Source organism: Streptomyces bungoensis, assembly GCF_001514215.1.
Classification (GTDB): domain Bacteria; phylum Actinomycetota; class Actinomycetes; order Streptomycetales; family Streptomycetaceae; genus Streptomyces; species Streptomyces bungoensis.
Window position 1 is genome coordinate 1 of the sequence record NZ_KQ948851.1, and the last position, 57,671, is coordinate 57,671.

The window sequence follows — 57,671 nt, forward strand, 5'->3', positions numbered from 1 at the left end:
TGCACCGAGGGCCCCCGGCTGGCGACGTCATGGCGCGGAGTCGCCGTGCACGCGGTCGGTGCGTCCGCCCTGCGGGTGCGGATCGGCCCGGACCGCGCCGGCTCGGTGTCGATGATGCTGGCCGACACCGTGGGCGATCCGGTGGCCGAGTTCACAGTCGGTACCACGCCCGTCGACCCCGGGGAGCTGGAGGCAGCCAGGGTCGTACAACTCGGCGCGCTCTACCGGGAGGCGTGGGTCGACCATTTCGCGAAGTCGTCGCCGCGCAGGGCGACGTGGGCCGTCGTGGGCGCGGATCCGCTCCGCGCCGCGGTGGGACTGACGGCCGCAGGCGTGTACGCCCAGGCGTACCCGGGACTGGACGCCCTGGCCGAAGTCAGGGACGTGCCGGACTATGTGCTGCTCACCGTGCCGACGGGCGAGGAGGCCGCCACCACCGCGCGGGACACATTGTGCTGGCTGAACGCCCTGTTGGCGATCGAAGCGCTCGCCACGGTGACCGTGGTGTTCCTGACCACCGCCGCGGTGCCGGCCTTCGGCCCTGCCGACGCCAACCTCGCCGGCGCCGCGGTGTGGGGGCTGATTCGGTCCGCGCAGGTGGAGAACCCCGGACGGTTCGTACTTGCCGACGTGGATACCGACGAGGCTTCCTGGCGTGCGCTGCCGAGGACCGTCATGTCCGGCGAGCCGCAGATGGCCCTGCGCGAGGGCCGGGCCAGGGTGCCACGGCTCGTGCCGGGCAGACCGGCGCGCGCCACGGAGCGGTTCGCCGGCCACGAGGGCAGCACGCTGATCACCGGCGGGACCACGCGCATGGGCGAACGACTGGCGCGGCACCTGGTCGCCGTGCACGGAGTGCGGCATCTCGTGTTCACCGGCGCCCTGCCCCCCGGGCCGACCGCGGAACTCACCGCGCTGGGCGCCACCGTCACCACCGCGGCGTGTGATCCGGCCGACCGCATGGCGCTGCGGGAGCTGATCGACCGTCTGCCCGCGGAGCATCCGCTGACCATGGTCGTGCACATCCCGCAGGCGCCGCCGGACGACGAGAAACCGTCTCCGGCACCGTCCCCGACTCCGGATGCGCTCGCCGAGGTGGTGCGCGCGATGGTCGGTGCCGCGGAAATCCTCGACCAGGAGATCGGGGCCGCCACCCTCGTACTGTGCTCGTCGTTCGACGGAATCGTCGGTGGCGCCGGAAACGCCGCCACGGCCGCGTCGGCAGCCGCACTGGACGCGCTGGTCCGACGACGCTGGGCGAGCGGCGCCCCCGCGGTGTCGCTGGCCTGGGGACCCTGGGCGCCGGACGACGCACCGTCCCGTGGCGGGATCGCGGGCGTGGGCGTGCTGGGGGCGCGGGAAGCCGTCGCGCTTTTCGACACCGCCTGTCGCGCGAGCGACCCTGTGTTGATCCCGGTCAAGCTGGATCTGGCCGAGCTGGCCAGGCAGGCCGAAGCCGGGAACGCCCTGCCGCCGGTGTTCAGGTCGCTGGTCAGGACCACCGGCAAACGCACGGCGGGCAAAGGCGCGGTCTCGTCTACATCGCTGCGGCAACGGCTCGCCTCGATGGCGGAAGCCGACCGGGACCGGACGCTGTCCGACGTGATCTCCACACAGATCTCGGCGGTGCTCGGGCTGGAGTCGGCCGCCGTGGTGCGGCCCAACCAGGTCCTCCTGGAATTCGGCTTCGACTCGCTGTCCATCCTGACCCTGCGGAACCGCCTGCACTCGGCGACCGGTGTGCGTCTGGACACCGCGTCGATGTTCCACCAGTCGACACCGGACGACCTGGTCCAGCACCTCAAGCAGGCACTGCTCGAGGACCGATCCGGCAGAGGAGACGATGATGCACCCAACGCTCACGCAGTCGAAACGCGTCGTTGACCCGACGGGACGTGGTTATCTGCTGCTCGAGTCGCATCCGGCCGGATGCTTCCGCAGCGTGCAGCTGATGCGGGCCGAGGTGCCGGCCCCGGAGAATCCAGCGGCGCGGCGGCCGACGGCGCTGGTCGTCGGGTCGAGCGCGGGCTACGGCCTGGCGAGCACGATCGCCGGGCTGGTGCGGTACGGCATCGACGGCGTGGGCATCGGCCTCGAGCGGCCGGCCGGGCACCGCAGCGCGAGCGCCGGGTGGTACCGCACCATCGCCACCCACGCGATCGCCCGGGAGCTCGGGGCGGACTTCTCGTTCCGCAACGCCGACGCCTTCGCCGACACCACCAAGACCGAGACGCTGGACCTGCTGGCCGAGCGGTTCGGCGGCGTGGACTATCTGATCTACAGCGTGGCCGCGCCCCGGCGCACCGACCCACGGAGCGGCATCACCTACCAGTCGGTGCTCAAACCGCTCGGCGCGCCGCACACCACCCGGAACCTGGAGTTCGCCGACGACGGAGCCGCGTATGTGCGGGAGGTCACCGTCGCCCCGGCGACCGAGGCCGAGACCGCCGCGACAGTCAGGGTCATGGGCGGCGAGGACTGGTCCCGCTGGGTCACCGCCCTGGCCGATCGCGGGCTGCTGCGCCGCGGATTCCGCACGGTCGCCCTCAGCTACATCGGCTCGCCGCTGACCTCGGCGATCTACCGCGGGGGCACGATCGGCGCCGCCAAGGCCGACCTGGAGTCCACCGCGTGCGCCCTGACCGAACGACTGGCCGCGGTGGACGGCCGCGCCTTCACCTCGGTGAACGGGGCCGTGGTCAGCCAGGCGTTGACCGCCATTCCGGGCGTCCCGCTCTACGTCAGCCTGCTCCGCGGCGTCCTCGGCGACCGCTTCCCGTCCCCCGTCGAGCAGTCGCTCGAGCTGTGGAACCAGCTGACCGCGCACCGGCCCGACGTGGACCAGTGGGGCCGCATCCGTCTCGATCGCTGGGAGCTGTCCGAGCCGGTCCAGGCCGCTGTGGCCGAACGGTGGCGGTCGATCACCCCCGAGACCGTCACCGAACTGGCCGACACCGCCTGGTTCCGAGCCCGATACCGCGCGCTGTACGGCTTCGACGTCCCCGGTGTCGACTACGCCGTCCCGGTCGAGACCGACCTGCCCTGGCCGGACTCGTCGACTCCGTGAACCCGCCGCCAAGAGATACGGCGGGATCCGGACCCGGCCGGTGACAGCAGTCACCGGTATGTGTAAAAACCTTGGTGTCGACGGCCGTTCTCATGGGCATCTGGCTTCTCCTCGGCTGACCACCGCACGGCGGTCAGCCGAGGAGGACGCTCAGCGGAAGTCGTCGGCGTGGTCGGCGGCCCACTGCGCGAACGTGTGCGCGGGTCTGCCGGTGATCCTGAAGACGATGACCGAGACCGGAGCCGGAACGCCGTCGGCGGCGGCCCACATGCCCAGAAGCGCTTCGGCCACGTTCTGAGGCGCTTTCTTGGCGAGTTCCTCTCGAGCCTGCTCGACAGAGACCGTCTCCACCCGGATCGGGCGCCCGACGGCCTCACCGATGTGCTCCACCTGGCGCCGCAGCGTCAGCGATTCGGCCCCGTGGACGGTGTACGCCTGGTGGGAGTGGCCCGGCTCGGTCAGTGCGGTCACGGCGAGCGCGGCCATGTCCTTCTCATGGACGGGTGCGTTCTGCGCCTCCGGGTACGGAAGGCGCACGACTCCCTCCGCGCGGATCGATTCCCCCCACCACCACCGGGCGTTGGTGGCGAACATGCCCGGCCTGATGAACGTCCAGTCCAGCCCCGACCGCTCGATGGCCAGCTCGACCGTCCGGTGCATCCGGGCGATCGGGTTCTGTTGGGCGGTGGCCATCACGACCGACACCGACGACAGCAGGACCACCTTCCGGACGCCGGCGGATTGCGCCGCCGCCACGAAGCCCTCGATCTCTTCCGGTTTGGCGTACAGGAACACCTTGTCGGCACCGGCCAGCACCGCCGGCAGGGACTCGGGGCGCTCCAGGTCGGCCCGGACGACCTCCAGCCCGGACGGGAAGCCGCCCGCCTCCGGGTTTCTGCTGGTCCCCCTGACCTTTTCGCCCACGGCCATCAGGCCGGCGGCGACATTACGGCCGACATTGCCACGTGCGCCGAAGACAACGTTAACCAAGGATCGAACCTCCTCGTGGTCCGTGGTGCGGGTGGTGCGTGGACCGACCATAACTCAAACTGCGTACGCCGTACCTTCTTTTGCTATCCTGAATCCGTGGGGCCCACCCAGACCGTCGAACACACCTTGTTCCGGGGGCAGTCGATGCTGCCGAGAGCAAGACGAGTGGGCCGCCCGCGAGGGCGCGCACAGAGGGGAATCCAGGTGAGCAAGACGTATCCGCCGCCCAGCGCGGCGATCGACCCCGATCGGGACCGTTCCTGGTTAAGGCGGGCGTGGCCGTTGGTCCGGGCGCACCGGTGGATGTTCGGCGCGGCTCTGGTGATGTCGGGGGCCAGCATGCTGGTGGCCGTACAGGTGCCGACCCTGATTCAGGACGCGGTGGACAACTCGATCGTGTCGCACAAGGTGCCCCTGTCGCACTACATGTGGTGGCTGGTCGGGATGACGGTGGTCATGCTGGTCGTCGGCTACCTGTCCAAGCAGCTGCTGTTCCGCGCCGCGGCCAAGATCGAGTACGACCTGCGCAACATCGTCTACGAGCACCTGACCAGCCTGTCGTTCCCGTTCTACGACCGGATGCAGAGCGGGCAGCTCATCTCCCGCGCCAACTCCGACATCCGCGCGGTGCAGATGTACCTGGCGTTCGCGCCGTACCTGCTGGTGCAGTGCGGCATCTCGCTGGTGTCGTTCGCTTACATGCTGGCGATCGACGTGCCGTTGGCCATCCTGGCCATGCTGCCGATGCCGCTGCTGTTCGTGGCCAGCCGGCGCATGCAGCGTTCCCTGTTCCCGGTGTCCTGGCTGATCCAGGCCCGGCTGGCCGATGTCGCGACGGTGGTGGACGAGAACGTCAACGGCGTGCGCGTGGTCAAGTCGTTCGCGGCCGAACGGAGTCAGCTCGCCTTGCTGCAGAAGGCCGCGACGCGCGTCCGGTGGGCAAATGTGAAGGACGCCGATCTGCGCGCACGGTGGACGCCGGTGGTGCAGAACCTGCCCCGCGTCGGCATGGCGATCGTGCTGCTGTACGGCGGATACCTGGTTATCCACGGCGAGTTGGGCGTCGGCGCGATCCTGGCCTTCAACGCCTATCTCCTGATGCTCCAGGTACCGTTCCAGGTGATCGGCAACCTGATCATGCTGGGGCAGCGGTCGTCGGCCGCGGCCAAGCGGCTGTACGAGGTGCTGGACGAGAAGCCGGAGATCGCGGACGCCCCCGAGGCGCTGGAGATCACCGAGGCGCGCGGTGACGTCCGGTTCGACGGCGTCACCTTCGGCTACGGCGACGGCCCCGACGTGCTGAAGGGGTTCACGCTGCGGCTCCGCCCCGGCGAGACGGTGGCGCTGGTCGGTCGGACCGGCAGCGGAAAGTCCACCGCGGCCAGGCTGCTGCCGCGTTTCTACGACGTGCGCGCCGGCTCCGTATCGGTGGACGGGCACGATGTACGGGAACTGACCTTGCACAGCCTGCGGGACACCGTCGGCGTCGTACTGGACGAGCCGTTCCTGTTCTCGGCGTCGGTCCGCGACAACATCGCCTACGGCCGGCCGGACGCGGACATCACCGACATCGAGCGGGTGGCCCGGCTGGCCGGGGCGCACGGGTTCATCACCGAACTGTCCGAGGGGTACGACACCGTCATCGGCGAACGCGGCTACACGCTGTCCGGCGGGCAGCGCCAGCGCATCGCGATCGCCCGGACGCTGCTGGTGAATCCGCCCGTGCTGGTACTCGACGACGCCACCAGCGCCATCGACGTCCAGGTGGAGCAGGAGATCCACGCCGGGCTGCGAACCCTGTTCGCCGGCCGGACGACGTTGATCATCGCGCACCGGCTGTCCACGATCAGCCTGGCCGACCGCGTGGTGCTGCTGGACGGCGGGCGGATCGTCGGGGACGGCACGCACGAGGAGCTGCTCGCCAGCACGCCGCTGTACGCGGAAGTGCTCGCGCAGGCGGACGAGAGCATCGAGGAACTGGGGAGTGTGGGCCGATGACGTCTCCAGCAGGTGGTGGCGCCGCGTTCAACGGTGGCGGCAGGGCCGCCGCACCGGGTCTGCCCTTCGCCGGCGTGCCGCCGGAGATGCAGGCCAGTGTCGACAGGTTGCTCAAGACCGAGCCGGAACATCCCGAGCCCGAGGTCGTCTTCGAGCACGGCCGGCCCGATCCCGACGGCGCTGGGCTGAGTCTGCGGCGGCTGATCCGCCCGTACTGGTCGATGGTGCTGCTGGCCGGCGTGTTCGTGGCCCTGGAGGCGCTGACGCTGCAGGCCGGTCCGAAGCTGACCCAGATCGGGATCGACGACGGCATCACGGCGCGGGACTCCGGCACACTGGTGCTGGTCGCGGTCGCGTACCTGGTCAGTCTGGTGGTCACCGGTGTCGCGCAGGCCGCGCGGGTCAAGGTGACCGGGCGGATCGCCGCGTGCGTGATGAACGACCTGCGGGTACGTGTCTTCACCCAGTTGCAGCGGCTGTCGCTGAGCTTCTACACCGGCGAGAAGGCCGGTGTGATCATGACCCGGATGACCAGCGACATCGAGAATCTGCAGCAGTTGCTGCAGGAGGGTCTGGCACAGTTCGCAGTCCAGGGCCTGACCATGGTCGTCGTCACGGTGGTGCTGTTCACCTTCGACGTGCGGCTGGCGCTCATCACCATCGTGATGATCGTGCCCGTCCTGACCGCCCTGTCCCTGTGGTTCCACCGGGCGTCCGGCAAGGGCTACGTGCGGGTGCGGGACACCATCGCCGACGTGATCGCCGACCTCTCCGAGAGCCTGCAGGGTGTTCGCAGCGTAACGGCGCACAACCGGCAGCGGCACAACACCGAGCACCACCGACAGGTCACCGGCAAGTACTACGACGCCAATGTCCGCACCGGCCGGATCAACTCGATCTACACGCCGAGCACCCAGGTGATCGGTGTCGCCGGCCAGCTCGCGCTGCTGGCCATCGGCGCCAACATGGTCGCCGACGGGGAGCTGACCATCGGCGAGTTGGTGGCGTTCCTGCTCTCCCTGGGCGCCTTCTTCCAGCCCATCCAGCAACTGGTGCAGCTTTACAACACGTACCAGCAGGGGCAGTCGTCGATCGTGAAGCTGAGGGACCTCCTGAGCGCCCGGCCGGAGGTCGAGGAGGCGCCCGGAGCCGTCGACCTGCCGAAGGTCGAGGGCGAGATCGTCCTCGAGGACGTCACGTTCGGCTACGAACCCGACCGGCCGGTGATCTCCGATGTGTCGCTGGACATCCGGGCCGGCGAGACCGTGGCCTTCGTCGGCCCGACCGGTGCCGGCAAGTCCACCCTCGCCAAACTGGTCACCCGGTTCTACGACCCGACCGCCGGCCGGATTCTCATCGACGGGCGCGACCTCCGGGACGTGCGGATCGAATCCCTTCGCCGGCAGATCGGCGTGGTGCCGCAAGAGCCCTTCCTGTTCGCCGGACCGCTTCGGGACAACATCTGTTTCGCCGCCTCGGACACATCCGACGACCGGATCCGGGAGGCGCTGCGGGTGGTCGGCCTGGTGGACGTGGTCGAGCGGCTGCCCGACGGCCTCGACACCGTCGTCCAGGAGCGGGGCCAGTCCCTCTCCTCCGGTGAACGGCAACTCGTCGCCCTGGCACGGGCCTTCCTGGCCCAGCCCCGGGTGCTGATCTTGGACGAGGCCACGTCCAACCTGGACCTCCGGTCCGAGAGCAAGATCGAGGAGGCCCTGGACGCGCTGCTGGAGGGCCGCACCGCGATCCTGATCGCACACCGGCTCTCTACGGCCATGAAGGCCGACCGCATCGTCGTCGTCGACGAGGGTCGGATCGTCGAGGTCGGTGCGCACGACCAACTCGTCGCCGCGGACGGCAAATACACGCAGATGTACGCCACCTGGACCAGCCAGGCCGCCGAGGCCCATTGAGGAACCCCGCGAGTTCCTCGTGGGTTTCTCCGTCCGGCTCGTGCCGGACGGGATCGGTGAACTCTCGGTGCCGGTGCCGGCACCGGCGTGGGAACTCCGGCGTTGTCACAACCGGAGCCGAGCGCCTCGGCCGGGCGGTGCCTGCTCGAACAGGGGCCGTCCGGCTGGACGATGTCCGTATCGGCCCGGAGGCCGAACCGTCCCTGAGGGACGGCATGGTCCTGCGCACCGGGCGCCGGCACCCGGGCCGGCTCCGGACCGGCTCGAGGAGGCGCGGGCATGACGCATCCTGCGTAGATCATCGACGGATGCCGCAGGGAGGAGCCTTGGCCGAGGCAGGGGCTGACCGTTCTGCCGCTCACCGAACGGAGCCGCATGGGCTCAGGCGCACCTGCACCCGGTGTCGCCCCGGTGCGTCGGACGCAGGTGGTCGCATCGCGCGACTGCCCGGCAATTCTTGACGCTCAGATGCCGCTCATCCTGAACCTCGGTTAGACCGAACTGCCTCTGGGCGCAGACCACGCTCTATCCACGGCGTCAGTCGCGCACTCGATGCGGTGGACAAAGCCGTCTGCGCGCGGGAGATGGCGGGCTCTGACGTGATCTCGGCACTGCCATGCCGAAGTCATGACAGGTGTATGGGCGGCATGCTCAGATTGCCCACAAGGTGGTGCTTGTCCTGCTTCAGGACGCCGACTCTGGCGTGTCGACCCACGAGTCATCGAGGAACGGGCTCGGCTTGCCGTGCCAAAACACGTCCACACTGTCACGCGCTCGTGTGGCTGCCACGAACAGCAGGGAGCGAGCCCGCTGGATCTCGTGCCGGTGGCGGACCGGATCCGTGTCGCGCAGCCTGCTGACGGCCTCGCGCGGCACGAGTCCGTCCGACACGCCCGCGATGATCATTCGCTGGTACTCCAGACCCTTGAACCGGAACATCGTGCCGATGTGCACGCCGGAGGACCCGTACGGGCCGTCGGAACGGATCTCCACCGAGTCGATGCCGTTCAGTTTGAGCGTGTAGGCCATCTCGGCCGCCATCTGGTTGGTCGGTACGCAGATCGCTATCTGCTCGTGAGGAATGCCCGTGTCGGAGCCGGCGTCCCAGCCCTTGATGAGCGCGGCGACGCCCTCCCGCTCGGCGGCCCAGTCCGGGAACGCATGCCCGGCGGGAAGCCCCCCGCTGAGCACCGACCGGTAGCCGGCCAGGTTCTCCTCGCTGCCGTCGAGGTCGTCGTACGTCGTCTCGCCCAGCACGCCGAGGGCGGAACGGAGGATCTGCCGCGTCGTGCGGTAGCTGAGGCTGAGCTTCGAGGACCGGCCGCGGATGTTGACGCCCAGGCTGCCCAGCGTCACCTGGTTCTTGTAGATGCGCTGGTGGGTGTCGCCGACCAGGAACAGATCGTCGGCGCCGCGAGCGGTCATCGCACGCAGCATCTTCCAGTGGGCGGGCCGAAGATCCTGGGCCTCGTCCACGACGATGTGCCGGTACCGGTAGCGCAGCCACCCTCCTGAGCCGTCCTGAAGATGGACGTTGTCACGGCCGCCCGCCTCATCACGCTGCCGGGCGATGTTGAGGATCCGCTGCTCGCGGCCCATCTCGAGCCGTGCGGCACGCTCGGCCACCTGGTCCCAGGTCTGCCGCCCGAGCCGGTCGAGCCGCTGCGAGAACCGCTCCGCGAGCTGCCAGATCTCGGCGCGCTCCGCACGCCCTATGTTCCGGCCGCGTCCGGCGCGCCGGGCGCGGAAGTAGTCGGTGCGGGTACCCACGGCCTGGCCGAGGATGACCTGCGTCCACTCGTCGTGCAGGAACTCCGGGTCCCACTTCTCCTCTCCCAGTTCGTCCAGCAGCCCGCGCCATTCGCGTACCGCCTGGCTGTCGTCGATGGCCTGTTTCCCGTTGCCCGGTTCGGCCTCGCGGACGATGCGCAGCGCCAGTTGGTCGACGTGGCTCACCTCGACCCGGCTCAGCAGTTCCTCGCCACCCAGTTCCAGCAGCCGGGAGCGCAGGTCGGCGGCGAGGTTCTTGTTGTACGTGGTCAGGAGGACCGGTTTGTCCCGCCCCGGGGGCAGCTGCCGCACGAGATGCCGCACGCGGTGCAGGGCGACGATGGTCTTGCCCGTCCCGGGCCCGCCGCCCACCCGGGCGGGACCGTTGTAGCGCCGTTCGACCAGCCGGGCCTGGGTGGGGTGGAGGAAGACTTTCCAGCGGCCGAAGTCGCCGCTCTCCAATGCCTCCCGCAGGGCGTTGTCCGTGGTGGTGACGACCGTAGCCGGTCGCTGTGCGGCGGTCTCGAAGTCGTCCGGGTCGACCGGCTCGGTGGCGGCCACCGGCTTGGTCACCTGGTCGAGCACGTCGTCGTACGACGTCCCGTCGAACAGCGCGAGCAGTACTTCACCGGTGAGCTGCGGCGCGTACTCGACGAGTCCGAGCAGTTGGTCCTCGGTGGTGAGGGTGCGGATGACGGGCAGCAGCGGTTCGGCGACACCGAGGTCGGTCAAGTGCTGGTCCGACCAGTCGGCGAACAGTGACCGGGCTGGTTCCGGCTGCGTGGGCGCGGCCGGTTCGGCGGTCGCCGGGGCCTGTGGGGCCGGAGCGGGGACCCGGCGCAGGACGCTGTCCTCGACCACCTCCAGGTCGACGTACTCGATGCCGCCGGTGACCTGGTTGACGCCGTACGACAGCCGGTTGTAGACGTCCTTGCGGTGCTTGACCGAGACGATCAGCCAGTCGTTGTCGGCGAGCCGCAGCAGCAGCACCCGGTACTCGTCGTTGACCCGCGCCGACCAGATCCTGCTGTCGCCCTTGAGCTGCTGGAGTTTGAGCCCGGTGGTGTGCGGGTTGCTGCGGAACTTGTGCTGGAAGTCGAAGAACGCGCCCTTGACCGTGCGGGGGAGTTTGAGGATCTCCTTGTCGGCCTTGTCGAGCAGGCGCAGTGTGACGCCCGAGGTGTTCATCGCTTCCGCTCCCCGTCGCTGGTGGTGTCGCTGTCGTACTGTCGTTCGGTGAGCCGGGCGATCATCGCCGCCGGGTCCCATTCGGCAGCGGTGCGGACTGTCCAGCCCGCCACGGCGAAGGCCTTGTCCCGGTCCTGTGCCTCGTAGTCGGGCTCGTCTGCGTCCGCACGAGGTGCGAGGACCACTCCGATCCGGGCGTCGGGCCAGGCCAGTTCGGCCTGCCAGCCGTGACCGTCCAGTTCGTAGCCGTCCCGAGGGGCCGGCACCGCCGCGTCGGCCAGCGCGCCGGCGAGGTCGGCGAGCCCTGGTTCCTCCGGGTCGAGGTACTCGATGACCCGGTCCCAGCCGGGATCCCGCCCCGGCCCGGCGTCGTCGGCGGTCCGGGCGGCCGTGGGCCTCGCAGGGGCTGCCTCGCCGCCTCCCACGGCAGGTACCGAGGGCGCGGCGACGACCCCGACGGAGGCGAGCTCTTCAGCCTGGGAAGGCACGGGAGCGCGAGTGGAGGTCAGCCAGCCTTCCCCGCCGGTCACGGTGAGCACCTCGGGGGCGAAGGCTTCGATCATGCTCGACGTCAGCTGGGCGCTGTCGCCACCGCCGTGCTCCAGGAACTGCAGCACGTTGCTCCAGTAGAGCCAGGCACGCCAGCGCCGTTTGTGGGTCGGCTCGTCGGCGAGCGCCGCTTCGCCGTCGTCCAGGACGGTGAGTCCCGTCCATACGGGCGGGGTGCGTCGGCCGTCCGCGGCCAGCACCAGACGGCAGCCCGACGCGTCGGGACCGGACAGCAGCCGCACGGGACCGGCGGCCCCGGCGGGCCTGCCGCCGCGCAGCGCTTCACGGATACCGGCGCCGACGCCCTCGCCGGTGAACGCGGCGGCACGCACCCCCTCCGCCCCGCTGAGCCCGGCGGCAGCCGCTTCCGCCCGTCGCCGCCAGCGCTCCGGGTCGGGGGAGCGCAGATAGGCCAGCAGCAGCCGGGCCGGGTTGACCCACACCGTCTCGGCGAGTTCACCGGGCAGGCCCCGGCCCACGCGGTCGTAGTAGTCGCGTGCGCGCTGCTGTCCGGCCGTGCCGTACGGCACCCACACCGGGTCGGTCGGACCGGTCCCCGCGTACCCGGTGTCCTGGATCCGCTGCCGCCACTCCTTGACGTCGTGGTACGTCAGCTGGAAGACACGAAGGCCGTCGGCCCGGAGCCGGGTGCGTTTCGTGGCGTCGTCCGCCAGCCGGTTGTGTTCACGGGTGGCGTGGTACGCGTAGCCGTCGAGGTACAGGGCCACGCGCGGGCCCGGGGTGTCCAGCCGTTCGAGGAGTATGTCCGGCCGGGTGCCGTCCAGAGCGCGCTGCTGGGAGACACGCCAGCTCACGGTGGCCCCGTCGTCGGCCGTGAGCCGCAGGTCGAGGGCGTACGTACCGGCGGAAGTGGTGTACGTGTCCGCCGCAGCCCTCGCCTCCGGTGTCTTCGCCCAGTCCTGGAGGGTGTCGATGAAGAGGATCTCCAGGTCGCTCTCGGCCTGCCGCTGGAGCGGGATGTGACGCGTCGTGGCCACCGGTGAGGTGCGCCATCCTTGACCGTCGGCGCCCAGCAACTCGTCCAGCATCTGCCGGACTTCGTTACGGCTGACCTTGTCGTAGTCGGCGGCCGGTACGCGCCGCAGCAGACACTGGTGACAGCCGTCGAGGCCTTTCTCGCGGCATGCGCAGCGCTCGATGACATCGCGTGCCCTGAGCAGAACCTCACGGAATCCATCGGCCGACGCCAGCCGGTGCAGGTAGCCCGTGCCGCCCGGCAGCCGGTCGTAGACGACGAGGAAGCGCCTCGGCCAGTCCGACTCCAGGTCACCCGAGTGATCGGGCATGGTCGCCTCGGCGATGTCGATGTGGTCGGGATCGCCGCCGTAGCGGGCCGCGATCCCCGCGAACAGGGCGGCGGTGAACGACGCGAGTCGCTCCTTGACGCGTGCCACCGAAGCGGGCAGCAGGATGCGCACGGCCTCGGTGGTCAGTTCGTGGGCGAGGAGCAGCGGCACGTCCTGGCCTCTGCCCTGTTGTCCGCCCGCGCCTGACCCCCGGACCCGGCGGCGCGGGCACCACAACTGATGGTGCGCGGCGGCCGGGGTGCTCGTCACCCCCGACTCGGTGAGCGCGTGCTGCGACACCTCCACCACCGGGCGGCCGTCGGCCGTCGCGCCACCGCACTCGGTGCAGACATGGAACAGGTTGAGCCGTACGTCGTACCCGGCGAGCGGTACCGTGCTGCTGCCGTCCTCTCGGTCCAGTCCCAGGTTCAGGGTCCGGATGGTGGCGTGGCGGGTGAAGTCCACGCCGAACACGGCGGTGTCGTGCCGCCATGAGCCGGGCGCCAGGCGGTCGGGGTCGATGTCCACGGTGGTGAGCACCGTGTAGCGCTTGCGGTCCCGTTCGTCGCGGTCGTCGCGCACCCTGGCGTCGTCGCGCTTGTCGCGGGACAGGACCCGCCTGGGCCGCAGCACACGCTGGACGCAGCCGGCATCGGCGATCTCCCGCCCGTGGCAGCGCGGGCACGGGTCGGTGTTGTGCTCCGCGTTCTGCGCCTCGGTGCGGACGTATCCGCAGGCGGGACAGAGCCGCCACACCGACCAGGCGCGCCGCTCGGGGCTGCCGACGTCGAGGGCCCGCACCACGTGCCGGTAGCCGTTGACGTAGAAGCTGTTGCCGGGGGCGAGTTCGGTGAGGGCCAGTTTCCGGGACCGCTCGTAGTCCCGGGTCTCACTGCGGTAGACCTTGCGGACGGCGCCCTGATCGGTTTCCGCCCCACGGGTGCCGTCCTCCTCGCCCGGGTCCTGTGTCCAGTACAGCGTCGCTTCCAGCCGCGTGGTGGTGTCCGTCAGGCTGTAGTTGGGCAGCAGCCCCAGGTCCACCAGGGTGGCGTGGGCGCTGGACTGGCTCAGGTCCCGCAGCAGGTCCCCGGCCGCTCGCCGCTCGGCCAGCAGTTCGCGCCGTTCCCGGTCCTGTGTGTCGTCGGACCGGGCCAGCTGCCCCGCGGCCTCGTCGATCGCGGCGATCCTGCGGCGCAGTTCCTCGCGCCGTCCCGTCCAGTCCTCTTCGGCCTCCTGCAGCGCCCGTACGATGCCGCCGGTCGCGTACGAGCGGAGTTCCCCGGCCGCGTACTCGGAGACGCCCGCGCCGTCGGCGTCCCGCCCGCCGCTGCCGTCGGGGAACAACGCCAGGAACTCCTCCACCAGGGCCGCGCCGTGCGTCTGGGCGGCGTCCGCGAGGTCCTGGCACCAGCCGCTGGTCCCGAACAGGGCGGAGGACAGCCGGGGCAGGGGAGCGAGCACCTCGCCATCGGAGGTCCGCAGCTCACCGCGGGCCGCCAGGTCCAGCAGCCGTGCCGTGTACTGGCGGCGCAGGATCTCCACCGCCGAGAGGTAGCAGCCCGGCGGCAGGATGGTCCCGGCGATCATCTCGCGAGGCTGGTCGAGGTAGTACAGGTCGCGTGCCTTGCGTCCGCCGAACGCGACCACCAGCGCGTTGCCCGTGCGGCGACCGGCGCGTCCGGCCCGCTGCACGTAGTTGGCGGGACCGGCCGGCAGGGAGCCGAGCAGGACGGCGGACAACTCGCCGATGTCGATGCCGAGTTCCAGGGTCGGGGTGCACGACAGCACATTGGGGTCGGTGTAGTGCGTACCCGCCTTGAAGGAGCGCTCGACGCGCTCCCGTTCGGGGCGGCTGAGCATGCCCGTGTGCTCGGCGGTCACCACGCGGAAGGTGCCGCCCGTCAGGTAGAGACGGCGGTAGTAGTCGCCGGTGTAGTCCCGTTGCTGCGTGAACGAGCCGAAGCGGGGCACCTCGGCCTCGGCGCCGGACGGGCCGGGCTGGGGCGCGGTCAGGCGGCCCTTGCACCGGTACCGGGGGCACGGGTGCCCGTACCAGCGGGTACGCCGCTCGGGCGGCACGACCTGCTGCCAGCGGCAGTCCTCGCAAGCGACGAAGGCCTTGTTGACGACGGTGTCGTCGAGCAGCCGCACCTCGATGTGGCCGGGCTGCAGTCCGTACACGCGGGTCTGGCGGTCGCGGCTGGTCCGCACCGCGAGGACCCCCGCGTCGGCGAGGGCGGGCAGCAGTCTGCGCAGGTACTCGGTGGCCCCCGTGGCGTCCAGGTCCAGGCATCTGCGCGTCCAGTCCTGGTACCAGCCCAGGCGTCCGGTGATCGAGTCGAACTCGGACCGGTCCTTCTGCCCGTCCAGCAGGAACCGCGGCGGTGCGACCCCTTCGGGGAACGCGGGCATGCCGTCGGGCCTGCGTCCGGAGATGAGGTAGCGGGTGCTGCCGGCTTCCTTCATCCAGGTGTCGAGCCAGTGGTGGCGCACCGCGCCGCGCAGCCGGAGCCGCTCCAGCAGGCCCCGGACGTACGCGAGATAGCGTTCGGGTGTCGGCAGCCCGCCGACCGCCAGCAGCTGACCGGGCAGCGACAGGTGCAGGTCCCGGGCCAGTTCGGTGACCCGGTCCGGTTCCGCCACGGCGACCTCGGCGGCGGCGGTCCGGGTCAGTTCCAGCGTGCGGCCCATACGGCTGCGCAGCCCGAACTCCATCACCGTCGCGAACGCCAGCCGTTCGCCGATCAGCCGCCAGGTCCGCGCGTCACCGGTGCCGCGGCCGGACAGCAGCCGGTCGACGCCCGGCTCGTCGTGCAGATCGGGGGGCACCACGGCGGCCAGTGCCTCCGGGTCGTCGACCGAGTCGAGGACATGGCCGATCAGGTCGTTCAGCGCGGTCGGTGCCCCCGACTCGTCCAGGTTGTGGGCGAGCAGCGAGCGCAGCGAGAACTTGTACGAGGCGTTGGCGACGTATCCCGCCCGGTGTGCCGCGTCCTGCGTGGAGTCGTTGAACAGAAGCGTCTTGCGCTCCTCCGGTACGAGCGCGATGTCGCCGCCGGTGAAGAGCTGGGTGACCGTCGCCGAGGCGAGGGCCGCCTGGGCCGTGCCCAGGAAGCGGATGCTGTTGTCGGTGTGGCAGGCCGGGCACCGGTCGTCCTTGGCGGCCTGGTCGGCGGTCTTCTTGTCGAGCACGGCCAGTGCGAACCAGGCGTCGACGAGCTCGCCGTCGTCCCCGGCGGCGGGCAGCCGGTACGTGCCCTGCCCGCCGTCCAGTACGACCACCGACAGCGGGTCGACGCCGCCGTCCGAGGGCCGTGCCCCGGTCAGCGCGTCGAGGGCCTGCCGTCGCTCGCGGCCGGTGGCGGAGATGAAGTAGCGGATACGTCGCTTGTCCCGGCCCACACCGGCCCGCCAGATCCGGTCCTGGGCCATCACCAGCCGCTGTGGGTCGGCCTCGGGGGACAGGGCGGCCCAACCGGAGCGCCCGCAGTTGCGGCAGTACACGGCGGGCAGGTGCACCTGGGCGGGGCGCGGCGCGCTGTCGGTGCCCGGCAGCGGCTGCGGCTGCCTGCTCGTGGAGGACGACGGCCAGCTGCCGGAGGAGGCGTCCGGGTCCTCGTCGCCGGGCGGCGCGGCGTTGAGCGCGGCCCGGCGCGCGGCGGTGCGGTCGTCCTCGTACCAGCGGAACTCGGGGGTGCGGCCGACCCCGCGCAGCACCCGCGTCACGGGCCGCACCCACAGGTGCGCCTCGATGTGCAGCAGTGGCCGGGGCCTGCGCTCGTCCGAGTCCGGGTCGCGGGCGGCCGACAGCAGGGCCACGAACCGGGAGAGCGCCTGGAGCACCAGCCGCGGGTTCTCCCGGGCGGTGCGACCCCAGGAGTAGCCGAACCGGGCGAGCCGGTCCCGCAGCGCCCACTCGTCCAGCGGCTCCCCGCTGAGCAGGGACAGCACACCGTGGGTGAAGTCGTGCCGTTTCAGCAGCCGCCCGACGCGGAAGGCGTCCAGCCCGGAACGCCCCAGCATCCGGGTGGCGAGCGCGTCCAGGTCCAGCAGGTCGGGCCGGGCCTCCACGTCCGGCCCGCCGGACACCGTCACGACCTCCTGCGGCGTCGGGGGTTCCGGCAGCTCGTAGTCGACGGCGCCGGTGAACTCGTCGGCGGTCATCCGCTCCTCGCCGATGACCGCGTCCGCCGGGAACGGCATCCCGAACACGCGCGCCGCGACGTCGAGGATGCCCCCGGCCTCCTTGTCCGGCGCTCCCTCGCCGAGCGTCGCCGAGGTCGCCACCGGGCAGATCGACCCCAGTGGCCTGCCGGGCCGGGACGCGCCGGTGGCGGCGGCCAGCCGGCGCAGCAGCATGGCCACGTCGGTGCCCTGCGCCCCGTCGTACGTGTGGAACTCGTCCAGCACGACGTAGGCGGGCTCGGCCCCCTCCCACAGGCCGCGGTCCTCGCCGCGCTGCAGCAGCAGGTCGAGCATCTTGTAGTTGGTGATCAGTACGTCGGGCGGCGAGAGACGCATCTCCTCGCGTCGCGTCATCACCCGCCGGAAGTCGGTGTCGGGCCGGTCGCCGATGTAGAGGCCTGCCGTGACCTGCGCCAGCTCCGGCCGCGCCAGGTACTCCCCGATGCGCCCGGCCTGGTCGGTGGCGAGCGCGTTCATCGGGTACAGCAGTACGGCCTTGATCCCGGCCCGCCCCTCGGCCTTCTGCCGCCGGCAGTGGTCCAGTACGGGGATCAGGAAGGACTCGGTCTTGCCGGACCCGGTGCCCGTGGTCACCAGCGTGGGCCTGGCCGGACCGTGCAGCGTGGACAGCCGCTCCCAGGCCTTCGCCTGGTGCCGCCACGGAGCGAACCCGGGAAACCCGGCGGACCACTCCAGATCCCGCTCCCACCCGTCGTCGGCGACATGGAACGGCGTCCTGATGCGCAGGTAGGGCCCGCGGAAGATGCCGGTCTCGGGGTGCCCGAGGAAGCGTTCGAGCGCGCTGCGGGTGTCCTCGTCGGCCAGGGCGTACGTCGTCGTGAGGTACTGCGTCAGACTGCCGCGGAGCTGCGCGGCGGCCATGGTGGGCTTCACGACGGTCCCCCTTGCAAGGTCGGTGCCCTGGTGATCGGTACCACCGTATAGGGGGTGGCTGACAGGCCCCCATACGGTGGTGAACCGGGTCTGACCTGGCTAGGCGGTCTTCTGCCAGAGAGACATGTCGTCGGCGAAGTCCCGGAACGACCGGTTGTTGCCGGCGGGGCGAGCGGTGACGTGCCTGCCCCGGACCGCGGCCTGCATGATCGCGGGAGCGTCGGACTCCCGGTACGGGGGCTTGCCCAGGTACTTCACGAGGTGCTCCTTGGCCTTCTCCAGCCGGGCGAGGTCACGGCGGCAGTCGGCTTCCCGCAGCCGCCAGCCCGGCCTGACCTTCGGGAAGGCCTCGGGAAACAGCATCAGCCAGGCCTCGATCTCGTAGGCCGCCAGAGCCAGGGCAGAGGGGCAGTCCTTGAACGTGGCGCGCATCTCCTCGGTGATACGCCTGCGGAGCTTGTCGTAGCTCTCGTCGGCGACCCCGTCGAGGTCGACGTGGATGACCACCCCGGCCAGCTTCGCCGTGTCCGCGACGCCCAGAGCGAACCTCTTGATCTCTTCGAGCCGAGGAGAGAGTTTCGCCTGGGCACGAGCCAGACGTATGGGCTTCTTCATGTTGATCACCTCGGGGCAGTCGCCCGGGTGCAGCTCCGGGACGAGGTGCCGGAGCACTTCGCGGTCGTAGTTCCCCTCGCCGGCCACCACGACGACCGAGCGCCGGCGCCCCCGGGCGGTTCTCGCGCTCACAGTCCACCTCCGAGGGCCCCCGCGAACCAGAGATCACCCATCGGCTCGTACTCGGACTTCTCGATGACCCGCTGTGTGTCCTCCGGCCGACGGGCCGGGATGCGGGAGGCACCGCTCGGCAGCCGCTCGCACACGACGAGTTCCTCGGCCTCCAACTCGTTGACCAGGACCGGCGAGTGGGTGGTGACCAGGAACTGGCCACGGACACTGGCCTCGCGGAGCCTGCCCGCCAGCAGACTCAGGGCGTGCGGGTGGATTCCGTGGTCGATCTCCTCGATGCACGTCAGCAGCGGAGGCTCAGGATCATGGAAGATCGCCAGCATGCACAGGATGCGGACGGTTCCCCAGGACGCCTCGTTCAGGCGGGTGCGACCGCGAAGTCCTTCTTCTTCCAGCTCCACCTGCACCAGCGGTGACCCCGGGATGAGTTCCAGGTGGATGTCCCGGATCTGCGGGATCACGGTCCTGACGTCCTCCAGGAGGTACGTCCAGGCGTCTCTGTCCTCCCTGAGGCTCAGGAGGAAGTCGGCCAGGTTGGACGCGTCGCTCTCCAGGTACCGGCCTCGCTCGGTGACCGGCGACGGCTTCCGGGCGGCCCGTACATCGGGGTCGAACACCCGGATCTCGGAAAGGTGCCGGCTGATCTCGCGCACGGCCTGGCGGTCCGGGTGGGTTTCCGCGAGCGGCAGTGCATGGTCCTCGTGGAGGGCGGACGCCATCCGTCCGACGGCCTCCCGCTTCGACGGCCGGCTCAGCGGGCTGCTGATCGTCAGCGAACCACTCGTCAGCTCGACGGAGGTCTCCATGTCGTCCACCGGGTGGTGGACGAACCGCTCCCGCCGGTACGTGGTGTGGCGGGCCTCGGCCCCTTCGGGCAGTCGGGGACGGGAAACACTCAGTTCGTAGCGGTCCGGGGCTTCCTCCGACGCGCACTCGGACCAGATGCCCTCGACCCCGACCGTGATCCGTGACACCGGCTTCCGGCCGCCACGGAAGGCCAGGACGTCGAACCCCCCGTGCTTTCCGAGCGCCTTTTCGATTCCGTCGTGGGAGACGTCGCCCAGGAATCCCAGCGCCTGCAGAACATTCGACTTGCCCGCCGCGTTCGGGCCGACCATCACGGTCAGAGGCCCGAGCGGCAGCTTCGTGTCGGTCAAGGTACGGAAGTTACGCACCGTCAGACCGAGTATGCGGTGGTTCAAGCCTCGTGCCCATCGTGGAACAGCCGGGCGGCAACCGCCCGGTCATCGAACTGGTCGGCGCACGGCGGACGGCCCTGAGGCAGGCTGATGAATGCCACTCAGTTCCCCACGTAAGTCGTCCACTTGGTGCGTCCGACCACCGAGCTTCACGAAGAGTACAACTTGCGTCACAGCTCCACCAGGTACTTGCACACTTCAGCCATCCGGACCGAAAGGGCTCTCTTTCCAACCGACCCGCAGCCCACGGACCCTGACGGGGAGGGATGCGCGCGGGCAGTGCCGAGGGGGAGCCGCGATGTCCGAACCGCTCTACGTTCCTGTTCTGCCCGTCCGGCAGCACGCCCGGATCGCCTACGAACGACTCAGGCCCGACGTGCAGGCGGCGGTCGCGCCCCTTTGGAACCTCCCGCCTTCTCCCGGGGTGACACCGGCGGAGTTGGAGGGGGCCCATTGGCAGAAGGAACTGCGCCGGGTGCGGGGCGCGCACCGGCACCATCCGGGCTGGATCGACGCCCCGTTCGCCGAGGCCGCGCAGATACCGGCGCTCGCCGGGATCCTGGCCGAGCACACCGCGCTCTCCCGCCTGCTCCGCCCGGTGACCGGACCCGAGCGGAGCGAGGCCCAGCAGACGGCCGCGGTGGAGACCGCCCGCCGCTGTGGGTGTGGAGTCGGTGTCCGCGTCCGTATGCCGGGGGAGTGGGACGGAGCCACCACCGAGGCCGGCGGCAGCCGCACGCTCAGTCGAACAGCGGCGCCAGCGCCTCCTCGCCCGCCAGGATCCGCCATGCCGGAACCCGTACCGTCCGGCCCACCGGGCACGCCTTCGCCCCGTAGCCCCCGGACGGCAGCCCGGTCAGGAGGTCGCCCCGTGCGTGGGTGAGCCGCAGGTGCCGTGCCGGGTCGCCGCCGGGCTGCGGGCCGGGGTCGATCAGCACCGCCGTGTTCTCCCCGGCCTCGGTGAACAGCAGATCCACCGGGTGCCCGCCGACCACCGCGGCACGCTCCAGATCGAAGATGCCACGTTCGGTGAGGTACTGCTGGAGCCGGTCGGCGAGCTCCTCGCGGAACCCGGTCGCCGAGGAGGCCGTGGACACCGGCCCGCCGTCCTCGCCGGCGTCCGCTCCCAGCGGCACCGAGCGTCCCGCGAGCAGGGTCGGCAGACCGCTCTGCCCCTGCCAGAACGCGTGACCGCCCACGGTGATCAGCTGCGACTTGGCCCGGGTGACCGCCACGTTCCACAGATTGACCTGACTCGCGACCCAGTGCGTCGTCCTCGGCGGCGTGTTGTGTGTGGCCACCGGGCTCAGCACCATGACGTCGCGCTGCCCGCCCTGGAAGGCGTGCACCGTGCCGACCCGCACGCGGTCGTCGTCGCGCCACACCCGCGCCAGTGCCTCCTTCTGCGCCCGGAACGGCGTGACCACCCCCACCGTCGCGTCCTGCGGCAGCCCCGCCAGCAGCTCGTCCACCACCCGCCGTACGGCCTCCGCCTCGGCGGCGTTGCGCCAGGACCGCCCGTCGCCGCCGCGCGCCGACTCACCGTGCGGTACGTCGACCCAGCCCAGCACCGGCGCCGGATCGGCCGCCCCCACCGGGTCGAGGGCCGGGACCTGCTGCCGCACGTCGGTGAGAACCCGCAACTGGCCCGCGTAGCAGTACCCGTTGACGATGTCGGCGATCCGTGGGTGGCACCGGTAGTGCTCGTCGAGGAGCAGCGCGGAGTCGCCGTGCTGCTCGGCCGCGTGGTACGAGGAGTACACGTGGTATGTGAGCCGGTGGTCCTCCAGCTGTGCCGCGCTCAGCCCGGCCCTGACCCGCGCCTGCTGTTCCTGCTGCGGTGACACGCCGGGGATGTGCGCGAGCTGCATCGGGTCGCCGATGATCAGTGCCCGGCGCGCCCGGAACAGCAGCGGCAGAACCGAGGGGATGGAGCACTGGCTGGCCTCGTCGATGACGACGAGGTCGAACAGCTGCGGGGCGAGTTCGAGCTGCCGCACCGAGTGGGTGCTCACGGCCCACCCCTTGATGTGCGTCATCAGGATCTTCTGGCTCCGCTGGTAGCCCGAGCGGCCCCGGAGCGCCTGGAGCCGCTGTCCCATGAGCCCGCGTGCCCTCGCCAGCGCCTCGGCGGAAACCGCCCGCGACAACTCCGCCGACAGTTCGGAGAGCGTGTCCGCCGCCTCCAGCCGTGACCGCCTCAGCCCGTCCTCGTCCCATCCCATGTGCCGGGGTACGAGCTCCCGCACCTCCCGTTCCACGGCCACCGCGTCCGCCAGCGACTCCAGCAGTCCGCCCCGCACCGGCCGCCCGGTAGCCCACCCCGGCCACGACGGCCGGTCCGGGCGCTCCCCCTCCGGGGCGCCGGCCACCGCCGAGACCAGCGCGGCCAGCGCCCGCCCCCGACGCCAGGGACCGAGCAGCCACCAACCAGCCCCGGCCGCCTTCCGTGCCCTGTCCTCCCAGCGCCCCAGCGCGGCCACACGGTCCTCGACCGCCGCCCAGACACCTTCCAGGAGCGGCAGCGGCAACTCCAGCGCGGCCGCCCGCTCCGCCCGCTCCCGGAGCAGCTCCAGCAGCCGCACCTCCTCACCGACGCGGTGCGCGGCCTCCGCCCGCAGCCCGTCGGCGGTCTTGCGGGCGCTCCGCAACTGTCCGCCCACGGTGGCCGATCCGCGTCGCGGGGTCTCGGCGGGCTCGCCGAGCAGCCGTTCCAGCTTCGCCGCCTCCCGCTCCAGCGCCTCGGCGTTGCCGGTCCGCATCAGCAGGCCCGGCGCGATGTCGTCGCAGCGCTCGGCCACGACGTTCACGGCCTCGTTGTTCGTGGAGGCGACGAGCACGGACTGCCCGGCGGCGACACAGGTGGTGACGACAGCGGTGACGACCTCGCTCTTGCCCGTCCCGGGCGGCCCGGTCGCCACGGTCAGGGACCGTGTCATGGCCGAGGAGATCACCGACTCCTGGCTCTCGTTGCACGGCCCAGGAGCCACCACGTCGCTGGAAGCGCCGTCCGTACCGCCCTCGCCACCACTCAGCAGCGCGTCCAGGGCGGTGCCCGGGATCTGACCGGTCCGTGTCGACATCTGCAGCAGGTTGTCCACCAGGGCCTGGGTGGCGATGGCCTCCACACCCGAGGGCACCAGCAGCACGGCCGCGTTGTGCGCGCCGGGCCGCAGCGCCTGCATCACCGTCCGCTCGCTGAGCGCCGACGGGTCGAGCGGCTCCAGCTCCGGCAGCCCCAGCTCGTCCAGCAACTCCCGTACGGCGCGCAGCATCTGCGCGTCGTTGCCCTCCTGCCAGGACGGCTGCCACCGCGCGACGAGGTCGGCCGCGTCACCCGCGTCCAGCAGTTCCGCCACGACACCGGTGTGCAGGGACGGCACACCACTGGGCCGGAGCACGTCCCGGCCCTGCTCGTCCGGCGCGAGTTCCATCTGCTGGATGAGCAGCGGCGCCAGCTCCACCGCCGTACGGCGCCCCCGGGCCCCGCCGTCCCGCACCGGCAGGGTGATCGCCGGATAGCCGTACCAGTACTCCTGCTGCGCCCCCGCGTCACGGCTGTCCGCACCGGCGGACCTGCCCTGCGGTCTGGGCAGCTTCCCCGGAGCGGGAAAGGTGGAGCCCCGTCCGGACTGGATGGTCTCCTCGCCCTGGCCCAGCAGGAAGTACTTCGAGTCGCGCCCGCTGTCCCGGTCGGGCCGCATGCCGGCCGCCGCCTGGGAAGTCAGGCAGTGCGCGTAGTACCGCAGCAGGCGCTGCCAGTCGACGCCGTCCCGGGCGTCCAGCGCGGCCAGCTCCCGGGCCTTCAGCAGCGCGGGGGAGCGTCGGCCCGCCTCCGCCGCGTCGCGGGGCAGCGCCGGGATGTGCACCGGGCGTGCCACCGACCGGGCGAAGGGCAGGCTGCGCGTGGCCCTGATCGTCGACTTGGTGGGGCGCTGCTCCTCCGGTACGCCGTCGCGCGCCATCTGCGCGGTCAGGTAGTCGAACAGGTCGTCCGGCGTGATCCAGCCGCCGCCCTTGATCCGCCCGTTGCGCAGCCCCTCCACGATCTCCCCGGTGAACCGGGACGTGCCGAGGCTCGACCCGGGCGGCGCCATCGCGGACGCGGACTGGAGGGCGTCGGAGGCGGTGATGAAGTACACGCCGGTCGGCCGCAGCAGGGTGCTCGGCGCGGGCCGTGCCGGCTCCTCCCCGGACCCCTTCGACGTCCACCCCTGTACGACGGAGCCGCTGGAGCAGCAGTCCAGCAGCACCAGCTTCGAGGCGGCCCGGCACGACTGGAGCATCCGCTCCAGGAACTCCGCCGGGACCGCCGTGCCCGGCAGATCGTCCGGGTCGGTGTCCCGGGTCAGGAAGTACAGCTGGTTGTCGTCCTCGCAGAACTCCCCGTGCCCGCTGAAGTACAGCAGGGCCGTCTCGCTGGGCTGCCGCGCCTCCAGGAACGTCTCGATCGCGTGCAGCATCTCCGCGCGGGTCGGTTCGGGGACCATCGCGCAGTCGTTGTACATCCCGATCTCGGTGTTCTGCAGCACCGCCCGCATGTAGTGCAGGTCGGCGCGCACGGGCGGCAGGTCGTGGTACGCGTCGCTGTCGTACGTGGACACGCCGACGAGCATGGCGAACCGGTCGTTGTCGGTCATGCGCGTGCTCAGCCCACCGTGGGGGTGTCGCCGAGCCCCTCGTCGTGCGTGCGGTGAGGCGTGTCTCCGCCGCCCGCGAGGAAGCGCTCGATCCGCTCGTCGTCCTCGCGGGCCTCCTTCCCGGTGATGCGCAGCGTCGCACCGTCCGGCCGCTGGACGACGATCGTCCGCTGCGGCACGTGCGCCAGCCAGATCTGCACCCCGGACGCGACCAGCGAACCGGCGCCGATCAGCACCCCGATGGTGTCGACCGAGAGGCCGCCCTTGTCCGTCCCGCCGGCCGCGGTGCCCTTTCGGGGAACGTCCAGGGCGGCGGCGGGGTCGGCGTCGACGATCCCGGCGAGCAGCTCACGCGCCTCCTTGCGGGCACGCAGCGGGTCCTCGTCGACGATGGCGATCCGGTACCCGGTCCGTTCCTCGGGCGTGGTGGTCACAGCGCGTCCCCCTTGTTCTGCCGCGCTCCTGGCGGAGGCATGGGCGGACGACGATAGCCGGGGGGACTGACAACGGGCGCCCGAGTTTCCGAAAACCCGTCAGGCGTTGGCGGGAAAGCGGCTGACCGGCGGCGGTGCGGGCGTCTCGGCCGGCAGCCACAGCTCCGCCCAGACGGTCTTGCCGGGCCCGTCGACACGCGGGGCGACCGCCCAACGCGACGCCAGCCGCGCCACGATGAGCAGGCCCCGCCCCGATTCCTCGTTCCCGGGCGGCTCCTGGGGCGCGAGTGGCGGTACGCGTTCGGTTCGGGTGTCGGTGACCTCGACGCGCAGGGTGCGCGGGTTGCCGCCGGTCTCCGTCAGCCGTACGTGGAAGTCCCGTCCGGAGACATGCCCGTGCCGTACGGCGTTGGCGACCAGCTCGGAAGTGATCAGCGTCAGGGTCTCGTTGGCGTGACCGGTGTACGGGTGCCCCCATGAGTCCAACCGGTGCGAGACGAGGCGCCGGGCGAGGCGGGCTCCGCGTGTGGAGGACGTGAACCGCATCGCGAATTCGCGGAGGGGGCAGGGGCGAGGGACACCCGGTGCGGGGGAAGTTTCGTTGTTCACGTGGTCCACGTTGACGTGGGGGTTTTACCGTGACGAGATACGGCGCGCATACGGGCGGTCGCTGTACGTGGCCGGTGTGTGGGTGTAAGCGGGGCGGAGCGTGACGGTCGATGCGGGGCTGCGTTGGCCGGGGAGGTGGTGAGGGACATGAGTGAATCGGCGGGACCGGTCGAGCAGGGCTCCGGCGTCGAGGAGGAAGAGCGGGAGGCGGGGGCCGGCTCGGGCATCCTTCGCGTCTTCGGACGCCAGTTGAAGCGGTTCCGGGTACGGGCGGGGCTGGAGCGGGCCGAGTTCGGTTCGATGCTGGGCTACTCGGTGTCGACCATCGCCGCGTACGAACAGGGGCGCCGGGTGCCGCCGCCGAAGTTCATCGATCGGGCGGACGAGGTGCTGGACGCGGGTGGCGTTCTCCAGGAGATGAAGGAGGAGGTTGCTCGGGCGCAGTATCCGGCGTTCTTTCGGGATGCGGCGCGGTTGGAAGGGGAGGCTGTTGAGCTTCACGTGTACGCGACGAAGGCTGTGCCGGGGCTGCTCCAGACCGAGGAGTATGCGCGAGCGGTGTTCACCATGTGGCGGCCGTTGCTGTCGGAGAACGTCATCGAGGAGCGGGTAGTGGCGCGCCTCGCCAGGCAGGAGATCTTCGCCCGCACGCCTCAGCCCACCATCAGCTTCGTCATCGAAGAATCGGTGCTGCGGAGGCCGCTCGGGGGTTGGACAGCCATGCGGGGCCAGTTGGAGCACCTCATGCTCTACGGCCAGCGCCGCAACGTCGAAATCCAGGTGCTGCCAACAGAATTGGAGGAGCACGCTGGACTTGAGGGCCCCTTCACCTTGATCGAGACCCGCGACGGGCGCAGGATCGCTTACGTGGAGGGATACAAGGACAGCCGCTTGCACACGGAGCGCAGGGCGGTCCGGGAGATCGAGGAGCAGTACGGCATCCTCAGGGCGCAAGCGCTCACGCCGCGCGCATCACTGACCTTCGTCGAGAAGTTGCTGGGAGAACAATGAACGCTGAGAAGTCCACCGCCGGTGTATCGGCTTGGTTCAAGAGCAGCTACAGCACGGGCTCGGGCGGAGAGTGTGTAGAGGTCGCCGTCAGCCCTCACGTCGTCCACGTACGCGACTCCAAGGACACAGCGCGCCGTGGCCTCGCCGTCGATGCGGAGGCGTGGACCGCGTTTGTCGGCTTCGCCGTCAGGTAGGGCTCTGCCCCTGGCCAGGTGCCAGGGGCAGACCTGTCCGGCAGGGCGCGCCAGCTATGCCTGTACGGCTTCGCAGGCGGGCGGAGTCCAACGGCCGGCGGCGATCTCCGCGTCCAGCCGGGCCTGGAAGTGGGCGTGTGCGGCCCTCATCTCGGCCTCTCGGTCGGCCTTGTAGAAGGGGGCCTGGTAGCCCTCCGGGGGCGGGGTGTGCTCCGGGTCTTCCAAGTGGGCGAGGAGATCGAGGTAGTCCTGCTTGGTCTGGCCGTGGCCGTATGTGTTGAAGTCGCCCGCGATCTTGCGGCCGCTTGCGTCGAAGTAGGTCGCCGACTCGTAGTCGTAAAGCTGCGGGTAGCGGGACTTGAAGATCGCGGCGAGCTGATCGGCGGTGATGCCGAGCCAGACGGCTACGAGGGCATCGAGCTCGACGAGCGCGGCGCGGCGCTCGTGCTCGGTGCGGAGCGGGGTGTTGTACTCCCAGGTTGACTTGAGGCCGGCGGAGAGGGGTTTCAGGCGAGGCCAGTGGGGGTTGGCCCAGTCTTCGTAGCCTGCCCAGCGAGGGTCGAACAGCTCCGTCCAGAGGGGGGTGTAGTGGATGGTGAGAGCGTTTAGGCGGAGGGCGCGGAGGATGAGGGCAGGAGCGAGAGGGTGCTTCGGGTCGGGGGCGGGCATTTTGTGGGCCTCGGCGACACGGAGGTCCGCGCGACCGGTGATACGGAGTAGGTAGTCGAGCGGCAGCGACGCCCAAAAGCCAGCGTTGAGTACGGTCATACGCTCGTCCGCCAGCGCCATCGAGTGCACGCCGTCGATATGGGCGGGGCCGGGCGGAATGAGGGCGGCCTGCAAACTGCGGCTGGTGTTGAAAGGGATCATTCGACGCCAAGCCACCCGAAAGTATGTGGTGAACGGGCTCCCGAGCCAGTTGTCTTGGCGTGCAAGATACGTCGCCCGGTCGGTAGCCCGCACAAGGTTGGCTACGGGAACAAACGCCTCGGACAACTCAGTCGGCACGAGCGGGTCCCAGTCCCTGTTGTTCCGACATGGGATCCTCGGTTCTTTCGAGAAGGGAAGAGCCGATGCGAAGTGCGGCCCTTGGAGGATTACATCCGCGAGCTCGGGGACGGCCTGGTTGCCCCAACGGATCAGCCCTTCCTTCTTGGCACCAGTTTCGTGGTACCCGCTTGAGATCATCGGGTGATAATCGGCCAAGCTGCTACCGTAGGTGGCCAGTGCCTCGATTGCCCCTTGCTCGGCTCCGAGGACCGGGTACAGCAGAGGAGCTTGTGCCGCGCCGCCCGTCGAGCCGGTTAGGGCCTGCCAGCTGGCCAGCAAGTTCTTATCCACGCGTACCACGCGCTCGCGGTGCGGCCGGATGTCCCATGAACCGTTGTGCTTGATGCCGGGCGTCACGCCTTGTCCATCGTGGAGCAGTGAATCAGGCAGAACGTTGGCGCCGCGCAGTTCGCTGAGATGCAAGAAGTCAGGCTGTTGCGGTGCGCCGTAGACATGTAGCCCAAATTCCCAGCCTCGGTCGATTTCATCAAACGCCCAGTTCGCCGAGTTTACAAAGTGTGCGTGTACTCGGAGATGCCGATACGCGGCGGCTCGGATGGCACCCTCGCGTACGCCGCCGAAGTGGGTGTCTGGGTGGATCATGCCTGCGCTGCCGTACGGTGCGATCTGCTGCCATACCCGACTCATGAAGGCCCGGTAGAGGTCGCCTTGGGTGCCCACGAGGAGCGGATATGTTGCCGGACTGCCCAAATTGGCGACTGATCCAGCAAGGGAGGCCAGCTCGTTGAGGAGGAAACCTTCGCCGTCCACACGCGCAGCCAGCACCTCGTCCTTGCGGAGGCGCCACGCCGCCACGCTGGGCTTCTCCTCCAACACGAACCACGGATCCAATTCCGCCAGAACCAAATCCTCCTGCCACCGAGGCCTCACCCAAGGCGGATTCCCCACCTGCAAATCAAACCCACCCCGCGCAAACACCTGCGCGAACTCCAGCTCCCAGTGGAAGAACCCCTGAGCCGCAGCCACATCCTTCGCCACACCCGCCCAAAGGAACCGGTCCTCCAACCCCTGGAACCGGTCCATGCCCATCCACTCGGGCAGCTCGTCCTCGTACACCGACAGGTCGTCCAGCGTCTCGAACGTCGACACCAGCGACTCACTCGGCACGTCCTGCGTCCCCAGCAGCGCCTCCGCGAAGTCCAGCCAGTCCTCCAGCGAGGCCAGCGCGATGACCTCCCGGCGCTGCCCCTTGACCTGCTCCGCGCGACGCCCGGTGCGGCGGCGGGACACCGAGTCCCGCGTCAGCGTCATCTGCTGGGGCTCGGCCGCGAACCCCGGCAGGGCGTCCGCCTCCCAGGCCAGCAGGATCCCGGAGTCCTCCTCGACGGCCGCGGAAACCCCCGCCGCCTCCAACTCCGCCGCCCGTTCCGCCAACGCCTTGGCCCGCGCGTACTTCTCGTCCGTACCGTCCAGCAGCGCAGCGCTCTGCACGGGCCAGAACCACAGCGCGCACCACGCGTTCATGAGCGTCTTCAGCCGCCAATAGGGGGTGTCCTCGGCCTCGAGGTCGGCGAGCACCTCGTCCCGCTGCACCGCGACCTCCGGCCGCCGCAGCCAGTCGCCCTCCGCGCCCCACACCTCGATCCGCCGGGAGATGTCCCGCTCCGACAGCTCCAGCCGCCGTACGACCAGATCCCACAGGTACTCGGCCCGCCGGGCCAGCCCCTGGAGCCGGGCCGTCTGCTTCGCCGTAGGCGACTTGGTGATCGCCTTCCGCCAGGCGCCCAGCGCCTTCGCCGCCTCCGGCGCGAGTGCCTTCGCCTCCTTCTCGGCCGCGACCGCGCCCCACTCCTTCGCGGGCAGCAGGAAGTGGTGCACCGCGCCTTCCGGCAACCGCTCGCCCGCCACCGCGTCCGCCAACGGGAACCGCTCCGGAGTGGTTCCCAGCCAGCCGCCCTTCTTCAGACGGTCGGCCGAGTACACCTCCCGCCGCCCGCCGATCAGGGAGTTGCCGCGTCGCAGGTGCAGGCCGAACCAGGGGGCCTCCATGCCGGGGTGCATGGTGTTGAGCCACAGGGAGACCTCGGCCAGCTCCACGGCCGTCTCGTTGAGGTCGACGCCGTACGAGTTGTGCAGCGCGATGTACGCCTTCGCCTTCTGGAGCTCGACGGCGTACTGCTCGGTGTCGATCGACCTCCCCAACTCGCTCTGCCTGCGCCGCAGATACTCGGCGGCGACCTGGTTGATCGCCTCGTTGAGGAACGCGCCGGAGCCGAGCGCCGGCTCGCAGATCCGCCAGTTCAGCAGCTCCTTCGCCTCGGTCTCGTCGGTGAGGAGCTGCTGGAGGGCGAGCTGCACGGTCACCTTCGTCAGTGACTCCGGCGTGTAGTACGAGGCGGAGGTCTGCCGGTCGCGGCCGGAGAGGCGGTACACGAACGAACCCGGGGCGTAGCTCACCCGCCTGTCCTCGCCCGTGTGCCTGTCCCGGCGTCGTACGAACACCGAGTCCGGGTACTCGTCGATCTTCGACTTGGGGACCAGCCAGGAGCCGTCCTTCGGGTCGCCGCCCTTCGCGACCTCGTACAGCTCCTCGCCCGCGATGAAGCCGCTGTACGACATCAGGCCCTCGTACACCGCGCCGAGCTGGTTGATGCCGAGCTGCGCGTACGAGATGAAGCCGCCGCGCTCGCCCCGCCTGCCCTGGGTGATCATCAGGCTGTGCAGCACCTGGTGGAGCGTGGCGTTGCGCAGCCGGGTGTCGAGGTAGCGGACGGACTCGCCCCGGGCCAGGGCCTCGTCGGAGTCGTGGCGCGGATCGAGGATGCTGTTCGCGCCGATCAGCCGGATGGCGTCCCGCTCGAACAGCTTGCTGTGCAGCGGCTCGAAGCGCAGGCCGACGTCCTCGCTGGTCTTCGCGTCGACGCCGTGGGTGCGGCGCGGGCGGTACCCGTCCTGGACCTTGCGGAAGAGCAGGTCCAGGGACTCGTACAGGTAGAAGCCGTTGCGTGCGGTGTCGCTGACCGGCTCCCGGTCGGCGATCAGCTCACCGAGCCGGCCGAGCCCGTACCCCTGCTGGTACTCGGGGTAGTCGGCCGGCAGGATGCCGAGCTCGGGGCGGGCCTCGGCGTACAGGAGGAACAGGATCCGGTAGAGGTAGCGCAGCGACTCGCGGGTCAACTGGCGCCCCAATTCAGGGAGTTCCTTGATCTCCTCCGGACGTACGCCTTGCTCGCGCAGCCGTTCCAGTACCTCGCCCGCGATCAGCTCGACGCTCTTGCGCAGGCCGTCGCGCAGCTCGCTGGAGACACCCACCGCGTGCTTGGCCGACTTGCCGACGAGTTCGGAGAGCGGATTCTCGCCGCCCTCCTCCGGGGTGCGCAGCGAGTCCGCGCCGAACAGCGCGGCTACCGTGTCGAGTTCGCCGCCCGCCCTGGTGTCGTTGCGCTGGAGCGCCGTGTCCAGGGAGACACCGAGGTAGCGGCCCTCGCCCCACACCGCGCGGTCGGCGAGGACGAGCACGCCGCCGCCGAGCAGCAGGATGTACCGGGGCGGCTCTTCGCAGGCGAACAGGAACTTGGCCAGCTTGTCGCCGGTCTCCACGGGAGTCGTACCGTCGAGGGGCACCGGCTCCAGCAACCGGCCCCGGCCCTTCGGGTCGACCGCGGCGTCCGGTTCGGCCGCCCAGCCGCAGTCGAGCGCGAGCAGGCCCTTCTCGGCGTGGGCGACCGGGACCTCGTAGGTCTGCCCCGCGCGTACGACCGTGAGGGTGCGAGGCTTTGCGTCATAGCCCAGGGCACGCAGTACCTCGGCGTTCAGTGCCCGTACGCGCTCCCGCCACTTCGGGTCGCCGTAGGTCGCCTTCTCCTCGTCGCGTTCCCGGACCACGCGGATACCGTCCTCGTCCTCGGGGAGGGCGAAGGAGGACCGGGCCCGGAAGTAGTCGCGGCGCAGCGCCCGGAGACCGGCCCGGGGCGTCACCGGCAGTTCGCCGCCGCCGGGCGCCGGCATGGCGAGGGCCTCGTCCTCCGTGCCCCGCTCGTCCCCGGCGGGCGGCTTCGCCGCCTCCTCGCGTTCCTTCCATGCCTGGAGCAGGCCCGACTTGAGGTCCTTGGGCAGCACCTCGGCCAGATAGTGCGCCGAGAAGTAGTCGCCGCGGTTGACCAGGGAGTCGTACGTCATGGCAGCTTCTCTCAGCGGGTCACGGCGGGGCGGGGCCACCAGGCGGCGGGCGGGGACAGGGGCGGGGGGCCGAGGGTGACGAGCGGCGGCCCGCCGTCGTTCCTCTTGCGGTCTGGGTCCGGCACGAGCACCGCGAGTACCCGCAGCAGCGGTCGGCCTGTCGTCAGCAGCGAGTCGGCGAGGTCGGCCAGCCGATCCACGTCGCGATCCCCGGCGAGTGTGGGCTGGCGCCAGGCGGACAGCCGACGCTTGTACTCGGCGATGGGCTCGCGTAGTGGCTCCTCCCAGGCGTCGCGGCGCTCGGCGAGGAACTCCTCCGCCGCGCGCAGCACGTCGGGCAGGGCCTCGCGCAGCGGCTTGCTGTCGCGGTAGCGGGCCTTGTTGGCCATGCTCGGGCCGACCCCGCAGCGGTGCAGCAGCGACACCATGGTGTCGTCGATCGCACCCTGGCGAGTGACCCCCATCCACTTCACGACGGTGGGCCTGCCCAGCTTGTTCGAGTACACGCCCTGGACGAGATAGACGGGCTCGGCCACGTTCGCTGTGATCATCGGGGCCTCCTGGCGGCCCATGCCGACGAGGACCTTGTCGGTGAGCCACTCGACGACCGGGTGCAGGTCCGTCAGCAGGGAGATCTCCGGCCAGCTCGACGTGGACGACTCCCGGGCCCGGTGGAGGGAGTGCTCGGCGAGGCGGCGGTTGAACGTCACGAGCAGGCGCTCGCGCAACCGCTGCTCGCGCAGGTAGTCCATGGGGAGCGCCTTCAGGCGGTGGACGAGCTCCGCCGGAGGGCGGAACGAGAGGAGGCCCGACTGCTGGTCGCGGTCCAGGTCCAGCCGGTCGCGGGCGTCCGGGTACACCTCGCGCAGGGCCTCGTCCAGGAAGTGTGCGGTCGAGTCGAAGAGACGGGGGACGACGGGGCTCGCGGCGGCCCGGCCGGCCGACGGCTCCGTACCGGGGCCACCGCTCGCGGTCGAGCCGTCCGGCTCCGAGCCGTCCGCCGGTGGGGCGTCCTCGCCGACCGGGCCGAAGAAGTCCGCGAGGAAGTCGTCCAGGCCCGCGTCCTCGCCGTCCGTGCCGGAGCGGCGCGCGTCCAGGGACTCGTCCACGGTCCGGCCGCGCAGCAGGTCCTGGATGAGGGACTTCTCCTCCGCCTCCGCCCGGTACAGGCCGGTCACCGCCTCCGCGGTGCCCAGTGAGCGGTGGGCCTGGTCCTCGCGTTCCAGCAGCCGCTCGGCGACCACGGTGTCGTCCTTGGCGCCCTCGACCTCGCTGGTCAGGATCAGCGCGCGGAACTCAGGGGGACGGGCCTGCCCGTACCGGTCGATACGGCCGTTGCGCTGCTCGATACGGATCAGCGACCACGGCACGTCGTAGTGCACCAGCTGGTGGCACTGGCGGTGCAGGTTGACGCCCTCGGATGCCACGTCGCCGGTCAGCAGGACCCGTACGGGCGTGTCGGCCAGGCCGAACTCCTCGACGCAGGCCATCTGCTGCTCGTCGGAGAGACCGCCGTGCATGACCCGGACGCAGTCACGGGCGGCCCGTCCCTTGAACCCCAGTGCCGCGGGCAGCACCTGGGCCAGCCACTCCAGTGTCTGCACGCGCTCGGAGAAGACCACGACCCGCTCGTCCGACCCGGGTCCGACGCCGATCTCCTCGCGCAGCTGCCGCACGAGGGCGGCGAACTTCGCGGAGTCGGCCTCGGTCAGGCCGGCGACCAGCTCCGACAACCGGCCCAGGGCGGCCAGCTCGGCCTCGGTGCCCCGCCGGTCGTCCTTCTTCTCCAGGGTTTTGGTCCGCGCGGAGACCGTCGCCCGCAGCGCGGCGTGGGAGGACAGGAACGACTTCAGCAGCGTGTACGGGAAGAGGGGCACCGAGCTCACCGAGGCGCCGCCGTCCCCGGGCAGCCAGACGGCGGCCAGCTCCTCGAAGATCTTCTCCTCGGCGGGAGTGGCGGGGCAGTGCACGGAATGGGAGGGGCCGCGGTCCGCCCACTGGCCCTTCATCTGCTCCCGCACCTCGGGGCTGATCTTGGTGCGGCGGATGAAGAGGTGCTCGATGTCGGCCGCGCGGTAGTTCTCCGGGTCCCGGATCGCCACCGGGTCGAGGAGGCCGATCAGTTCGGCGAACGACTTCGCGTCGCCGTTGTGCGGGGTCGCGGACGCCAGGATCAGGGCGTCGGTGCGGGGGGCGAGGGTGCGGGCGAGCTGGTTGCGCAGGGAACCCCGGTTGATCAGGTTGTGCGACTCGTCGATGACGACCGCGTCCCAGCGGATCTGCTCCAGATGGTGCTGGTACTGGTCGGTGTTCTTCAGGGTGTCGATGGAGACGGTGACCCGCTTGAACGAGGTGAAGGGGTTGCGGCCGGCCGGGATCTCCCGCTGGATCCGCTCGATGCCGACCGAGTCCAGCCGCACCAGCGGGATCGCGAACCGTGTCCACAGCTCGTGCTGGAACTGCTCCAGCACATGCTGCGGGGTGACCACCAGGATGCGCTCGCCCCGGCCGCGACGGATCAGCTCGGCCAGCGTCAGACCGATCTCCAGGGTCTTGCCGAGGCCCACCACGTCCGCGATCAGCAGCCGCGGGCGGAGATTGCCGCCGGACAGAGCCAGCTCGGCCGGGCGCCGCTGGTACGGCAGCGGGTCCATCAGGAACGAGTCCGCCAGGGCGAGCCGGCGCTCCGACTGGGGAAGCGCGGTGCGGCGCAGGACCGCCTCCAGGAACAGCCGGGAACGGCGGTAGTTGGGGGAGTCGTCCATGACGAGAGACGTCTCGCGCGGGTCGAGCAGCTCGATGCGGTCCAAGCCGGAGAAGAACACGGCCTCCTGGTCCCGGACGAACTCCGACACCCCGACCACCTCGATCCGGGTGCCGTCCTCGGCCGTCGGCATGGAGCTTCTGACCAGCCACTCCTCGTCCCGCACGACCACCTGGGCACCGGCCGGGTACTGGTCCTGGCCGGTCGAGGCGCCACTCTGCTCCGCACTGGTCTGGACGGCGGTCACCCGTGGCCTCCTGAGGCGGTTCGGTCGTACATGGTCAGGCCCCCTTCAGAGCCCGCCCATTATCGCGGGTCGCGGCGGTGTACGGGTCAGAAGGGTGCACTGGCCGCGTATGCCTCGCGCAGCCGCTGCGCGGTGATCCGGGCCTGGGCGGAATGCCGCAGCGAGCGCCGTCGGACGCTGCTGTCGCCGCTGCTCACGCGGCCTGGACCCGCCAGTCGTACCGGGGACCGTGCGCCGTCCGGATCCGTGGCCCGCTGCGCCGGTTCTCGCCCCGCCGTAGTGGAGGCGGGTGTGCCGTCGGGGGGCGGGGGCGTGGGGGTGTCGACGCGGGCGAGGATGAGGCGCGGGTCCGTGGGGGACGGCACCTGGGCGGGAGGCATCGACGGGGCGGACACCGCGGAGTCCCCCTGGGTGGGCCGCGATCCCTCCGGTCTCTGGCGGGCCGACTCGGTTGCCGGCGTCTCCGGCTCCGGCCGACTCGGCTCGGCATCGGTCGGGACACGGTCCGTCCGCGCCCGGTCCGGCGCCGCCGGTTCCGCCCCGGTCGGGCGGTCCACGGCGAGCAGGTCGTCGAGTACGTGTGCCGGAGCGGCCGTGTGGTTCGTGAGCCGGCGCCGAGCCTGGGCGACCTTGAACCCCCGCGCCTCGATCAGGGCCCGGCACCGCCGTACGACGTCGTCGAGCGTCGGCCGGTCCTCGGCACGGTGGGCGAGCATGGCCGTCAGCAGTGGCACGAGCTCCTCCGGCGCCCCTGACAGGTCGGGCGCGATCGTGGGATCGACGACCTGGTGGAACAGGAGGTGGATGTTGTCGGCCCGGTAGGGAGCATGCCCGGAGGCCGCGAACAGCAGCACGGCACCCAACGCGTACACGTCGACCGCGGGTGTCAGCGGCTTCTCGCCGTTCGCCTGCTCCGGAGGCATGCAGGAGGGAGTGCCGACGACCGTGTTCGCCGCGGTCAGCGAAACGCTGGACTCCGCGAACACCGCGAGCCCGAAGTCGATCACCTTGGGCCCGTTGGGGCCGAGCAGCACGTTGGCGGGCTTCAGATCACGATGGAGCAGACCCTGCTTGTGGACCGTCGCCAGCGCCTCCGCGAGCGTCGCGCCCAGCGAGGCGGTGAGCAGGGCGTCGAGCGGACCGTGCCTGCCCACATGCCTGCTGAGGTCCAGCCCCTCGACGTACTCGGTCGCCAGCCACGGCGGGTCCGCGTCCGGGTCGGCGTCCAGGAGGGCGGCGATGCGAGCTCCCCAGACGGCCTTGAGGATCTCCACCTCCTGGGCGAACCTGAGCCGGGTCTCGGAGTCCACCACGGACGGCTTGATCACCTTCACCGCGGCCGGCTCCCCGCCCGGCGACTCCCCCAGGTACACCTGCCCCATGCCGCCCTGCCCGATCCGCCCGAGCAGCTCGTATCCGCCCAGCTCGGAGGGATCGTCAGGGCTGAGGGGCGCGATGTGCACGTGGGTCCTCACAATCGGGACAGGCCGCCGGGGCAGGGATTCATCGGCACGTTAGTCCAGTCCGTGCAGGCAGGGATGGGCGACTGCGTGCAGCGGGTGCCGGCCGAGTCACCCTTCGTCGGACGCACCCGTGTCCGGCTCAGTGGTCGGAGGCGGCGTGGGCGGAGCCTGGGTCGGCTCCGGCCGCCTGCCGACGGGCCTGTAGCCCCTCTTCCCGTTGGGGTCCAACCGCGGTCGAATTTCGGTCACTGGTCGTGTCTCCGTCTGCAGTCACGGGAGCTACTTCGATGAAGTCGAGATACTCCACATCATCCATCCGAATATAGAGCCCGCCGGAATCTTCCAGCGGGCGTTCGAACAGTCCGGTGGCGGACACGGCCCAAGCGGTCTGCAGATACAGGTCCGGGGCTTGCGGGTAGCTCGACGTGTAGGAGTCTTCGCCGTAGTACCCCCCGATCCAACGGCCGCTCTTCAGCCGCGCCCGCACCAGGCAGTGGCTCCGACTCTGGAAGATCCAGTCCCATGCCGTGGGGGTCGGGTCATAGGTCGACCCTCTGCCTCGCGACCTCAGCCAGGACGTGAGCCATGCGGCGACAGCCGGAACGGCTATCAACAGGGTTGCCGCCGTCAGCGCCGCGACACGCGGATTCTCTGTCGCACCCGTCAGCCAGCCGTTGCGACGGTCGTAGACCCGGTGCACCAACCAGGGGCCGGCGAGCACGACGTAGACGGTGTCGAGAGCGATGCCCGCGGTCACCGCCCGGAGTACGCGTTCGCCCAGGTCTCTGTGGACCGGGGCCAGGCCGCGCGCTCGTTCGCGGACGAACTGGTAGGTCACGCCGGGCAAGACCAGGAAAAGCACGATCCCTACCTGGGCGACTGTCGAGGGCGCGTGCGGCATCGGCGTGTGTCCTTCCGGATGGCTCAGGCAGCGAGCTTCTGCAGCGGATCTGGTGGCTGGAAGTCCTCTAGTATCGCGGCAACTTGCAGGTGCCACAGACTTACTGCCGTGGCACTTGTGCATTTTTGCGAAGCTGGGGGCGCCTGATGCGAGACAACCTCTTCCGGATGCGTACCACCTGGGTCGACAGCCTCACGGCTCGGGTCTGTCGCGAGCTGGGGCCCGACCCGAGCCGTTACGACATGTTCCCCTCATGGGTCGCAGACGAGCCGCCGGCGCTCGCCGCCCTGCTGGCCCGCATCGCTGCGGAAGACATCACGGGCAGCTCTCCGCAGGCCATCAGTGACCACCTGCGATCGAGCGCTCTTGTCGATTCCAGGGTGCCCGGTCCCGTGGTTGTGAGAGACCTCGTCATGCCTGTTCTGCGCACGGTTCGAAAGCGAGGTGTTCCGTGGGAACGGTGGTGGGACGTCTCCGGGTTCCATGTGCTACTGATCGAGTTGTGGGCTGGACGCCGACTTGCGACCCAATCCACGGAGACGGTACGCGAGGAACTGACGAGCGTTTGGCGCCTCCCGAACCAGGCCCTGGAAACCTTCCTCCGCAACGCGGCAGATCCCTACGTCTCATTGCCGCCGGACCTCCTTCACGAATCAGCCACCGGAAGGGCGAGTGTGTGTCTGCAAGCCCTTGTCTCCGGTGGCTGGATCAAGATCAATCGGACGGAAGACGTCCTGCGAGCCAGACCGGGGCTGACTGACAGACCTGATCTCGCGGAGGTCGCGAAGCGCCTGCATCGCCGCATGGATCTGGAGAACACAGTAGACCGCGTCAGGGACCATTCGGTGGAATTCCTCGCAGGGCTGCGTGAAGATCTTGAGACATGGGACGCCCAGATGGTCGAGGTCATGTCTCACCTGACGGCATATGAACTCGCATTGCTGACGTCCGAGACGGGGGACGATCAATATGCAGAAGAGTGCCTCGTGGAAGGAAAGGGTTTTTATAAAGCCCCTCTGTTGGGTGACGATGCGCTCTTGTGGGAACCGAAGCAGAGCGATTTGAGCGCTTCGGTACCCGACTGGATGGTCGAAGAAATCGTCACTTGTGGGACCCGCTTTTTTCATACACGGGTGGGTCCTCACCCAGTCTGGCTGGCCACGGCTGAGACGGGCTCTCATCTGGCATCCGTGCGAGCGTTGATGCAGACGGGAGCGCGATACGGGTTCGAAGTCGAGGACTACGGCGACGACATCAAGATTTGGTTGCAGTTTCCCCTACCTCCCGGCGACCCGGGCCCTCCGATGCGTGCTCCATACATCTACTCCCTCGCCTGGGTGGAACATGCCTGGGAACTTCTGCATCTTGCGACCGTCGGATACACCCGCCTCGGCGTCGTCCGGCTGGTGGGCGACGGTGAAGTGAGGGCTGTGGGCAGCATCTGGCTAGGACTACCGGCAGAGTTGCTCGTCCGGTGCAAGGACGCCGCGATCGCGGCGCTCCGTCGACTGATTGGCGACGAGACACAGAACATAAAGCAGAGGATGGCACTCGAAGGCGTTGACCAGGCCGCTGAGGCGGCCTTCCAGAGCTGTGAGAACGCGAAGAGCGAAGATATTCAGGACGAACTTGCTCTCGCCTCCGACACCACTGAGTTCCGACACTTCATGTCCGCCGCGCGCCGCCTCGCCGGGACGCGTGCACGGCAGGCCTTGCGCCTGCTAGATGGAGAAGGCGTGCATGAGGCCAACGTGGAGTTGAAGGACGCTGTTGAAGAGCGGCAGCGCACTCTGGAACTCCTCAGGGCAACCGCGGGCCGAGGGAGGGTGCAAACGGGTTTCATTGGTGAAGCCGACATGCCTCTGCTGGATGAACGCACGGTTTTCATACACCTGATCAACCGGTTTGGGACGCTCCAGCTCGCCGCATGCAGGACTCGTGCGGGCCGCGCGCACTTCGATCTGGTTTCATGTGAGGAATTTCCTCTCGGGTATTTCCCTGAGGTCGTAAGAGGATGGGCAATGCTACCTCAGGATGCTCCCGAACGTTTGTGGTATCGCTTCCTGGGGCAAGCCCTCGCTGAATGCACCGAAATAGCTGAGGCGATCGCCGGCATGGTCGCGCGTCATGATTTTAGTCGGTTGATGCTCAGTCCCGCTGATCCGCTCGAACTACTACCGCTCCATGCCGCGACGCTTCATGCCCCGCGAACCGTGACACTGAGCGACCTTTTCGATCACGTGGTTTACGCTCCCACAGCTCGTCTCGCGACGGCCATCGAAAGGTCCCAGCGGCAGCCAGCCGCGGTCGAGGTCCTTGTGGTGGCACACAGCGGTGATGGCGTGCCCGGCTTCGAGTCGATCGGCGGACCGCTCTGCGAGGCTGACCTGATCGCTGACATCCACGACCATGCGGAGGTCCTCGCGCAAGAGGAGGCGACCCCCGACCGTGCTCTGGAGGCGATGTCCAGGGCGCGGATCGTCCATGTGGCGTCGCACGGCCTGACACACCTCAACCGCTGGGCTGCTGGACTCGTGCTGCAAGGCAGTTCGCTGGGAGCGGCCACGTTGACCACGAGCAGAATCCTCGCCGAAGGTACCTTCAGCAGCGTCGACCTGGTCATCCTGAACGCTTGCAGAACGGGCACGCACGAAGGGACCGGTCGTACCGTGCAGACCCTGCGCAGTCTCGAGTCCGCGTTCCTGGCCCGCGGAGCGAAGGCGGTCGTCTCCACACTGTGGGAGATCACGGATCTGCAAGGCGTCGTCTTCTCTGCCGTGCTCCATGCCTATCTCGGAGCCGGTGTCGACCCTCACACCGCTTTCACCGACACCGCTCGATACCTCCGGGCGGGGCAGTGGCAATGGTTCCTCCAGGGAGGGCCATTGCTCTCCGCCGAGTCGGCCATCGACTCGGTGCTTCCGGACTGGCGAAGCCACATGGATCAACAGGCCGCCGAGAACCCGCTGTTCTGGGCTGCTTTCAAGATCACCGGTACGATGTGAGTCATCTTCCTAGCTCAAGTCCCGTCGGCTCTCGGCCAGGCACCTCTGCCACAGCGCGTACGAGCGCCGTGCCTCGCGAAGTGACTCTCCGGCGAACCGCTCGTCGGCGAACCCTGCCTCGGCGGCCTGTTCGACCACGGTCACCAGGTGCGTGGCCACGCGTGTGTTGCGGATCACGCCCAAACTGCCCATCCGGCGTGTGTTCTTCCTCCTCGGCTACAGCCTCGACCTGGGCGGCTGGCGGGACGGAGACGTGGACGTCGCCGGGTACGACGAACTGCTGCCCGCCATTGCCCACGCCGTCGAGCGGCAGACGGACCGCGCGCTGCGGCAAGGGCTTCTGCAGGGCTACCGAAGCACCGAGGCCACGGCGTTCGTCGTCCGTGGCCGGGTTCGCGAGGCGGACCAGATCCGGCGCCGGTTCGGTGCCCCGTTGCCCGCCGAGATCGCGTACGACGAATTCACCACGGATATCGCGGAGAACCGCATTCTGCGCGCCGCGGTGGAACGCCTCCTACGCCTGCCTGGCGTGCCCGGAGCCGTACGGACACGTCTTGCCCACCAGCGGGCCAGGCTCGCGGAGGTCACCCCACTCGTGAGGGGGAAGCCGCTCCCCGGATGGCAGCCGAGCCGTCTCAACGCCCGGTATCACCACGCTCTCCGCCTGGCGGGACTCGTACTGGACAACGCATCCGCCGAGCATCTGCCGGGTGGGGTACGGATGAACGGCTTCCTGTTCGACATGAACACGGTCTTCGAGGACTTCGTCTGCGTCGCGCTCCGGGAGGCCCTGAGCGCGTACGGTGGGCACGCCGCGCTGCAGGCCAGGAACGTCTATCTGGATGAAGCCGGGGTCATCCGCATGCGACCGGACCTCGTCTGGTACGACGATTCGGGAGCCCCACTGGTCGTGGCCGACGCCAAGTACAAGCTGGGTAAGCCGCACGGCTATCCCGATGCAGACCTGTACCAAATGCTGGCCTATTCCATTTCTCTGGGCGTCAAGGACGGCCATCTGGTGTACGCCAAGGGCAACGCACCGCACCCGGGCCACTTGGTGCGGCACTCAGGGATAGCGCTGCACCAACACGCACTAAATCTCGACCGGCCCTCATCGACGCTCATCAGAGAGATCCACGCTCTGGCCGCACGCATGGTGCGGCTTCGACTGGGCTGAGCTTCTGGGTCACAGCACGATTCCAGTGGTTGCCAGTGCGCACGTTGCGCCCCGCATGGCAACCCGCAAGGGCCGCTGCCGCAGTCCGTCGCCCCGCGCTCCCGCCGTCTCACGAGACCCCGGAGAACCACCCACTCGTTCCCGCGCGTCCTTCCTTACGGTGTCACCAACGACGGCCAGGGAGGAAGCGTGCAGCAGCCGAGGACGGTGCTCGCCGAGCGCATCGCCGAGCGGAGAAGGGGAGGCGACGACCCCCGCGCCCTGGTCGGCGAGATGCGCCGTTCGGTCCTTCTGGTGCCGGTGGCCGGCGGCGGGTTGTGGTCGGTGCGGGCGGGCGGGGTGCGGTGGGTCTGCGGGTTCACCGACGAGGCCGCCCTGGCCCGGTTCGCCCTCCACCAGGCCCCCGGTGACCAGCCGTTGGACTACGCGGCCCTGCTGGGCGCACGCATAGTCGACGAGCTCGTGCCCGCCCTGGGCGAGCCCGCCGGGCTCGCCGTCGACATCGCCACCGAGGACGGGGCGATGTTCTTCCCGCCGGTCGCCGGCATCGTCCCCGACGCGGTCGCCGTCGACGCCGGCCCGGCGGGGGAGGTGCGGTCGTGAGCGGCGACGGCAAGGACCTCCGGCTGGACAAGGAGTCCGTCGCCAAGTTCACCCAGGGCCTGGGTGCGACCATCGACCAGCTCGGCGACCTCGGTGGCGCCACCGGTTCCGTCATGGGCAAGGGCTTCTCGGAGCTGGCGATGACGGGGATGGAGGCCGGACACCACGGCCTCTCGGTCGACTTCGAGGACTTCTGCGAGTCCTGGGAGTGGGGCGTGCGCGCCCTGGTGCGGGACGCCAGCGAGATCGCGAACCGGCTCGGCCTGGCGGCCGGCACCCTGTGGGAGGAGGACCAGTACGTCGCGGGCTCGCTGAAGGTGGGCGCCAACTCCGTGTTCGGCGGCAACCCCCACGCCAGCGAGGAGGAGATCGCCAAGCAGGGCTGGGGCGACATCTTCACCCCGGACTACCTGCACCCCGACTACAGCGCCGAGTCGTTCGACAAGGCAGGGCACGACATGGCGCAGACCTGGAAGGACACCGGCCGCAGCGTCCTCACCGAAGGCCAGGGCGGCCGGCAGTCGGAGTTGCTCAACAAGGCGTTCGGGATCTCCGACGACCAGTGGAACCAGGCGCTGGACGACACCTTCGGGCCGTCGCCGGAGGAACGCGCGCAGCAGCAACAGCAGGGTGAGTCCGGGGGGAACTGACGGTGGGCATCGGCGACTTCATCAGCGACATCACGCCCGACTCGGTCGAGGACAAGATCGAGCACGGCGTCGAGTGGGTGGGCGACCGGGTCGAGGACGCGGGCAACTGGACCGCCGACCGGTTGCAGGACGTCGGCTGGGACTCCGGCGCCGACTGGGTGCGCCAGCAGTCCCGTTCGCTCGCCAACCGGCTGGGCGCCGAGGTCGACGAGATGGACCTCGGGCAGACCGAGGACAAGACCAAGCTGATCTACGGCAGCCCGAGCAAGATCAACGCCGTGGCCGCGAAGCTCCGCGCCTTCGAGTCGTCGTTCAACGAGACCGGCGACGGTCTCAGGGGCCTCGACACCTCCCGGCTCAAGGGCGAGGCGGCCGACGCGCTGCGCACCACCGTCGGCAAGCAGCCGCACCGCTGGTACACGGCGGGTGAGGCCTGCGTCAAGGCGATCAGCGCGCTGGAGTCGTTCGCCGACACGGTCACCTGGGCCCAGGGCCAGGCGCAGACGGCGATCGACAAGTGGAAGGCGGGCGTCAAGGCGTCCGAGGACGCCGCCGACGCCCACCGCAAGAAGGTCGACGACTACAACAAGGCCGTCGACCACTACAACGCCCAGCCCGCCGACAAGCGGAACCCGTCCTCGCTCCCGCCGCGCCCCGCCGAGACGTTCGACGACCCCGGCAAGAAGCTGATGAAGGACGCGCAGGACATCCTGGCCGAGGCCCGCAAGCAGCGGAACTCGGCCGCGGAGACCGCGCGCTCCGCGGTGCGCGCCGCCCGCGCCATGGCCCCGAAGAAGCCGTCCTACGCCGAGCAGTTGCGCGACGGCTACGGCGAACTGCAGATCATGCAGGACCACGTGGCCGGGGGCCTGATCAAGGGCACCGCCGGGATCGTGAACTTCGTCCGCAGCGTCGACCCCATGGACCCGTACAACCTCACGCACCCGGCCGAGTACGCCACGTCCCTCAACAGCCTGGCCGCCGGCCTCGTCGTGGCCGCCAACGACCCCGTCGGCACCGGCACTCAGATGGTCAAGGACTTCATGAAGGACCCGGCCGAGGGGTTCGGCCGGCTGATCCCCGACATTGTGCTGACCGTGGCCACCGACGGCGGCGGCGCGGCGGTGAAGGGCGTGCGCATCGCCGAGGACGCCTCCGAGGCCTCGAAGGTGCGCAGGCTCGTCGACGACGTCGAGGACGGGACCCACAGGCGCCCGGACGGGGAGCGCCTCACCGACGGCTCCGACCCGGTGGACCTCGCCACCGGCCGGATGTTCCTGCCCCAGACCGACGTGGAGATCCCCGGAATCCTGCCGCTGCTTTTCACCCGGCGCACCGAGTCCGGCCTGACCGCCGGCCGCTTCCTGGGGCCGTCGTGGACGTCCACGGTGGACGAGCGGCTGGAGATCGACGCCGTCGGCGTCGTCCACGTCACCGCCGACGGCCTCCTGGTCACCTACCCGCACCCGGTCCCCGGCGACCCCACCCGGCCGCGGCCGGACACGACCACGACGCGCATGCTGCTCGCCCGGGACACCGACGGCGACTACACGCTGACCGACCCCGACTCGGGCGTGGTCCGCCGCTTCACGGCCCCGGTGGGCGCCGAACCGGGAGGCGACGGCACCGCCTGGCTGTCCGGCATCAGCGACCGGGGCGGCCACACCGTCACCGTCGACCGGGCGGACGACGGACTGCCGCTCGCCCTCGTCCACTCCGCGGGCCACCAGGTACGACTGGCCACCGCCGACGGCCGGGTGACCGCGCTCCTCCTCACGGGCGCCGGGGAGGACGGCGCGGACCTGCCGCTGATCGGCTACGGCTACGAGAACGGCGACCTCACCACCGTCACCCGCCCGTCCGGCGCCGTCACCGCCTTCGACTACGACGAACGCCACCGCGTCATCGCCTGGACCGACTCCAACAACCGCCGCTACGACTACGTCTACGACGACCGGGACCGGGTCGTCGCCGAGGGCGGCGAGGCCGGCCACGTCCAGATCACCCTGGCGTACACCGACCCCGACCCCGAGACCGGCCACCGCACCACCACGCTCACCACCGCCGACGGCCGGGCCACCCGGCACCTGATCGGCTCGCACTGCCGGATCCTGGCCACCACGGACGCGCTCGGCCACACCACCCGCTTCCGCCACGACGCGCACGGCAACCTGCTGTCCCGCACCGACCCGCTCGGCGCCACGCACGCCTTCACCTACGACGACGAGGGCCGGCTGGTGTCGGCCGTCCGCCCGGACGGCTCCGAACTGCGCGTCGTACGCGGCCCGTTCGGGCTGCCGACGGAGGTCGTCGGGCCGGACGGCGCCCGTACCGCGTACACCTACGACGAGCGCGGCAACCGTACGACGTACACCGACCCGGCCGGACACACCACCCGCATCACCTACGACGACGCGGGCCGCCCCACCTCGGTCACCGACGCCCTCGGCAACACCACCCGCGTGACGTGCGACGCGGCGGGGCGGACCGTGGCCGTGACCGACCCGTCCGGCGCCACCACCCGCACCGAGCGGGACGGGCTCGGCCGCCCGGTCCGGGTGACCGGCCCCACGGGCGGTGTCACCCGCCTGGAGTGGAACGCGGACGGCCTGCTCGCCCGCCGCACCGGCCCGGACGGCGCGAGCGAGTCGTGGACCTACGACGGCGAGGGCAACTGCACGGCCCACACCGACGCCGCCGGAGGCGTCACGGCCTACGAGTACACCCACTTCGACCTCCCGCTCGCCACCACCCGGCCCGACGGCGCCCGGTACGCGTTCGAGCACGACGCCGACCTGCGCCTCACCCGGGTCACCGGCCCGCAGGGCCTGAGCTGGACGTACGAGTACGACGCGGTCGGCAACACCGTCTGCGAGACCGACTTCGACGGACGCACCCTGACCTACCGCGTGGACGCCGCCGGCCGCCTCACCGCCCGGACCGACGCCCTCGGCGGCACCGTCTCCTTCGAGCGCGACGCACTCGGCCGGGTGCTCGCCAAGACCGTCGACGGCAGGGTGACGACGTACGCGTACGACCGGGCGGGCCGCCTCCTGGAGGCGGTCGGACCGGACGGCGAGCTGCGCTACCAGTACGACCGCCGCGGGCTGGTCAAGACGGAGCTGGTGGACGGCCGCCCGATGCTCTATTCCTACGACGACCTGGGCCGGCGCGTCCGCCGGGCCACCCCCACCGGCCACGTCACCACCTACGCCTACGACTCCGACGGACTCCCCGCACGGCTGACCACCGGCGGCCGGCCGGTCGACTTCACCCACGACGCCGCCGGTCGCGAACTGGCCCGCGCCTTCGGTGACGCGCTCACCGTGACGTCGGCCTGGGACGAGGCCGGCCGGCTCGCCGCGCAGCACATCACCGCCGGGGCCGACGCCGTCAACAGCCGCGCCTACGCCTACCGCGCCGACGGGCACCTGCTCTCGATCGCGGACCGGCTCTCCGGGACCCGCACGTTCGACCTGGACCCGCTGGGCCGGGTCACCGCCGTCCACGCCCCGGGCTGGACGGAGCGGTACGCGTACGACGACGCCGGCAACCAGACGTCCGCCTCCTGGCCCGACCGCCATCCCGGCACCGAGGCGGTCGGCCCCCGGTCGTACGACGGCACCCGTGTCACCCGCGCCGGGGGCGTCCGCTTCGAGCACGACGCCCTCGGCCGCGTCACCCTGCGCCAGAAGACCCGCCTGTCCCGCAAGCCGGACACCTGGCGCTACGAGTGGGACACGGAGAACCGGCTCACCTCCGTCACCACCCCCGACGGGACCCGGTGGCGCTACCGCTACGACCCGCTGGGCCGCCGCACCGCCAAGCAGCGCCTCGCGGCCGACGGCGAGAGCGTGGCCGAGGAGGTCCGCTTCACCTGGGACGGGCTCACCCTCTGCGAGCAGACCAGCCACCGCCCGGACCTCCCGCACACGGTCGCCCTCAGCTGGGACCACCGGGACGTCGTCCCCTTCGCCCAGACCGAGCGCATCCTGACGGCCGACAGCCGGCAGCAGGAGATCGACCGGCGGTTCTTCGCCATCGCCACCGACCTGATCGGCACCCCCACCGAACTCGTCGACGAGGCGGGCGGCATCGCCTGGCGCAGCCGCAGCACCCTCTGGGGTACCACCGCCTGGGCCAGGGACAGCGACGCCTACACCCCGCTCCGCTTCCCCGGCCAGTACTACGACCCCGAGACCGGCCTCCACTACAACCTCTTCCGCCACTACGACCCCGAGACCGGCCGCTACACCTCCCCGGACCCACTGGGCCTCGCCCCCGCGCCCAATCCCCTCGGCTACGTGGACAACCCGTACACCGGGTGCGACCCGCTGGGGCTGATGCCCAAGTACACGAAGGAGGAGAAGGCCCAACAGGCCAGGGAAAAGGCCGTCCAGACCGCGGACGACGTCGTCCAAAGGGCTCAGGGCAACCGGATGAAGAAGGCCGGCAACTACCACGCGGACTCCATGCACGGCTTCAGCGACGAACGGGTCCTGGACATCCTCAAGAGCCCGGACGCGGTGTACCACTCGACGGCGGGCAGCGGAAGGTTGATCTTCCGGCAGGGGGAGGACATCGTGGTGGCGGAAGGCGGCGGCGCCGGGGCAGGCAACGTCATCACGGCATACGGCCCGTCCGGCATCAGGGGCGACTCCGGCGTGAGGGCGCTCGGCGGCTTGCCGACCGATCCCGGCGGGCCGATTACCCATGCAGACGTGGTGGAGGGCAGGATTCCGGCGAAGAACGGCTACATGGCTCCCGCAGAGCAGATTCGATGAAACGGCTTCCCCACATGAGACTCACCCTTGACAGCGACTGGACTGCGACGGTGACGGACGCTCCGCTGCGCTCCACCCCGCGCTTCGACTTCCCGGGCCAATGCGTGCGCATCGCGGAGTACGCCGACGTAGAGGAGTGGCAGCGGTTTCTCGGGGAGACCTTCGGCAGCCAGGAGTGGCTGTGGGACGCTCCGGACGAACTCCGCTTCGACCAGGCCGGCCGGCAACTGGTCGGCGCCGGCTTCCGGCTGCCCTATGAGTGCGCTGCAGCCGAGGACGCCGCCCGCGTTCCGGTCACGCCCCCCGTCCGCCCGGGCGGCCTGCGCGCGGAGGAGGTCCGGGACTTCCGCCTGGAGGTGGCCACGGAGCTCTGCCGCGCCCCCGGAGACACCGTACTGACCTGCCTGCTCGACGTCGACGTCCTCGGCGAGCCGCTGGAGGCCCGCGTCGGCATCGCCCCGGACGTGGCGCTCCTCGTCCAGCACGGCACCGTCGTCGGCTGGAGCCTCACCGATCCCGTTCGGTACCTGACCACTGGCTTCGCTGCTCCCGACCCAGCCCCGCCGTCCCCGGCCACAGGGCCGCTGTTCACCGAGTGCCTGGACCTGGTCACCGAGCCGCTGCTCTCCGAGGTGAAGAACCGGGACCCGGCCGCCCTCGCCCGCCTGCGGGCCGCCGATGAGGCCCTGCGCGCCCAGCGCGAGGACCGGCACCGCGCCGACGCCCTCCTCTCGCTCATCGGCGACTTGATGGAGGACTACGGGAATCGGTGACCCAGGAGCCGATCAGATGAGGCACGAATGACGATGAGACTGGCTTTCGACGGCGGTTGGCGCGCGACGGTCACGGACGATCCGCTGCGCATCAGCCCCCGTTTCACGGGCGGCTGCGTGGACGTCGTGCGGTACGCGGACGTGAAAGAGCGTGAGCGGTTCCTCGCGGAGACCTACGGCAGCCAAGATTGGTTGTGGGACGCGCCCGACGTCCTGCGGTTCGACCCGGTCGGACGGGAGCTGGTCGGGGCCGAGCTCCGGATCCCGTACGCCTCCGCGTCCGCCGAGACGTCCGTCCGTGCTCCGGTCCTGCCCCGGGTGCGCCCGGGCGGGCTCCGGGCGGACGAGGTCCGGGACTTCCGGCACGAGATGTGCTCGGTGCTGTGCCGCGCGCCCGGGGACGCCGTGCTGACCTGCCTGCGCGACCTCGACGTCCTCGACGAGCCCGTGGAGGCCTGTGTCGGCATCGCCCCCGACATGGCGCTCCTGGTTCAGGACTCCACCGTCGTCGGCTGGAGCCTCACCGACCCCGCACGGTATCTGACCACCGCGTACGCCGACCCCGATCCGAGCCCTCCGTCGGCTGCGACCCGCCGGATGCTGACCGAGTGCCTGGACCTGCTGACCGCGCCGGTGGTCGACGACCTGGTGGACGGCGAGCCGGCCGCCGTGGCCCGCCTGCGGGCGGCCGACGAGGCCCTGCGTGCCCAGCGCGAGGACCGGAGCCGCGCCGACGCCCTCCTCTCGCTCATCGGCACCCTGGTGGACGACTACGGGACGGGGTGACCTCGCGGCCGCGGCGGGCTTGAACGTGTCTTGGCCCAGCCGCAGGACTGGGAAGCGGTCGCACGGCAATGAGGACGTCGTGACACGCATCGCAATCGTCGTCCTGACCCTCGCCGCAGGCGTCCTGGCCTCCCTGGCCACCGCCTGGATCTCCCCCTGGTGGGCGTTCGCCGCCGTGCCGGTCGTCCTGCTGGGCCTGCTGGGCGCCTGGGACCTGCTGCAACGCCGGCACTCGGTGCTGCGCAACTACCCCGTCCTCGGCCATGCCCGCTTCCTCATGGAGCGCATACGCCCGGAGCTGCAGCAGTACTTCATCGAGCGCAACTACGACGGCCGCCCCTTCGACCGCGACGTGCGCAGCATCGTCTACGAGCGCGCCAAGGGCACCGACGCGGAGGAGCCGTTCGGCACCGAACGGGACGTGTACCGGCCCGGTCACGAGTTCCTCGTTCCGTCGATGGCGCCGTGCCCGGTGCCCGAGTCACCGCCGCGCGTGCGGATCGGCGGTCCCGACTGCAGTCGTCCCTACGACATGGCCCTGCTGAACGTGTCGGCCATGAGCTTCGGCTCGCTGTCGGCCAACGCGGTCCTGGCGCTCAACGGCGGCGCGGCGGCCGGGAACTTCGCCCACGACACCGGTGAGGGCGGGCTGTCGGAGTACCACCTGCGCCCCGGCGGCGACCTCGTGTGGGAGATCGGCACCGGGTACTTCGGCTGCCGCACCGACCAAGGCGACTTCGACGCCGCCGAGTTCGCCGACAAGGCCGCGCACGACCACGTCAAGTGCGTGTCCCTGAAGCTGTCGCAGGGCGCCAAGCCCGGCATCGGCGGCGTCCTGCCGGGGGCCAAGGTGAACGCCGAGATCGCCCGGGTCCGGGACGTGCCCCAGGGGCGCACGGTCGTCTCCCCGCCGTACCACCGGGTGTTCTCCACCCCGCGCGAACTCGTGCGCTTCATCGCCCGCATGCGCGAGCTGTCCGGTGGCAAGCCGACCGGATTCAAGCTGTGCGTGGGCTCACGACGGCAGTTCCTGGCCGTGTGCAAGGCCATGCTGGAGGAGGGGACGGCACCCGACTTCATCGTGGTGGACGGCGCCGAGGGCGGGACCGGCGCCGCGCCGCTGGAGTTCGCCGACCACGTGGGCACCCCGCTCACCGAGGGCCTGCTCACCGTGCACAACGCGCTCGTCGGCGCGGGCCTGCGCGACCGGGTCAGGATCGGGGCGAGCGGCAAGATCGCCACCGGCACCGACCTCGTCAAGCGCATGGTGCAGGGCGCCGACTACGGCAACGCCGCGCGGGCGATGATGTTCGCCGTCGGCTGCATCCAGGCGCAGAGGTGCCACACCAACACCTGCCCCACCGGCGTCACGACGCAGGACCCGCGCCGGGCCCGCGCCCTGGACGTGCGCGACAAGGCGCCGCGCGTCCAGCGCTTCCAGGAGGCGACCGTGGCCAGCGCCCTGCAGATCATGGCGTCCATGGGCGTCACCGACCCCGCGCAACTGCGCCCCCACATGCTCCGCCGGCGCATCGACCCCGTCACCGAACACTCCTACGAGGAGCTCTACGAGTGGCTCGAGCCGGGGCAGTTGCTCGACGGGCCACCGGAATCCTGGGCGGCCGACTGGAAGGCCGCCGACCCCGACCGTTTCACCGTGTGACCTGGAGGACCCCCGTGCCCCGTACCGTTGCCCAAGTCATCGTGGACGCGCTGAGCGAACTCGGCGTGCGCCAGGTGTTCGGCGTCGTCGGAGACGCCCTCAACCCCCTGACGGACGCCATCCGCACCACCGAGGACCTGGAGTGGGTGGGCTGCCGGCACGAGGAGGCGGCCGCCTTCGCCGCGAGCGCCCAGTCGCAGCTCACCGGCACCCTCGGCGTGTGCATGGGCACCGTCGGACCCGGCTCCGTCCACCTCCTCAACGGACTGTACGACGCGGCCAAGAGCCACGCCCCGGTCCTGGCGATCGCCGGCCAGGTGCCGCTCGCCGAACTCGGCAGCGACTACTTCCAGGAGGTCGACAACGACGCCCTCTTCAGCGACGTGGCCGTCTTCCGGGCGACCGTCACCTCGCCGGACCAGCTGCCGCAGATGCTGGAGACGGCGGTGCGCCACGCCCTGGGCCGCAAGGGCGTCGCCGTGCTCACCGTGCCGGGCGACCTGGGCGAGCGGGAGCTGACCGCCGACCGCCCCGCCCGGTTCTCCCTGAACGCGCCGGTGAGCCGGCCGGACGAATCGGCCGTCCGCCGCGCCGCGGACCTCCTCGACCGCTCCGAGCGCGTCACCCTCCTCGTCGGCGAGGGGGCCAGGGCCGCCCGCCAGGACGTCCTCGCCCTCGCCGACCGCCTGGCCGCGCCCATGGTGCTCACGCTGAAGGCCAAGGCCGGCTTCGAGGGCGACGCCAACCCCTTCCAGGTCGGCCAGACGGGCCTGATCGGCAACCCCGCGGCGGCGGCCGCCCTCCAGGACGCGGACACCCTCCTGCTGCTCGGCACGGACTTCCCCTACCGGGACTGGTATCCCGAGGGCCGGACGGTGATCCAGGTGGACACCGAGGCCACCCACATCGGGCGCCGCGTCCCGGTCGAGGTCGGGCTGGTGGGGGACACCGGCGCCACCGTACGCGACCTCCTGGAGCACCTCGCCGCGGCGCCCGCCGGGTCCGACGGCGCACGCGACCGCTCGCACCTGGACAAGGCGCGTGACCGCTTCGACCGGTGGCGCACCGGGCAGGCCCGGCTCGCCGACCCCGCGCACGACAAGGGTGTGGTCGGCCGCATCCGCTCGGCGCTGGACAATCGCGCGCACGACATCCGCCCGGAGGTCCTGGCCGCGGCCGTCGACCGGGTCGCGGCGGAGGACGCCGTCTTCACCTCCGACACGGGCATGGCCACGGTGTGGCTGTCGCGCTTCGTCGAGATGCGCGGCGAGCGACGCCTGATCGGCTCCTACAACCTGGGCTCCATGGCCAACGCCATGCCCCAGGCGCTGGGCGCCCAGTCCCTGGACCGCGACCGGCAGGTCGTCGCCTTCTGCGGCGACGGCGGGCTCAGCATGCTCCTCGGCGACCTCATGACGCTGAAGACGTACCGGCTGCCCGTCAAGCTCGTCGTCTTCGACAACCGCCGGCTGGGCATGGTCAAACTCGAACAGGAGCAGGCCGGCCTGCCCGAGTTCGGCACGGTGCTCGACAACCCCGACTTCGCCGCCGTGGCCGAGGCCATGGGCATCACCGGTATCCGCGTGACGGACCCGGCCGACGTGGAGAGCGCCGTGCGCCGCGCCTTCCGCACCCCGGGCCCGGTGCTGCTCGACGTCCTCACCAACCCGGACGAGATCGCCGTGCCGGCGAAGCCGACCGTGGAGCAGGGCTGGGGGTTCGCGGTGGCCAAGGTGAAGGAGGTCGTCCGGAGCCACGGGGAGCCGAGCGGGGACTGACGGCCTTCCCTGCCGTCAGCCGCTGGGGTGCCGCGCCGCCGCCGGGCCCGCGTCCTCGGTGGCGGCCAGGGACGCGAGCAGGCGCAGCCCCTCCTCCGAGGGGGAGCCGGGCTCGGCGGTGTAGACGGTCATGGTGAGTCCGGGTTCGGCGGCCAGGTCCAGGGACTCGTAGGCGAGGGTGAGGTCGCCGACCGCGGGATGGCGGAACCGCTTGGTCCCCGTGCCGTGGCGGCGGACGTTGTGGGCGCCCCAGCGGGTGCGGAAGTCCCCGCTGCGGGTCGACAGCTCCCCGACGAGGTCGTGCAGGCCCTTGTCGTGGGGGTCACGGCCGGCCTCGCGGCGCAGGATGGCCACCGCCATGTCGGCGAACAGGTCCCAGTCGGGGTAGAACCGGCGGGCGGCCGGGTCGAGGAACTGGAAGCGGGCCAGGTTGCGCTGGTTGTCGGGGTTGGCCAGGAGATCGGCGTAGAAGGCGCGGGCGAGCGGGTTGGCGGCCAGGATGTCCGTGCGGCCGTTGGCCACGACCGCGGGCCCCGCCGTGATCGCGTCGAGGGTCCACTGCAGGCTGCGGTGCGGGGTCCACTGCCGGGCGGGGGTGCGGCGCCGGGGGCGGGTGAGGGCGTCGGAGCCGTCGGCGGCCTGCGCCAGGTGCAGCAGGTGGGCGCGTTCGGCGTCGTCCAGCAGCAGCGCCCGGGCGACGGCCTCCAGGACGGCCGGGGAGACGCCCGCCAGGTTGCCCCGCTCGAGTTTCGCGTAGTACTCGACGCTCATGTCGGCCAGCGCGGCGACCTCGCTCCTGCGCAGCCCCGGCACCCGCCGCCGGGATCCGGCGGGCAGGTCGACCTGCTCGGGGGTGATCTTCGCTCGCCGCGAGGTGAGGAACTCGCGGACCTCCTCACGGTTGTCCATGCCTTCGACCGTACGGCCTGTCCGGCGGGGGAGGGGTGTACTGCCGGTACACCTCTCACTGGTATCTCGCTGGCCGCTGCCAGGAGCGGTTACCTGGAGAACAGGAACTTTCCGAGCGGCCGCCGCACCGAGGGGTACCCGGCCGGTCGGCGCGCGAAGGACAACGGCGCCCTCGACGCGACCCCACCTGCGCCGGCACGCGGCCCCAGCGGCCGGCGGGCGGGCCCCCGGGCCCCGCTCACCCAACGAACGTAAGGACTTCCCCCCATGCGCGGAGCAGTGATCCACGCCCCCGGCGACGTGCGCTTCGAGACCCTGGACGACCCCAAGATCCTGAACCCGACCGACGCCGTCATCCGCACGGCCGTCACCTGTGTCTGCGGCTCCGACCTGTGGCCCTGGCGCGGCCTGGACGCGACCGACGAGGCCCACCCCATGGGTCACGAGTACGTCGGTTTCGTCGAGGAGGTCGGCAGCGAGGTCACCGCGGTCAGGCCCGGCCAGTTCGTCGTCGGCTCGTTCGCGACCTCGGACAACACCTGCGCCAACTGCCGCAACGGCTTCCAGTCCAACTGCCTGAACCGCGAGTTCATGAGCACCTGCCAGGCCGAGTACGTCCGCATCCCCAACGCCCAGGGCACCCTGGTCGCCACCGACGACGTGCCGGGCGAGGAGTTCTGGCCCGGCCTGCTGGCCGTCTCCGACGTGATGGGCACCGGCTGGTACGCCGCCGACGCCGCCGAGGTGAAGCCCGGCTCCACCGCCGTGGTCGTCGGCGACGGCGCGGTCGGCCTGTGCGCGGTGATCGCCGCGAAGGAGAGGGGCGCGGAGCGGATCATCGCCATGAGCCGTCACGAGTCCCGCCAGAAGCTCGCCCGCGAGTTCGGCGCCACCGACATCGTCACCGAGCGAGGTGAGGACGGCATCGCCCGGATCAAGGAGATGACCGGTGGCATCGGCGCGGACTCCGTCCTGGAGTGCGTCGGCACCGAGCAGTCCATGCAGCAGGCCCTGCGCTCCACGCGGCCCGGCGGCAACGTCGGCTTCGTCGGCGTCCCGCACGAGGTCGCCGTCGACGGCCAGGAGCTGTTCTTCTCGCACGTCGGGCTGCGCGGCGGCCCCGCGCCCGTGCGCCGCTACTTGCCCGACCTGATCGACCGCGTCCTGTCGGGGCGGATCGACCCGGGCAAGGTCTTCGACCTCACCCTCCCCCTGGAGCAGGTCGCCGAGGGCTACAAGGCGATGGACGAGCGCCGCGCCGTCAAGGCCCTGCTCAAGCCCTGATCCCCTGCCCACCTGCCCACCTGACCACCCGACCACCCGACCCCGTGACCCCCTGGGCCGCGGTCCCACCGGAACAGGCCGTCGGCCGTCGGTCTCGCCATCCCGTGAGCCGGCGGCCCCACCGGGGGTGCCCACCACCCGGTGACGCTCACACTGAAGGACACGACCTTGCAGATCACCCGCAGCTCGATCGACACCGTCAAGGGCCCCGCCGACTGGTTCACCGGTGACGTCTACATCGACCCCGTCGCCGCCGCGCCCGAGCCCTCCCGGGTCAGCGCCGCCCTGGTGCACTTCATGCCCGGCGCGCGCACCCACTGGCACCGCCACCCGCTCGGCCAGACCGTCTTCGTCACCGAAGGGGTCGGCCTGTGCCAGCGCCGGGGCGGACCGGTCGAGATCATCCGGCCCGGCGACCGGGTGCTGTTCGAGGCCGGCGAGGAGCACTGGCACGGCGCCGCGCCGAACCGGCTGATGGTCCACCTGGCCATCAACGAGGGCGACGCCGACCACGACGTCGTGCACTGGCTGACCCCGGTCACCGACGAGGAGTACGCCGCCGCGCCGGCCACCGGCTGACCGCCCCCTCGCCCGATCCGCCCGTGCGGTGAGCGTGCCGGTCACCCGGTGGCCGGGGGACCGGCCGGGGTGATCGCCCGGGTGACGGCGGAGACTCCCGGGCCCGGCCGGCCGGGAAGGCGTGCCAGGAGGATGCGGCGGACCTCGGGGGGCGCTCCGTCCACGCGCAGCAGCGTCACGCCGTGCGGCAGCACCGTCCTCATGCGGGCCGGGACGGTCGTCACGCCGGAACCGGCGGCGACGAGCTGGAGTTTCGTCAGCCAGTCGCTCGTGGTGTGGACGATCCTGGGCCGCCCGGGCAGGCCGGGCCAGACGCCGAGCAGGGGTTCGGTGCTCGACGACGGGCTGGTGATCCAGGGAGCGTCGACGAGCTCGTCGACGTGCACCGCCGTCCGGCCGGAGAACGAGCCGGTCGTCCGCGCTGCCACGAGCAGTTCCGTGTCCTCGACCGTCTCGATGTGCAGCCGGGGGGATTCGCCGTCCGACGGCCGGTGCGGCGGGCGGGACGTCAGCACGGCCATGTCGATCGAGCCCGCCCGCAGGGCTCGCAGCAGGCGGGGCGTGGTGCCCTCCCGCGTCGTGACCGTGACGTGCGGGGCGGCCGCCGCCAGCCGCGTGAGCAGACCGGGCAGGATCACCGCCCCGGCGCTGGGGAACGTGCCGAGCCGCACCGGTTCCGCCCGGGAGGCGGAGCCGGTGAGCTCCTGCTCGGCCGCCTCGACGGAGTCCAGGATGGCGCGGGCGTGCCGCAGCAGGGTCAGTCCGGCGGGCGTGAGCCGCACCCCGTCGAAACGGCGCTCGAACAGGGCGGTGCCCGCGCTGCGTTCGAGGGCGGCCGCCTGGCGTGAGATCGCCGACTGGGTGTAGCCGAGCCGGGAGGCCGCCGCGGTGAAGCTCCCGGACTCGGCGACCTGCCGCAGAACCCGGAGGGCGGCACTGGAGAAGTCCATGCGCAGTACGCATACCACACATGCGAGATCGTCGCTTGGCGCATGGCCCCGGCGCTCCTAGCCTCGAACACAGGCGATCAAGGAGGCCGCAGATGCGAGCAGCTGTCCTGTCACGGTTCGGAGCACCGCTCACCGTTCAGGAGGTACCCGACCCCCGGGCGGGCGGCGGTGAGGTGCTGGTCGAGATCCTCGCGGCGAGCGTCCCCCCGTACGCCGACGAGGTCTTCGGCGGCCGGCGGAACTATCCGCTCGAACCCCCCGTGGTCCCGGGCCCCGGCGGCGTCGGACGGGTCCTCCACGCCGGCCCGGACGCCACCCGGCTGCGCGCCGGCGACCTGGTGTGGTGCGACTGCACCGTCCGCTCCCGCGATGACGCGCTGACGCCCGACATCACCCTGCAGGGCTGGAGCTCCCGCGGCGAGGGCGGTGCCAGGCTCGCCCGGCACCTGCACGACGGCGCGTTCGCCGAACGCATGCGCGTCCCCACCGAGAACGTCCACCCGCTGCCCGCGCGGGCGGAGGACGACCCGGCCCGCTGGGCCTCGCTCGGCACGTACGTCATCCCCTACGGCGGACTGCTGGCGGGCGGGCTCCAGGCGGGCGAGACGCTGCTCGTCAGCGGGGCCACCGGGAACCTCGGCAGTGCCGCGGTCGCCGTGGCACTCGCCATGGGGGCCGCTCGCGTCGTCGCACCGGGCCGCAACCGCGCCGCACTCGACCTCCTCGCCGACCGGTTCGGCCCGCGCCTGCGCCCCGTCGAACTGACCGGCGACGAGGACACCGACCGCGGCGCCCTGTCCGCCGCCGCAGACGGCCCGGTCGACATGGTGATCGACCTGCTCCCGCCCGCCGCCCCCGCCTCCGTGGCACGCGCCGCGGCCATGACCGTCCGCGAGTACGGCCGCGTCGTCCTCATGGGCGGCGTCGGCATGCTCGGCGGCGCGGACCTGGCCCTCCCGTACCCGTGGCTCATGCGCAACTCGGTCACCGTGCGGGGGCAGTGGATGTACCCGCGCCCGGCGAACACCGGCATGATCCGGCTCATCGCGTCGGGCGCGCTCGACCTCGCTCCCGAACAGGTTCGGACGTTCACCCTCGACGCCGTGAACGAGGCTGTGGCGTACGCCGCCGCACACGGCGGGCCGTTCGAGAGGACCGTTCTCGTCCCGCCCACCGGCTGAGGGCCGGGCACTGCGCGCGCCTTCGTCAGCGGCTCTCACTCGTGCCCTGTCCGGCTGCCGTGTTGGGCCAAGGCCACGACGCTGTCCGCGAAGGCGTCGTCCCGGTCCTCCGGGTCGGCGAGGGATCGCACCAACTCCTCCGCTCTGTCGGGGTCCTCCGGCGCCAGCAGAGGCGCGGCCAGTGCGATGAGGTGGTCGCGGCCCTCTCCGCGATGGTGCCGCAACAGCAACTCCAGGACGGCGGGGTTGTGCCGGTGCAGGGACGGGACGCTGGAGGACCAGAAGTTCG

At 70.8% G+C, this 57,671-nt stretch carries 34 protein-coding genes and 1 pseudogene (1 of these 35 running past the window's edge); 19 read left to right on the forward strand and 16 right to left on the reverse strand.

The annotated features are described in order from the left end of the window. Positions 1-75 precede the first annotated feature (75 nt). Together AQJ66_RS00005 and fabV are read left to right on the forward strand one after the other, a co-directional pair. Positions 76-1,884, forward strand: coding sequence for a type I polyketide synthase (locus AQJ66_RS00005; RefSeq protein WP_244162691.1), 1,809 nt, complete (start codon positions 76-78; stop codon positions 1,882-1,884). After that, positions 1,844-3,067: an enoyl-[acyl-carrier-protein] reductase FabV gene (fabV, locus tag AQJ66_RS00010; RefSeq protein WP_425264251.1), complete on the forward strand. Its 1,224-nt coding sequence runs from the start codon at positions 1,844-1,846 to the stop codon at positions 3,065-3,067. The genes AQJ66_RS00005 and fabV overlap by 41 nt, the downstream gene beginning before the upstream one ends. A gap of 150 nt (positions 3,068-3,217) precedes the next feature. Here the strand turns inward: fabV and AQJ66_RS00015 are convergent, their stop codons facing one another. Then, complete coding sequence (locus tag AQJ66_RS00015; protein ID WP_244162692.1) at positions 3,218-4,108, reverse strand: NAD(P)H-binding protein; 891 nt, start codon at positions 4,106-4,108, stop codon at positions 3,218-3,220. A gap of 153 nt (positions 4,109-4,261) precedes the next feature. Between AQJ66_RS00015 and AQJ66_RS00020 the strand changes: the two genes are divergently transcribed. Both AQJ66_RS00020 and AQJ66_RS00025 read left to right on the forward strand, forming a co-directional pair. Further along, positions 4,262-6,055: an ABC transporter ATP-binding protein gene (locus tag AQJ66_RS00020; RefSeq protein ID WP_061914434.1), complete on the forward strand. Its 1,794-nt coding sequence runs from the start codon at positions 4,262-4,264 to the stop codon at positions 6,053-6,055. Further along, a complete protein-coding gene (locus AQJ66_RS00025) occupies positions 6,052-7,968 on the forward strand; it encodes an ABC transporter ATP-binding protein (protein ID WP_061914436.1) in 1,917 nt (638 codons plus the stop codon). The genes AQJ66_RS00020 and AQJ66_RS00025 overlap by 4 nt, the downstream gene beginning before the upstream one ends. A 684-nt stretch (positions 7,969-8,652) precedes the next feature. Here AQJ66_RS00025 and AQJ66_RS00030 read toward each other — a convergent pair. The 4 genes from AQJ66_RS00030 to AQJ66_RS00045 all read right to left on the reverse strand — a co-directional run bounded on the left by AQJ66_RS00030 (position 8,653) and on the right by AQJ66_RS00045 (position 19,783). Beyond that, positions 8,653-10,926 (reverse strand): UvrD-helicase domain-containing protein, encoded by a 2,274-nt coding sequence (locus AQJ66_RS00030; protein ID WP_061914439.1) that lies wholly within the window; start codon positions 10,924-10,926, stop codon positions 8,653-8,655. Then, positions 10,923-17,861, reverse strand: a complete 6,939-nt coding sequence (locus AQJ66_RS00035) for a DEAD/DEAH box helicase (RefSeq protein ID WP_061914442.1) — start codon at positions 17,859-17,861, stop codon at positions 10,923-10,925. The genes AQJ66_RS00030 and AQJ66_RS00035 overlap by 4 nt, the downstream gene beginning before the upstream one ends. A gap of 99 nt (positions 17,862-17,960) precedes the next feature. Then, positions 17,961-18,608, reverse strand: a complete 648-nt coding sequence (locus tag AQJ66_RS00040; RefSeq protein ID WP_244162693.1) for a hypothetical protein — start codon at positions 18,606-18,608, stop codon at positions 17,961-17,963. Then, a complete protein-coding gene (locus tag AQJ66_RS00045) occupies positions 18,605-19,783 on the reverse strand; it encodes an AAA family ATPase (protein WP_279617300.1) in 1,179 nt (392 codons plus the stop codon). Before AQJ66_RS00045 ends, AQJ66_RS00040 begins: the two co-directional genes overlap by 4 nt. Before the next feature lie 322 nt (positions 19,784-20,105). On the opposite strand from AQJ66_RS00045, the pseudogene AQJ66_RS36755 reads away from it, so the two are divergent. Continuing rightward, a pseudogene (locus AQJ66_RS36755) lies at positions 20,106-20,522 on the forward strand (beta family protein); the annotation flags it as partial. 25 nt (positions 20,523-20,547) lie between these two features. On the opposite strand, the gene AQJ66_RS00050 reads toward AQJ66_RS36755, so the two are convergent. The 3 genes from AQJ66_RS00050 to AQJ66_RS00060 all read right to left on the reverse strand — a co-directional run bounded on the left by AQJ66_RS00050 (position 20,548) and on the right by AQJ66_RS00060 (position 25,427). Beyond that, positions 20,548-24,447: a caspase, EACC1-associated type gene (locus AQJ66_RS00050; RefSeq protein ID WP_061914448.1), complete on the reverse strand. Its 3,900-nt coding sequence runs from the start codon at positions 24,445-24,447 to the stop codon at positions 20,548-20,550. An 8-nt stretch (positions 24,448-24,455) separates the two neighbouring features. Continuing rightward, the gene (locus tag AQJ66_RS00055; RefSeq protein WP_061914451.1) at positions 24,456-24,881 is read right to left on the reverse strand and encodes an effector-associated constant component EACC1; all 426 of its coding nucleotides are present in this window, start codon (positions 24,879-24,881) and stop codon (positions 24,456-24,458) included. Positions 24,882-24,980: 99 nt separating this feature from the next. Then, a complete protein-coding gene (locus tag AQJ66_RS00060) occupies positions 24,981-25,427 on the reverse strand; it encodes an ATP-binding protein (RefSeq protein WP_244162695.1) in 447 nt (148 codons plus the stop codon). 210 nt (positions 25,428-25,637) lie between these two features. On the opposite strand from AQJ66_RS00060, the gene AQJ66_RS00065 reads away from it, so the two are divergent. Further along, the gene (locus AQJ66_RS00065; RefSeq protein WP_061916522.1) at positions 25,638-26,501 is read left to right on the forward strand and encodes a helix-turn-helix domain-containing protein; all 864 of its coding nucleotides are present in this window, start codon (positions 25,638-25,640) and stop codon (positions 26,499-26,501) included. Next, positions 26,498-26,695 (forward strand): DUF397 domain-containing protein, encoded by a 198-nt coding sequence (locus AQJ66_RS00070; protein WP_061914456.1) that lies wholly within the window; start codon positions 26,498-26,500, stop codon positions 26,693-26,695. Before AQJ66_RS00065 ends, AQJ66_RS00070 begins: the two co-directional genes overlap by 4 nt. A gap of 54 nt (positions 26,696-26,749) precedes the next feature. On the opposite strand, the gene AQJ66_RS00075 is transcribed toward AQJ66_RS00070, so the two are convergent. The 4 genes from AQJ66_RS00075 to AQJ66_RS00090 all read right to left on the reverse strand — a co-directional run bounded on the left by AQJ66_RS00075 (position 26,750) and on the right by AQJ66_RS00090 (position 37,260). Continuing rightward, the gene (locus AQJ66_RS00075; RefSeq protein WP_061914459.1) at positions 26,750-31,885 is read right to left on the reverse strand and encodes a DNA methyltransferase family protein; all 5,136 of its coding nucleotides are present in this window, start codon (positions 31,883-31,885) and stop codon (positions 26,750-26,752) included. Positions 31,886-31,896: 11 nt separating this feature from the next. Further along, complete coding sequence (locus AQJ66_RS00080) at positions 31,897-34,896, reverse strand: DEAD/DEAH box helicase (RefSeq protein ID WP_061914461.1); 3,000 nt, start codon at positions 34,894-34,896, stop codon at positions 31,897-31,899. Between the two features lie 86 nt (positions 34,897-34,982). Further along, positions 34,983-36,359 carry a serine/threonine-protein kinase gene (locus tag AQJ66_RS00085; RefSeq protein ID WP_061914463.1) on the reverse strand — a complete coding sequence of 459 codons (1,377 nt, stop codon included), beginning with the start codon at positions 36,357-36,359 and terminating at the stop codon, positions 34,983-34,985. A gap of 139 nt (positions 36,360-36,498) precedes the next feature. Next, on the reverse strand, positions 36,499-37,260 hold the full coding sequence (locus AQJ66_RS00090; protein WP_061914466.1) for a DUF6338 family protein: 762 nt from the start codon (positions 37,258-37,260) through the stop codon (positions 36,499-36,501). A gap of 167 nt (positions 37,261-37,427) precedes the next feature. Here AQJ66_RS00090 and AQJ66_RS00095 point away from each other — a divergent pair, with 167 nt between their 5' ends. Then, positions 37,428-40,265 carry a CHAT domain-containing protein gene (locus AQJ66_RS00095; RefSeq protein WP_159052510.1) on the forward strand — a complete coding sequence of 946 codons (2,838 nt, stop codon included), beginning with the start codon at positions 37,428-37,430 and terminating at the stop codon, positions 40,263-40,265. Between the two features lie 9 nt (positions 40,266-40,274). Here AQJ66_RS00095 and AQJ66_RS38705 read toward each other — a convergent pair whose 3' ends face one another. Further along, positions 40,275-40,442, reverse strand: a complete 168-nt coding sequence (locus AQJ66_RS38705) for a hypothetical protein (protein WP_167359132.1) — start codon at positions 40,440-40,442, stop codon at positions 40,275-40,277. Between the two features lie 22 nt (positions 40,443-40,464). Between AQJ66_RS38705 and AQJ66_RS00100 the strand changes: the two genes are divergently transcribed. The 8 genes from AQJ66_RS00100 to AQJ66_RS00135 all read left to right on the forward strand — a co-directional run bounded on the left by AQJ66_RS00100 (position 40,465) and on the right by AQJ66_RS00135 (position 52,479). Continuing rightward, positions 40,465-41,442 carry an McrC family protein gene (locus tag AQJ66_RS00100; protein ID WP_341849394.1) on the forward strand — a complete coding sequence of 326 codons (978 nt, stop codon included), beginning with the start codon at positions 40,465-40,467 and terminating at the stop codon, positions 41,440-41,442. 189 nt (positions 41,443-41,631) lie between these two features. After that, on the forward strand, positions 41,632-42,045 hold the full coding sequence (locus AQJ66_RS00105) for an SseB family protein (protein WP_208611250.1): 414 nt from the start codon (positions 41,632-41,634) through the stop codon (positions 42,043-42,045). Continuing rightward, positions 42,042-42,695 carry a hypothetical protein gene (locus tag AQJ66_RS00110; protein WP_061914472.1) on the forward strand — a complete coding sequence of 218 codons (654 nt, stop codon included), beginning with the start codon at positions 42,042-42,044 and terminating at the stop codon, positions 42,693-42,695. The genes AQJ66_RS00105 and AQJ66_RS00110 overlap by 4 nt, the downstream gene beginning before the upstream one ends. Positions 42,696-42,697: 2 nt before the next feature. Further along, entirely contained in the window at positions 42,698-47,479 is a 4,782-nt protein-coding gene (locus AQJ66_RS00115; RefSeq protein ID WP_061914475.1) for a putative T7SS-secreted protein, read from the forward strand. 14 nt (positions 47,480-47,493) lie between these two features. Further along, the gene (locus tag AQJ66_RS00120; RefSeq protein ID WP_061914478.1) at positions 47,494-48,252 is read left to right on the forward strand and encodes a hypothetical protein; all 759 of its coding nucleotides are present in this window, start codon (positions 47,494-47,496) and stop codon (positions 48,250-48,252) included. A 27-nt stretch (positions 48,253-48,279) separates the two neighbouring features. Further along, positions 48,280-49,038: a hypothetical protein gene (locus AQJ66_RS00125; protein ID WP_244162696.1), complete on the forward strand. Its 759-nt coding sequence runs from the start codon at positions 48,280-48,282 to the stop codon at positions 49,036-49,038. A 79-nt stretch (positions 49,039-49,117) separates the two neighbouring features. Beyond that, positions 49,118-50,701, forward strand: coding sequence for an FMN-binding glutamate synthase family protein (locus tag AQJ66_RS00130; protein ID WP_061914482.1), 1,584 nt, complete (start codon positions 49,118-49,120; stop codon positions 50,699-50,701). 14 nt (positions 50,702-50,715) lie between these two features. Continuing rightward, entirely contained in the window at positions 50,716-52,479 is a 1,764-nt protein-coding gene (locus AQJ66_RS00135) for a thiamine pyrophosphate-dependent enzyme (protein WP_061914485.1), read from the forward strand. A 15-nt stretch (positions 52,480-52,494) separates the two neighbouring features. Here the strand turns inward: AQJ66_RS00135 and AQJ66_RS00140 are convergent, their stop codons facing one another. Then, positions 52,495-53,388, reverse strand: coding sequence for a helix-turn-helix transcriptional regulator (locus AQJ66_RS00140; RefSeq protein ID WP_061914488.1), 894 nt, complete (start codon positions 53,386-53,388; stop codon positions 52,495-52,497). A 267-nt stretch (positions 53,389-53,655) separates the two neighbouring features. Here AQJ66_RS00140 and AQJ66_RS00145 point away from each other — a divergent pair, with 267 nt between their 5' ends. Together AQJ66_RS00145 and AQJ66_RS00150 are read left to right on the forward strand one after the other, a co-directional pair. Continuing rightward, positions 53,656-54,672: a zinc-dependent alcohol dehydrogenase family protein gene (locus AQJ66_RS00145; RefSeq protein WP_061914491.1), complete on the forward strand. Its 1,017-nt coding sequence runs from the start codon at positions 53,656-53,658 to the stop codon at positions 54,670-54,672. 168 nt (positions 54,673-54,840) lie between these two features. Further along, on the forward strand, positions 54,841-55,251 hold the full coding sequence (locus tag AQJ66_RS00150) for a (R)-mandelonitrile lyase (RefSeq protein ID WP_061916530.1): 411 nt from the start codon (positions 54,841-54,843) through the stop codon (positions 55,249-55,251). A 41-nt stretch (positions 55,252-55,292) separates the two neighbouring features. Here AQJ66_RS00150 and AQJ66_RS00155 read toward each other — a convergent pair whose 3' ends face one another. After that, complete coding sequence (locus AQJ66_RS00155; protein ID WP_061914494.1) at positions 55,293-56,201, reverse strand: LysR family transcriptional regulator; 909 nt, start codon at positions 56,199-56,201, stop codon at positions 55,293-55,295. A 92-nt stretch (positions 56,202-56,293) separates the two neighbouring features. Here AQJ66_RS00155 and AQJ66_RS00160 point away from each other — a divergent pair, with 92 nt between their 5' ends. After that, positions 56,294-57,382: an alcohol dehydrogenase catalytic domain-containing protein gene (locus AQJ66_RS00160; protein WP_079059993.1), complete on the forward strand. Its 1,089-nt coding sequence runs from the start codon at positions 56,294-56,296 to the stop codon at positions 57,380-57,382. A gap of 35 nt (positions 57,383-57,417) precedes the next feature. Here the strand turns inward: AQJ66_RS00160 and AQJ66_RS00165 are convergent, their stop codons facing one another. After that, positions 57,418-57,671, reverse strand: the final stretch of a protein-coding gene (locus AQJ66_RS00165) for a serine/threonine-protein kinase (protein WP_159052512.1). Its footprint extends 2,413 nt past the window's final position; only the last 254 of its 2,667 coding nucleotides appear in the window; the start codon falls outside the window, past its right edge; its stop codon occupies positions 57,418-57,420.

Bases quoted from the DNA above. Each gene is read 5' to 3' on its own strand.
- fabV (WP_425264251.1), top strand. From the start codon at position 1,844: ATGATGCACCCAACGCTCACGCAGTCGAAACGCGTCGTTGACCCGACG.
- AQJ66_RS00015 (WP_244162692.1), bottom strand. From the start codon at position 4,108: ATGGTCGGTCCACGCACCACCCGCACCACGGACCACGAGGAGGTTCGA.
- AQJ66_RS00025 (WP_061914436.1), top strand. From the start codon at position 6,052: ATGACGTCTCCAGCAGGTGGTGGCGCCGCGTTCAACGGTGGCGGCAGG.
- AQJ66_RS00030 (WP_061914439.1), bottom strand. From the start codon at position 10,926: ATGAACACCTCGGGCGTCACACTGCGCCTGCTCGACAAGGCCGACAAG.
- AQJ66_RS00050 (WP_061914448.1), bottom strand. From the start codon at position 24,447: ATGACCGACAACGACCGGTTCGCCATGCTCGTCGGCGTGTCCACGTAC.
- AQJ66_RS00060 (WP_244162695.1), bottom strand. From the start codon at position 25,427: ATGCGGTTCACGTCCTCCACACGCGGAGCCCGCCTCGCCCGGCGCCTC.
- AQJ66_RS00065 (WP_061916522.1), top strand. From the start codon at position 25,638: ATGAGTGAATCGGCGGGACCGGTCGAGCAGGGCTCCGGCGTCGAGGAG.
- AQJ66_RS00070 (WP_061914456.1), top strand. From the start codon at position 26,498: ATGAACGCTGAGAAGTCCACCGCCGGTGTATCGGCTTGGTTCAAGAGC.
- AQJ66_RS00075 (WP_061914459.1), bottom strand. From the start codon at position 31,885: ATGACGTACGACTCCCTGGTCAACCGCGGCGACTACTTCTCGGCGCAC.
- AQJ66_RS00090 (WP_061914466.1), bottom strand. From the start codon at position 37,260: ATGCCGCACGCGCCCTCGACAGTCGCCCAGGTAGGGATCGTGCTTTTC.
- AQJ66_RS00095 (WP_159052510.1), top strand. From the start codon at position 37,428: ATGCGTACCACCTGGGTCGACAGCCTCACGGCTCGGGTCTGTCGCGAG.
- AQJ66_RS00120 (WP_061914478.1), top strand. From the start codon at position 47,494: ATGAGACTCACCCTTGACAGCGACTGGACTGCGACGGTGACGGACGCT.
- AQJ66_RS00125 (WP_244162696.1), top strand. From the start codon at position 48,280: ATGACGATGAGACTGGCTTTCGACGGCGGTTGGCGCGCGACGGTCACG.
- AQJ66_RS00140 (WP_061914488.1), bottom strand. From the start codon at position 53,388: ATGGACAACCGTGAGGAGGTCCGCGAGTTCCTCACCTCGCGGCGAGCG.
- AQJ66_RS00145 (WP_061914491.1), top strand. From the start codon at position 53,656: ATGCGCGGAGCAGTGATCCACGCCCCCGGCGACGTGCGCTTCGAGACC.
- AQJ66_RS00155 (WP_061914494.1), bottom strand. From the start codon at position 56,201: ATGGACTTCTCCAGTGCCGCCCTCCGGGTTCTGCGGCAGGTCGCCGAG.
- AQJ66_RS00160 (WP_079059993.1), top strand. From the start codon at position 56,294: ATGCGAGCAGCTGTCCTGTCACGGTTCGGAGCACCGCTCACCGTTCAG.